At 70.4% G+C, this 50,113-nt stretch carries 46 protein-coding genes and 2 pseudogenes; 23 read left to right on the top strand and 25 right to left on the bottom strand.

Annotated elements, in window-relative coordinates; all coding sequences use genetic code 11:
• A pseudogene (locus G6039_RS17315) lies at positions 1–127 on the top strand (acetyl-CoA C-acyltransferase); the annotation flags it as partial.
• Between the two features lie 605 nt (positions 128–732).
• On the opposite strand, the gene G6039_RS17320 reads toward G6039_RS17315, so the two are convergent.
• On the bottom strand, positions 733–1,470 hold the full coding sequence (locus G6039_RS17320) for a GntR family transcriptional regulator (RefSeq protein WP_006937917.1): 738 nt from the start codon (positions 1,468–1,470) through the stop codon (positions 733–735).
• Between the two features lie 196 nt (positions 1,471–1,666).
• Here G6039_RS17320 and iolC point away from each other — a divergent pair, with 196 nt between their 5' ends.
• The 8 genes and pseudogenes from iolC to G6039_RS17360 all read left to right on the top strand — a co-directional run.
• Positions 1,667–2,653: a 5-dehydro-2-deoxygluconokinase gene (gene iolC, locus G6039_RS17325; RefSeq protein ID WP_029541107.1), complete on the top strand. Its 987-nt coding sequence runs from the start codon at positions 1,667–1,669 to the stop codon at positions 2,651–2,653.
• Positions 2,646–3,548, top strand: coding sequence for a Cgl0159 family (beta/alpha)8-fold protein (locus tag G6039_RS17330; RefSeq protein WP_006937913.1), 903 nt, complete (start codon positions 2,646–2,648; stop codon positions 3,546–3,548). The genes iolC and G6039_RS17330 overlap by 8 nt, the downstream gene beginning before the upstream one ends.
• A gap of 5 nt (positions 3,549–3,553) precedes the next feature.
• Positions 3,554–4,447: a 5-deoxy-glucuronate isomerase gene (gene iolB, locus G6039_RS17335; RefSeq protein ID WP_029541104.1), complete on the top strand. Its 894-nt coding sequence runs from the start codon at positions 3,554–3,556 to the stop codon at positions 4,445–4,447.
• 4 nt (positions 4,448–4,451) lie between these two features.
• On the top strand, positions 4,452–6,467 hold the full coding sequence (gene iolD / locus G6039_RS17340; RefSeq protein ID WP_029541101.1) for a 3D-(3,5/4)-trihydroxycyclohexane-1,2-dione acylhydrolase (decyclizing): 2,016 nt from the start codon (positions 4,452–4,454) through the stop codon (positions 6,465–6,467).
• Positions 6,468–6,495: 28 nt separating this feature from the next.
• Positions 6,496–7,401: a sugar phosphate isomerase/epimerase family protein gene (locus G6039_RS17345; RefSeq protein ID WP_029541097.1), complete on the top strand. Its 906-nt coding sequence runs from the start codon at positions 6,496–6,498 to the stop codon at positions 7,399–7,401.
• Positions 7,402–7,422: 21 nt separating this feature from the next.
• Positions 7,423–8,463: a Gfo/Idh/MocA family protein gene (locus G6039_RS17350; RefSeq protein WP_029541092.1), complete on the top strand. Its 1,041-nt coding sequence runs from the start codon at positions 7,423–7,425 to the stop codon at positions 8,461–8,463.
• Positions 8,464–8,468: 5 nt separating this feature from the next.
• Positions 8,469–9,356: a sugar phosphate isomerase/epimerase family protein gene (locus tag G6039_RS17355; RefSeq protein WP_029541088.1), complete on the top strand. Its 888-nt coding sequence runs from the start codon at positions 8,469–8,471 to the stop codon at positions 9,354–9,356.
• A pseudogene (locus G6039_RS17360) lies at positions 9,353–9,904 on the top strand (aldehyde dehydrogenase family protein); the annotation flags it as partial. The gene G6039_RS17355 and the pseudogene G6039_RS17360, both read left to right, overlap by 4 nt.
• Positions 9,905–10,228: 324 nt before the next feature.
• Here the strand turns inward: G6039_RS17360 and G6039_RS17365 are convergent.
• The 4 genes from G6039_RS17365 to G6039_RS17380 form a co-directional block, all read right to left on the bottom strand.
• On the bottom strand, positions 10,229–10,885 hold the full coding sequence (locus tag G6039_RS17365; RefSeq protein ID WP_029541081.1) for a GntR family transcriptional regulator: 657 nt from the start codon (positions 10,883–10,885) through the stop codon (positions 10,229–10,231).
• A gap of 104 nt (positions 10,886–10,989) precedes the next feature.
• Positions 10,990–11,979, bottom strand: a complete 990-nt coding sequence (locus G6039_RS17370) for a transketolase family protein (protein ID WP_006937901.1) — start codon at positions 11,977–11,979, stop codon at positions 10,990–10,992.
• On the bottom strand, positions 11,976–12,860 hold the full coding sequence (locus tag G6039_RS17375; protein ID WP_006937900.1) for a transketolase: 885 nt from the start codon (positions 12,858–12,860) through the stop codon (positions 11,976–11,978). The genes G6039_RS17370 and G6039_RS17375 overlap by 4 nt, the downstream gene beginning before the upstream one ends.
• Positions 12,857–14,257, bottom strand: a complete 1,401-nt coding sequence (locus tag G6039_RS17380; RefSeq protein WP_029541079.1) for an MFS transporter — start codon at positions 14,255–14,257, stop codon at positions 12,857–12,859. The genes G6039_RS17375 and G6039_RS17380 overlap by 4 nt, the downstream gene beginning before the upstream one ends.
• A gap of 186 nt (positions 14,258–14,443) precedes the next feature.
• On the opposite strand from G6039_RS17380, the gene G6039_RS17385 reads away from it, so the two are divergent.
• From G6039_RS17385 to G6039_RS17395, 3 genes are all read left to right on the top strand, one after another.
• Positions 14,444–15,268 (top strand): sugar phosphate isomerase/epimerase family protein, encoded by an 825-nt coding sequence (locus G6039_RS17385; protein ID WP_029541076.1) that lies wholly within the window; start codon positions 14,444–14,446, stop codon positions 15,266–15,268.
• A 32-nt stretch (positions 15,269–15,300) separates the two neighbouring features.
• Complete coding sequence (locus G6039_RS17390; protein WP_006937897.1) at positions 15,301–16,074, top strand: SDR family NAD(P)-dependent oxidoreductase; 774 nt, start codon at positions 15,301–15,303, stop codon at positions 16,072–16,074.
• 132 nt (positions 16,075–16,206) lie between these two features.
• A complete protein-coding gene (locus G6039_RS17395) occupies positions 16,207–16,527 on the top strand; it encodes a WhiB family transcriptional regulator (RefSeq protein WP_029541071.1) in 321 nt (106 codons plus the stop codon).
• A gap of 160 nt (positions 16,528–16,687) precedes the next feature.
• Here G6039_RS17395 and G6039_RS17400 read toward each other — a convergent pair whose 3' ends face one another.
• The 3 genes from G6039_RS17400 to G6039_RS17410 all read right to left on the bottom strand — a co-directional run bounded on the left by G6039_RS17400 (position 16,688) and on the right by G6039_RS17410 (position 21,087).
• Positions 16,688–17,488 (bottom strand): alpha/beta fold hydrolase, encoded by an 801-nt coding sequence (locus tag G6039_RS17400; protein WP_006937895.1) that lies wholly within the window; start codon positions 17,486–17,488, stop codon positions 16,688–16,690.
• Between the two features lie 108 nt (positions 17,489–17,596).
• Complete coding sequence (locus G6039_RS17405) at positions 17,597–19,363, bottom strand: ABC transporter ATP-binding protein (protein WP_006937894.1); 1,767 nt, start codon at positions 19,361–19,363, stop codon at positions 17,597–17,599.
• Positions 19,360–21,087, bottom strand: coding sequence for an ABC transporter transmembrane domain-containing protein (locus tag G6039_RS17410; RefSeq protein WP_051359166.1), 1,728 nt, complete (start codon positions 21,085–21,087; stop codon positions 19,360–19,362). Before G6039_RS17410 ends, G6039_RS17405 begins: the two co-directional genes overlap by 4 nt.
• Positions 21,088–21,244: 157 nt before the next feature.
• Here G6039_RS17410 and G6039_RS17415 point away from each other — a divergent pair, with 157 nt between their 5' ends.
• The 3 genes from G6039_RS17415 to G6039_RS17425 are packed head-to-tail and all read left to right on the top strand — an operon-like array spanning position 21,245 to position 23,474.
• Positions 21,245–21,418, top strand: a complete 174-nt coding sequence (locus tag G6039_RS17415; RefSeq protein WP_006937887.1) for a hypothetical protein — start codon at positions 21,245–21,247, stop codon at positions 21,416–21,418.
• Between the two features lie 56 nt (positions 21,419–21,474).
• Positions 21,475–22,944, top strand: a complete 1,470-nt coding sequence (locus G6039_RS17420; protein ID WP_164528090.1) for an alpha,alpha-trehalose-phosphate synthase (UDP-forming) — start codon at positions 21,475–21,477, stop codon at positions 22,942–22,944.
• The gene (locus G6039_RS17425) at positions 22,941–23,474 is read left to right on the top strand and encodes a response regulator (protein ID WP_152103806.1); all 534 of its coding nucleotides are present in this window, start codon (positions 22,941–22,943) and stop codon (positions 23,472–23,474) included. Before G6039_RS17420 ends, G6039_RS17425 begins: the two co-directional genes overlap by 4 nt.
• Before the next feature lie 13 nt (positions 23,475–23,487).
• On the opposite strand, the gene G6039_RS17430 is transcribed toward G6039_RS17425, so the two are convergent.
• The 12 genes from G6039_RS17430 to G6039_RS17485 all read right to left on the bottom strand — a co-directional run bounded on the left by G6039_RS17430 (position 23,488) and on the right by G6039_RS17485 (position 35,271).
• Positions 23,488–24,072: a hypothetical protein gene (locus tag G6039_RS17430; protein ID WP_029541061.1), complete on the bottom strand. Its 585-nt coding sequence runs from the start codon at positions 24,070–24,072 to the stop codon at positions 23,488–23,490.
• Positions 24,069–24,599, bottom strand: a complete 531-nt coding sequence (locus tag G6039_RS17435) for a hypothetical protein (RefSeq protein ID WP_029541058.1) — start codon at positions 24,597–24,599, stop codon at positions 24,069–24,071. The genes G6039_RS17430 and G6039_RS17435 overlap by 4 nt, the downstream gene beginning before the upstream one ends.
• Positions 24,599–26,014, bottom strand: a complete 1,416-nt coding sequence (locus G6039_RS17440) for an MCE family protein (RefSeq protein ID WP_006937877.1) — start codon at positions 26,012–26,014, stop codon at positions 24,599–24,601. Before G6039_RS17440 ends, G6039_RS17435 begins: the two co-directional genes overlap by 1 nt.
• Positions 26,011–27,246, bottom strand: a complete 1,236-nt coding sequence (locus G6039_RS17445; protein ID WP_029541053.1) for an MCE family protein — start codon at positions 27,244–27,246, stop codon at positions 26,011–26,013. Before G6039_RS17445 ends, G6039_RS17440 begins: the two co-directional genes overlap by 4 nt.
• A complete protein-coding gene (locus tag G6039_RS17450) occupies positions 27,243–28,574 on the bottom strand; it encodes an MCE family protein (protein WP_006937873.1) in 1,332 nt (443 codons plus the stop codon). Before G6039_RS17450 ends, G6039_RS17445 begins: the two co-directional genes overlap by 4 nt.
• A complete protein-coding gene (locus G6039_RS17455; RefSeq protein WP_006937871.1) occupies positions 28,571–29,629 on the bottom strand; it encodes an MCE family protein in 1,059 nt (352 codons plus the stop codon). Before G6039_RS17455 ends, G6039_RS17450 begins: the two co-directional genes overlap by 4 nt.
• Positions 29,626–30,645, bottom strand: a complete 1,020-nt coding sequence (locus G6039_RS17460) for an MCE family protein (RefSeq protein ID WP_006937869.1) — start codon at positions 30,643–30,645, stop codon at positions 29,626–29,628. Before G6039_RS17460 ends, G6039_RS17455 begins: the two co-directional genes overlap by 4 nt.
• A 72-nt stretch (positions 30,646–30,717) precedes the next feature.
• Positions 30,718–31,896, bottom strand: coding sequence for an MCE family protein (locus G6039_RS17465; RefSeq protein WP_006937867.1), 1,179 nt, complete (start codon positions 31,894–31,896; stop codon positions 30,718–30,720).
• Positions 31,897–31,900: 4 nt separating this feature from the next.
• On the bottom strand, positions 31,901–32,749 hold the full coding sequence (locus G6039_RS17470) for an MlaE family ABC transporter permease (protein ID WP_029541049.1): 849 nt from the start codon (positions 32,747–32,749) through the stop codon (positions 31,901–31,903).
• A 20-nt stretch (positions 32,750–32,769) separates the two neighbouring features.
• Positions 32,770–33,534, bottom strand: coding sequence for an MlaE family ABC transporter permease (locus G6039_RS17475; RefSeq protein ID WP_006937862.1), 765 nt, complete (start codon positions 33,532–33,534; stop codon positions 32,770–32,772).
• A 485-nt stretch (positions 33,535–34,019) separates the two neighbouring features.
• Positions 34,020–34,964, bottom strand: coding sequence for a 3-oxoacyl-ACP reductase (locus G6039_RS17480; protein WP_029541047.1), 945 nt, complete (start codon positions 34,962–34,964; stop codon positions 34,020–34,022).
• A gap of 121 nt (positions 34,965–35,085) precedes the next feature.
• Entirely contained in the window at positions 35,086–35,271 is a 186-nt protein-coding gene (locus G6039_RS17485) for a ferredoxin (RefSeq protein ID WP_029541045.1), read from the bottom strand.
• A 179-nt stretch (positions 35,272–35,450) separates the two neighbouring features.
• Here G6039_RS17485 and G6039_RS17490 point away from each other — a divergent pair, with 179 nt between their 5' ends.
• Genes G6039_RS17490 through G6039_RS31280 form a run of 5 tightly spaced genes read left to right on the top strand, consistent with a single transcriptional unit; the run spans position 35,451 to position 40,798 of the window.
• Positions 35,451–36,629, top strand: a complete 1,179-nt coding sequence (locus tag G6039_RS17490) for an acyl-CoA dehydrogenase family protein (protein WP_029541042.1) — start codon at positions 35,451–35,453, stop codon at positions 36,627–36,629.
• A gap of 23 nt (positions 36,630–36,652) precedes the next feature.
• Positions 36,653–37,768 carry an acyl-CoA dehydrogenase family protein gene (locus G6039_RS17495; protein WP_029541040.1) on the top strand — a complete coding sequence of 372 codons (1,116 nt, stop codon included), beginning with the start codon at positions 36,653–36,655 and terminating at the stop codon, positions 37,766–37,768.
• Positions 37,769–37,827: 59 nt separating this feature from the next.
• Positions 37,828–39,462, top strand: a complete 1,635-nt coding sequence (locus G6039_RS17500) for a long-chain-fatty-acid--CoA ligase (protein ID WP_029541037.1) — start codon at positions 37,828–37,830, stop codon at positions 39,460–39,462.
• Between the two features lie 56 nt (positions 39,463–39,518).
• Positions 39,519–40,010 (top strand): DUF6194 family protein, encoded by a 492-nt coding sequence (locus G6039_RS17505; RefSeq protein ID WP_006937846.1) that lies wholly within the window; start codon positions 39,519–39,521, stop codon positions 40,008–40,010.
• 17 nt (positions 40,011–40,027) lie between these two features.
• Positions 40,028–40,798 carry a MerR family transcriptional regulator gene (locus G6039_RS31280; RefSeq protein ID WP_006937844.1) on the top strand — a complete coding sequence of 257 codons (771 nt, stop codon included), beginning with the start codon at positions 40,028–40,030 and terminating at the stop codon, positions 40,796–40,798.
• A gap of 71 nt (positions 40,799–40,869) precedes the next feature.
• On the opposite strand, the gene G6039_RS17515 is transcribed toward G6039_RS31280, so the two are convergent.
• From G6039_RS17515 to G6039_RS17525, 3 genes are read right to left on the bottom strand one after another with little or no spacing between them, the layout of a single operon-like run.
• On the bottom strand, positions 40,870–42,087 hold the full coding sequence (locus tag G6039_RS17515; protein WP_235194017.1) for a cytochrome P450: 1,218 nt from the start codon (positions 42,085–42,087) through the stop codon (positions 40,870–40,872).
• A 10-nt stretch (positions 42,088–42,097) separates the two neighbouring features.
• Positions 42,098–43,210: an NAD(P)H-dependent flavin oxidoreductase gene (locus G6039_RS17520; protein WP_043797477.1), complete on the bottom strand. Its 1,113-nt coding sequence runs from the start codon at positions 43,208–43,210 to the stop codon at positions 42,098–42,100.
• Positions 43,211–43,221: 11 nt separating this feature from the next.
• On the bottom strand, positions 43,222–44,877 hold the full coding sequence (locus tag G6039_RS17525) for an acyl-CoA synthetase (RefSeq protein WP_043797480.1): 1,656 nt from the start codon (positions 44,875–44,877) through the stop codon (positions 43,222–43,224).
• A 77-nt stretch (positions 44,878–44,954) separates the two neighbouring features.
• On the opposite strand from G6039_RS17525, the gene G6039_RS17530 reads away from it, so the two are divergent.
• The gene (locus tag G6039_RS17530; protein WP_006937836.1) at positions 44,955–45,809 is read left to right on the top strand and encodes a crotonase/enoyl-CoA hydratase family protein; all 855 of its coding nucleotides are present in this window, start codon (positions 44,955–44,957) and stop codon (positions 45,807–45,809) included.
• A gap of 68 nt (positions 45,810–45,877) precedes the next feature.
• On the opposite strand, the gene G6039_RS17535 is transcribed toward G6039_RS17530, so the two are convergent.
• Both G6039_RS17535 and G6039_RS17540 read right to left on the bottom strand, forming a co-directional pair.
• Positions 45,878–46,837 (bottom strand): nitrite reductase large subunit NirB family protein, encoded by a 960-nt coding sequence (locus tag G6039_RS17535; RefSeq protein ID WP_029541024.1) that lies wholly within the window; start codon positions 46,835–46,837, stop codon positions 45,878–45,880.
• Positions 46,838–47,002: 165 nt separating this feature from the next.
• On the bottom strand, positions 47,003–48,040 hold the full coding sequence (locus tag G6039_RS17540) for an LLM class F420-dependent oxidoreductase (RefSeq protein WP_006937830.1): 1,038 nt from the start codon (positions 48,038–48,040) through the stop codon (positions 47,003–47,005).
• Between the two features lie 90 nt (positions 48,041–48,130).
• Between G6039_RS17540 and G6039_RS17545 the strand changes: the two genes are divergently transcribed.
• Together G6039_RS17545 and G6039_RS17550 are read left to right on the top strand one after the other, a co-directional pair.
• On the top strand, positions 48,131–49,108 hold the full coding sequence (locus G6039_RS17545) for a Zn-ribbon domain-containing OB-fold protein (protein WP_006937828.1): 978 nt from the start codon (positions 48,131–48,133) through the stop codon (positions 49,106–49,108).
• 16 nt (positions 49,109–49,124) lie between these two features.
• Positions 49,125–50,113: thiolase domain-containing protein (locus G6039_RS17550; protein WP_164528089.1), on the top strand; the 989-nt coding region annotated here is incomplete at its 3' end.

Raw genomic sequence — 50,113 nt, forward strand, 5'->3', positions numbered from 1 at the left:
CGGGGCCCGGATCGTGCTGCACCTGGCGCTCGAACTGGCCCGCCGCGGCGGCGGTGTCGGGGCCGCGGCCCTGTGCGGCGGCGGCGGCCAGGGCGACGCCCTCATCGTCCGCGTCCCCAAGGCGTAGGACCCGCGACCTCGAGGATCCGTCGAGGACCGTCACGTTCGGGCGGAGGCGACACGATCGCCTCCGCCCGAACGCGTGTCCGGGGACCCTGTCGCGCGCCGGCCGGCGCGCGACGCGGTCGACCGGGTATGCGGGACAGAGCTTGAAGTGCGAATGTCCCCTCGCTCCGAGATAAGGCGGCGGCCAGCGCGTCCGGGTTGGCGAGGATGAGGGCGATCCCGTCGCTGTCGCTGTCGGATTCGACCTCGGTGTGCGCATGCCTCCAGGCCCGAATAGGAATCGAAAGATACTGTTCGGCAACGGTTCCGAACGTCATCGGTGAACCCGCTCGGGAGCCGAACCGGTCACCGCGGCACCGAGCGCGCGGGACATCCGCGCACTCTCGAACACCGTCGGTGCCCGTAGCAGAGCCAGGACGACGGAGGCGAGCGAGTACTCCGCGCCGGCGGGCAGGTGCCGCACAGCCCCCGCTGCCCCGCACACGGTGACGGTCAGCGCGGCGACCGCGACTCCGATGCCGACGCCGCGAGCGTGAGGAGATGCGCCGAGATTGCCGCGTTCACCACGACGGCCGCGACGACATCACGAGAGGCGCCCGCGGGTTCTCAGCGGTCGACGACGGTGGTGTCGAAGTGGTAGCGCGACGCGCGGTAGCAGTGACTACCGAACTCCACGGCGGTTCCCGAGTCGTCGTACGCGGTGCGGTTCATGGTGAGCAGGGGCGCGCCCGTCTTCTCGTCGAGCAGGCCGGCCTCCTCGCGGGTGGCCGCTCGCGCTCCGATGCGCTGGCGGGCCAGCCGGATGTGCACGCCGCGCGCACGAAGCGACTGATAGAGGCCGTGATCCTCGAGTTCGTCCGCATCCGGCGCGATCGCGACCGGTAGGTGGTTGTTCATGATCGCCAGCGGTTCCCCGTTGGTACACCGCAGCCGGCGGATCGACACCACCTCCGCGTCCGGCCCGAGATTGAGTTCGAGCGCGACCTCCTCGGCCGGAGGGCCCACCCGATAGTCGAGGAGCTTCGTGGTGGGGGTCTGCCCCGCGCGGGCGAGGTCGTCGAACAGGCTGGTCAGCTCCACGGGACGGTGGACGGGACTCTGGACGACCTGCGTGCCGACCCCGCGCTTGCGTACCAGCAGACCCTTGTCGACGAGTTCCTGGATGGCGCGCCGGGTGGTCGGGCGGGACAGATTGAGCCGCTGCGCCAGCGCGAGCTCGTTCTCGAACCGGTCGCCGGGGGCGAGATCCCCACCAAGGATGGCCTTTTCGATGGCCTGGGCAAGCTGGAAGTACAGCGGTACCGGGCTCGAACGGTCGAGCTCGACTGCGAGCTGTGCACTCACGGACCACTCCGATCTCCAGCGAGGCGGCCCGGCGGACCGCGGATTCAGCTGAAGTGTATGTGAACACGGACATACGCTTGATTGCAAGTCAATATGTCAGGACAAAGCATTGACACGCGCCGGTGACATGGCGCACAGTTTCTGTGGACGCCGCGATCCCCGCGGACTGCCACCATCATCTTTCGGGAGTGCAGCCTTGACCACCACGCAGACGCAGACCGAGCGCCCGCTGGACGTGCTCGCCATCGGACGCAGCGGCGTCGACATCTACCCGCTCCAGACCGGCGTCGGACTGGAGGACGTGTCGACCTTCGGCAAGTTTCTCGGCGGCAGCGCCGCGAACGTGGCCGTTGCCGCGGCCCGGCTCGGGCGCAGCAGCGCCCTGATTTCCGGGATCGGCGCCGACCCGTTCGGCCGGTTCGTCCGCGCCGAACTCGAGCGGCTCGGCGTCCGGACCCGGCACCTGATCACCGACGGCCGCTACCCCACCCCGGTCACCTTCTGTGAGATCTTCCCGCCCGACGACTTCCCGCTCTACTTCTACCGCCGTCCGTCGGCTCCCGATCTGCAGATCCAGCCCGAACACCTCGACCTCGAGGCCGTCCGCACCGCGCGGCTGTTCTGGGCGACGGTGACCGGACTGTCCGAAGAACCCAGCCGCAGTGCACATTTCGCCGCCTGGGAGGCGCGCGGCCGAATCCGGCACACGGTCCTCGACCTGGACTACCGGCCGATGTTCTGGGATTCCCCGGCGGCCGCCACCGAGCAGGTCCAGCGGGCACTGCAGCACGTCACCGTCGCCGTCGGCAATCGTGAGGAGTGCGAGATCGCCGTCGGCGAGACCAATGCGCACCGCGCGGCCGACGCCCTGCTCGACCTCGGCGTCGAGCTCGCGATCGTCAAGCAGGGCCCGAAAGGCGTGCTCGGCAAGACCCGCTCGCAGTCGGTGACCGTCGCGCCCAACCCCGTGGACGTCGTCAACGGCCTCGGTGCGGGCGACGCGTTCGGCGGCTCGCTGATCAACGGACTGCTCGCCGGGTGGCCGCTCGAGAAGACCCTGCGCTACGCCAACGCCGCAGGCGCCATCGTGGCCTCCCGCCTCGAATGCTCCACCGCCATGCCCACCGCGGACGAGGTCGCCCACCTCGCCGACGCGACCGCCACGGAGGCCGTCAATGTCTGAGAATTCCACCCTGCCGTCGACCCCGCCCCAGCGGACCTACGGCGAGATCACCGAGCTGCGCGCCGAGGATCCGGGCGCCATCGAACGGGCCTGGGCCGCGCGGGCCACCCGGCCCGCGACGCGCGGCGACGGGCGCCTGATGATCGTCGCCGCCGACCACCCCGCCCGCGGCGCCCTGGCCGTCGGCGACCGGCCCACCGCCATGAACAGCCGCACCGACCTGCTCGACCGGCTCCGCACCGCGCTGGCGGACCCGGGCGTCGACGGCGTGCTCGCCACCTCCGACATCCTCGACGACCTCGTGCTGCTCGGCGCGCTCGAGGACAAGGTGGTCTTCTCCTCGATGAACCGCGGCGGGCTCGCCGGCGCCACCTTCGAATTCGACGACCGGATGACCGGCGCGACCGCCGCGTCGACCGCCCGGTACCGCATGAACGGCGCGAAGATGCTCTGCCGGGTGGCGCTCGACGATCCCGGCACCCTGTCGATGATGACCGAGTGTGCCCGGGCCGTCGACGAACTCGCCGACCACGGCCTGATCGCTATGCTCGAGCCGTTCCTCTCCCGGCGCGTCGACGGCAAGGTCCGCAACGACCTGTCGCCCGACGCGGTCATCAAGTCGATCCACATCCTGCAGGGCATCGGATCCACCTCAGCCTACACCTGGATGAAACTGCCCGTGGTCGACGAGATGGAGCGGGTCATGGACGCCACCACGCTGCCGACCCTGCTGCTCGGCGGGGACCCCAGCGATCCCGACGCCGCCTTCGCCGCCTGGGAGAAGGCGCTGGGCCTGCCGTCCGTGCGCGGCCTCGTCGTCGGGCGCACCCTGCTGTACCCGCACGACGACGACGTCGCCGGCGCCGTCGCGACCGCCGTCTCGCTGGTGCGGTGAGCGCCGTGAACAGCAAGTACTACCTGCCCGCCCGCTCCACCGGCGAGGCCCCGTTCACCGTGGCCGTCACCCCCGGGACCGCCGGGTGGTCCGAATCCAGCCTGTGGGTCGTCGAACTCGGCCCCGGCGAGCACGTCGAGCACCGGTCCGGCGACGACGAGATCCTCGTCGTGCCGCTGTCCGGCTCCGCCGAGGTGCGCTGCGCCGACGAGACGGTGACGCTCGCCGGCCGCCGGAGCGTCTTCGACGGCCCCACCGACTTCGCCTACGTCGGCGTCGACAGCTCCTTCCGGGTCGCGAGCGCGGCCGGTGGCCGCTTCGCGCTCTGCGGTGCCCGCGCCACCCGCCGGATGCCGTTCCGGTACGTCCCGGCCGCCGACGTCCCCGTCGAACTGCGCGGCGCGGGCAACTGCAGCCGTCAGGTGCACAACTTCGGCACCGCGGATGTCTTCGACGCCGACTCGATCATCGCGTGCGAGGTCATCACCCCGGGCGGCAACTGGTCGTCCTACCCCGCCCACAAGCACGACGAGAACACCGACGCCGAGTCCGAGCTCGAGGAGATCTACTACTTCGAGATCGACGAAGGCGAGACGGGCACACCAGGATTCGGTTTCCACCGGGTCTACGGCACGCCCGAGCGGCCGATCGAGGTGCTCGAGGAGGTCCGCAGCGGCGACGTCGTGCTCGTCCCGCACGGCTACCACGGCCCGTCCATCGCGGCCCCCGGCTACCACATGTACTACCTCAACGTGATGGCCGGACCCGGCCCCGAACGGGCCTGGCGCATCTGCGACGACCCCGCCCACACCTGGCTCCGCACCAGCTGGGAACACCAGGAGATCGATCCCCGACTGCCGCTCCACACCGGCCGCCCGCCCCAGAGCTCAGGAGAGTAGACCAGTGGCGCCCATCAACTCCGACCGCGACGGCGCGGTCACCGGAATCCGCACGCCGGACACCGAGCACACCGTGCGCCTGACCGTGGCGCAGGCGACCGTGCGGTTCCTCGCCGCCCAGCACGTCGAACGCGACGGCGAGCGCACCCCGTTCTTCGCCGGCTGCTTCGGCATCTTCGGACACGGCAACGTCGCCGGCCTCGGCCAGGCTCTGCTGCAGGCCGAGACCGAGGACCTCGACGCCGGGCGCGAGCCCTCCCTGCCGTACGTGCTCGGCCGCAACGAACAGGCCATGGTGCACAGCGCCGTCGCCTACGCCCGCATGAAGGACCGCCTCCAGGCCTGGGCCGTGACCGCATCCGTCGGACCGGGCTCGACCAACATGGTCACCGGTGCCGCCCTCGCGACGATCAACCGCCTGCCCGTGCTGCTCCTGCCGGCGGACACGTTCGCCACCCGTGCCAGCGCTCCGGTCCTGCAGGAACTCGAACGTCCCGATTCCGGGGACGTCACCGTCAACGACTGCTTCCGTCCGGTGTCGCGCTTCTTCGACCGGGTCTGGCGGCCGGAGCAGCTGCCCGCGGCCCTGCTCGGCGCGATGCGGGTCCTCACCGACCCGGTCGAGACCGGCACCGCCACCGTCGCGATCCCGCAGGACGTGCAGGCGGAGGCGTTCGACTGGCCGGTGTCCCTGTTCGCCGAACGGACCTGGCACGTGGGCCGCCCGCTGCCCGAGCGCGCAGCGCTGGCCCGTGCGGCCGAGGCGATCCGGTCGGCGCGCCGGCCGTTGATCGTCGCCGGTGGCGGCGTCGTCTACAGCCGCGCGACGGACGCGCTGGCGCGGTTCTGCGAGCGCACCGGGATTCCGGTCGGGCAGAGCCAGGCCGGAAAGGGCTCGCTGCCCTACGACCACCCGCAGTCGGTGGGAGCGATCGGCTCGACCGGCACCACCGCCGCCAACGCCCTGGCCGCCGAGGCCGACCTGGTGATCGGGATCGGCACCCGCTACAGCGATTTCACCTCCGCGTCCCGCACCGCGTTCACCGACCCCGACGTGCGGTTCGTCAACATCAACGTGGCGTCGTTCGATGCGGTCAAGCAGGGCGCCGTCGGCGTGGTCGCCGACGCCCGCGAGACGATCGAGGCACTCGACGAGGCGCTGGCGGGCTACGCCGTCTCCGACGGCTACCGCGCCCTCGTCGCGCAGCTCGCCGCCGACTGGGAGGCGACCGTCGACGCCGTCTACTCCCCCGGCGTGCACGGCACGAACGTCGCGACGGGTGCCGAAGCCCTCACCCAGAACGAGGTCATCGGGCTCGTCAACGCCATCTCGGAACCGCGGGACGTCGTGGTGTGCGCCGCCGGGTCGATGCCCGGCGACCTGCACAAGCTGTGGCGCACCCGGGATCCCAAGGGCTACCACGTGGAATACGGCTACTCGTGCATGGGATACGAGGTCGCCGGCGGGCTCGGCGTGGCGATGGCATGCCCCGACCGGGACGTCTTCGTGATGGTCGGGGACGGCTCCTACCTGATGATGGCCACCGAACTCGTCACCGCCGTGCAGGAGGGCGTGAAGGTGATCGTGGTGCTGGTGCAGAACCACGGATTCGCCTCCATCGGCTCGCTGTCGGAATCGCTCGGCTCGCAGCGCTTCGGCACCTCGTACCGCTATCGCAGCGACCGGGGCCGGCTGGACGGCGGCGTGCTGCCGGTGGATCTGGCGGCCAACGCCGCCAGCCTCGGCGTGGACGTCCTGCGGGCGACGACCGCCGCGGAGTTCGCCGACGCCCTCGAGGCCGCGAAGGCGTCCGACCGCGCCACCGTCGTCCACGTGGAGACGGACCCGCTCATCGGCGCACCCGACAGCGAATCCTGGTGGGACGTACCCGTATCGGAGACCTCGACGCTCGAGTCCACACAGCAGGCCCGCGAGGTGTACGAGGCGTGGAAGAGGGTCCAGCGTCCCTACCTGCGCCCGTCCGAACCCGCGCCCGAATCGTCCTCCACCGACAACTGACCCCCACCAAGAGAAGGACACCCACCACATGAGCACCATCCGCGTCGGCTCCGCTCCCGACTCCTGGGGCGTCTGGTTCCCGGACGACCCGCAGCAGACGCCCCACACCCGTTTCCTCGACGAGGTGGCGGCGGCCGGCTACCGGTGGATCGAACTGGGCCCCTACGGCTACCTGCCCACCGACCCGCAGCAGCTCACCGACGAGCTCGCGGCCCGCGACCTGAAGCTCTCTGCCGGCACGGTGTTCGAGCACCTCCACCAGGACGACTCCTGGGGCGCGGTGTGGTCCCAGATCGAGGACGTCGCCAAGCTCACCGCCGCGGTGGGCGGCACCCACGTCGTGGTGATCCCGGAGATGTGGCGGCATCCCGCGACCGGCGAGGTGCTCGAGGACCGCAACCTGACGCCGGAGCAGTGGCGCAAGAAGGCCGGCGGGATGAACGAGCTCGGCAAGGCCATGTTCGAGAAGTACGGCGTGCGTGCCCAGTACCACCCGCACGCCGACAGCCACGTCGACACGGAAGAGAACGTCTACCGGTTCCTCGACGGCACCGATCCCGAGTTCGTCAACCTGTGCCTCGACACCGGCCACATCAGCTACTGCGGCGGCGACAACCTGGCGATCATCGCCAAGCACCCCGACCGGATCGGCTACCTGCACCTCAAGCAGGTCGATCCCGAGGTCCGCGCCAAGGTCGAGGCCGAGGACCTGCCGTTCGGCGAAGCCGTGCGCCTCGGCGCGATGACCGAACCGCCACGCGGCATCCCGGACATGCCGCCGCTGCTCGAGGCGGTCGAGCAGCTCGGGATCGACGTGTTCGCCATCGTCGAGCAGGACATGTACCCCTGCCCGGCCGACGCCCCGCTGCCGATCGCACAGCGCACCCGAACGTATCTGGGGTCCTGCGGGATTCCAGCCGTCCGCTTCGTCTGAGTACGTCAGGAGCCACCGAGAATGTCCGACAGCACCGATCTCCGCATCGCCGTGCTCGGCGTCGGCATGATGGGCGCCGACCACGTCGCCCGCATCACCGACCGCATCAGCGGCGCGCGCGTCACCGTGGTCAACGACTACCTCACCGAGAAGGCCGAGCAGGTCGCCGCCACCGTGCCCGGCGCCCGCGTCGTCGCCGATCCGCTCGACGCGATCGCCGCCGACGACGTGGATGCCGTCGTGCTCGCCACCCCGGGACCCACGCACGAGAAGCAGCTGCTCGCCTGCCTCGACGCCGGCAAGCCCGTCATGTGCGAGAAGCCCCTGACCACCGACGCCGCGACGTCCCTCGAGATCGTCAAGCGCGAGGCCCAGCTCGGCAGGAAGCTGATCCAGGTCGGGTTCATGCGCCGGTTCGACGCGGAGTACGAACAGCTCAAGGCCGCCCTCGTCGCGGGCGAGCTGGGGCAGCCGCTCGTGATGCACTGCGCGCACCGCAACCCTGGGGTCCCGTCGTACTTCGACAGCGCGATGATCGTCAAGGATTCGATCGTGCACGAGGTCGACGTCACCCGGTTCCTGTTCGCCGAGGAGATCACCTCCGTGCAGATCATCAGGCCGACGGCCAACACGCTCTCCGGCTCCGATCTGCAGGATCCCCAGATCGCCATCTTCACCACCGAGACCGGCCGCCACGTCGACGTCGAGGCGTTCGTCACCACCGGCCTGGCGTACGAGGTGCGCACCGAGGTCGTCGGCGAGCTCGGCTCCGCGATGATCGGCCTGGACGTGGGACTGGTCCGCAAGACCCGCCCCGGCGTCTGGGGCGGCACCATCACGCCGGACTTCCGGGTGCGTTTCGGTGCCGCCTACGACGCCGAGATCCAGCGCTGGGTGCACGCGGTACGGTCGGGCGCCGAGACCGGCAGCTACGTCGACGGTCCCGGCGCCTGGGACGGCTACGCCGCCGCGGCGGTGTGCGAGGCCGGCGTCCGTTCGCTCGAGACCGGTGAGCGGGTCGCCGTGGACATGGTGGACCGCGCGTCCGTCCCGGGAGCGTGACCGCCGTGAAGATCGCCCTGGATCCCACCCCGTTCCACCACTCCCACTCGCTGCTCGAACTGCCCGGGATCGTCGCCGAACTCGGCTACGACTACCTGCAACTGACCCCGCACGTGGACATGATCCCGTTCTTCAACCACCCGAAGGCGGACGACGCGCTGGTGGCCAAGTTCCGCAAGGCGTGCGCCGACGCGGGCGTCGGCATCGCCTCCGTGCTCCCCGTGCTGCGCTGGTCCGGTCCGGACGAGGATGCGCGTGAAGCCGCGGTGCGGTACTGGAAGCGCGCCATCCAGATCACGGTCGACCTGGGTGTGAACGTGATGAACACCGAATTCTCAGGCCGGCCGGAGAAGGCCGAGGAGTCCGAGCGGGCGTTCTACCGGTCGATGGAGGAACTCGTCCCGATCATCGAACGCGAGGGCATCGACGTCCGGATCGACCCGCACCCGGACGACTTCGTGGAGGACGGACTGGCCGCCATCCGGATGATCCGCGGTATCAATTCGAAGAACTTCGGACTGGTGTACGTCGCCTGCCACACCTATCACATGGGCGGCAACATGCTGGAGATCATGCGGACCGCCGGCGACATGCTCCGCCTGGTGCACGTCGCGGACACGATGGACCATCACGCCTCGCACGGCCTTCGCTACATCACCAATCCCCCCGGCAACGCGGTCCGTGTCCAGCAGCACCTGCAGATCGGCGACGGCGACGTCGACTGGGACGAGTTCTTCGGGGGCCTCGCCGAGATCGGCTTCTACGACCGCGACGACACCGTGATGGCGTCGAGCGTGTTCGCGGAGAACGAGAACGCCCACGATGTCTCCCGCTACCAGCTGAAGACCATGAGCGACTACGTCGCCAAGTACAGGAACCAGGATTCTCGATGACCGAAGCTGTTGCCACCCAGACCGTTTCCCATTGGATCAACAACAAGCCCTACCCCGGAACCGGCACCGGCACCGCCCTGGTGACCAACCCGGCGACCGGGGAGGTCACCGCGCAGGTCGCCCTCGCCGATCTCGAGGACGCTCGCGCGGTGATCGACGCCGCGGCGGCTGCGTTCCCCACGTGGCGTGACACCTCCCTCGCCAAGCGCACCCAGATCCTGTTCCGCTTCCGGGAGCTGCTCAACGAACGCAAGGGCGAGCTCGCCGCGCTCATCACCGCCGAGCACGGCAAGGTGCTCGACGACGCCCTCGGCGAGGTCACCCGCGGCCAGGAGGTCGTCGAGTTCGCCTGCGGTATCCCGCATCTGCTCAAGGGCGGCTTCACCGAGAACGCCTCCACCAAGGTCGACGTGTTCTCGATCCGCCAGCCTCTCGGCCCCGTCGCGATCATCGCCCCGTTCAACTTTCCGGCCATGGTCCCGATGTGGTTCTTCCCCCTCGCCACCGGCAACACCGTCATCCTCAAGCCCAGCGAGAAGGACCCGTCGCGGCGCGGGGGGTGCGAATCATCGTCGATTCCTGTCGTTCCTGCGGGGTGGAGCGGCACCCCGGGATGGAGGGAAGAGTCTGCAGATGTAATCCGAGCGGTTTAGCACGTGCTAATCCGTAGTGACGACCCTCACACATCGCCCCGGTATATGTCAAGACATATGCCCATATTCATCACCCGCGCGCACAGGACAGGTCGCCGGCGCGCCCCTCGTCGCGGGGATGCGTCGGCGGCCTGTCGAAGCGCGGGGACCACTCCGCCGCCCGAACGGGCGCGGAGAAGCGCCACGACGGCCGGACCGGCGGTACCGGAAGGAAACCGGCTACGAAACGAGGTTGGCTGCAGCCCATTTCATATGGGAACGCACGGCGGCGGCCGCTTCGTCGGAGTCGCCGGTTTCGATGGCGTCGACGATGGCGCTGTGCCGTCCGACGTCCATGTTGCCGACAGCCTTTTCCAGGCCGGCGAACATGATGGACATGCGGATCGACCCTTCGAGGGACTGCCACGAGTGCATCAGTGTCTCGTTGCCGGTCAGACGGCAGAGGATGCGGTGGAAGTTCAGATCCGCCTCGATGCGCGCATCGAGATCGTGCTCGGCACGCGCCATGATGTCGAGCGCCGCGCGCAGGGTCGGGACCACGGTGGAGCGGTCGGGAAGCTCGGCGAGCTCCCGGACCGCGAGGGCTTCGAGGGCCGCGCGGACGGCGAAGATGTCACGGATCTCCTTGGCGTCGAGGTGGCGCACGTAGAGCCGGCCCCGGGCGCCGGCGGAGATCAGGCCTTCCTGCTGGAGCTGGCGCATGGCCTCGCGCAAGGTGCCGCGGCTGATCTGGAGCATCTCGGACAGCTCGGTTTCGACGAGCGGGCTGCTGGGGGCGAGGGCGCCGCTGGTGATCGCGCTGCGCAGAGCCGCGACGGCCTGCTGGCGCAAACTGGTCTTCTCCAGTCCGAGCAGCGCGGCAGGTTGTGCGGCCATTGATGCCTCCAGGCGGTGTCAGCGGGCGACTGTCGACAGCAGTCTGTCGACAATGATACGGGCCCGCGCCGGCGGCGGCGCGGGCCCGTCCACACTGCGTCAGCTCAGCTCAGCTCGTCCAGGACGCGGGCGACGATGCGGTCGGTGCTCAGGCCGTAACGATCGTGCAGCGTCGGCAGGGCACCGGCGTCGAGGAAGCGGTCGGGCAGCGCGATCGGGGTGATCTTCCGGCCCAGGCCCGCCCCGGCGGCGGCAGCGGCCACCGTTTCGAACAGCCCTCCGACGACCGTGTGATTCTCGAGGGTGACCACGAGGCGGTCCGTGTCGATCTCGGCGAGCACGGTGGCGGCGTCGAACGGTTTGATCGTCGGGGTGTGGACCACGGCGACATCGACGTTGTGCCGGGACAGCTCCTGCGCCGCCTGCAGTGCCCGCATGGTCATCAGGCCGCTGGCGACGAAGACCACGTCGTTGCCGTCGCGCAGCACCTTGGCCTTGCCGAGCTCGAAGGTGTAGTCGTACTCGTCGAGGACGGTGGCGACCTTGCCGCGCAGCAATCGCAGATAGGTCGGCCCCTCGCAGGCGGCCAGTTGTGGTACCGCCTGCTCGATGTCGACCGAGTCGCACGGGTCGACGATCGTCAGGTTGGGCATGCCCCGGAAGATGGCGATGTCCTCGGTGGCCTGGTGGCTCGGGCCGTAGCCGGTGGTCAGGCCGGGCAGGCCGCCGACGATGTTGACGTTGAGGTTCGGTTCGGCGATGTCCAGGCACAGGAAGTCGTAGGCGCGACGGGCGGCGAACACCGAGTAGGTCGAGGCGAACGGCACCAGTCCGGTTTCGGCCATGCCGGCGGCGGCGCCGAGCAGCAGCTGCTCGGCCATGCCCATCTGGAAGAAGCGGTCCGGGAACGCCTCGGCGAAGATGTGCATGTCGGTGTACTTGGCCAGATCCGCGGACAGTCCGACGATCTTGTCGTTCTCCCGTGCCGCCGCGACCAGTGCGTGGCCGAACGGCGCGGCGGTCGTCTTCTGGCCGGGGTCGACGAAGGAGGCGATCATCGCCGACGTCTTGAGCTTGGGGGCGGTGGTGGTCATCGAGCATCCTCGAGGTCGTATCCGGCGGTCAACTGGTCGCGGCAGATCTGCCATTCGTGCTCGTCGATGCGCATGAAGTGGGCCTTCTCCCTGGTCTCCAGCAACGGCACGCCCTTGCCGACTCGCGTGTCGCACAGGACGACCGCCGGCGCGCCGCGCACGGCGGCACCGGCCGCGGCCTCGTCGAAGGCGCCGAGCAGGGCGCCGGTGTCGTTGCCGTCGACGCGGTAGGTGCGCCAGCCGCAGGCGGTCCACTTGTCGTGCACGGGTTCGGTGCTCAGTACCCCGGCGGTCGGGCCGTCGGCCTGCAGGGCGTTGATGTCGACCATCGCGATCAGGTTGCCGAGCTGGTGGTGGTGCGCGCTCATCGCCGCTTCCCAGGTCGAACCTTCGTCGAGCTCACCGTCGGACAGGAAGTTGAACACCCGTGCCTGCGAGTCCTGGTGGCGCAGACCCAGGGCCATTCCCACGGCGATGGGGAGACCGTGCCCGAGCGAGCCTCCGGAGATCTCCATGCCGGGGGTGTAGGTCGACATACCCGACATCGGGAGGCGGGAATCGTCCGAGCCGTACGTCAGCAGTTCGTCGCGGGGAACGATCCCGGCCTCGGCGAGCGCTGCGTACAGGCCGATGGCGTAGTGGCCGGTCGAGAGCAGGAACCGGTCGCGGCCGGCCCAGTCCGGGTCGTCGGCACGGAACCGGAGGTGCTCCGCGTAGACGGTGGCCAGGATGTCGGCCGCGCCGAGGGCCTGTCCGACGTAGCCCTGGCCCTGTTCCTGGCCCATGTCGAGCACATTGTGCCTGAGACGGTAGGCGAACTCGTCGACGGCGGCGAGGCGGCGGTCGCGATGGACGGCGCCGGCGTGCGCAGTGGTGGTCACAGCAGTTCCTTTTCCTTGGTGCTCGATGCCGTCCCGGACCGGTGGCGCAGCGTTGCGCCGCCGGGGCCGGAGGCGTGTTCTTCTGAGCGGGTGGCCTCGTCGGCGAGGCGACGTTCGGCCGCACCCCAGGTCTCCCGGGTGAGCAGGGCGGTGATCAAGCCGATCAGCCCGAAGGCACTGAACAGCAGGGCCGGGCCGACCCAGCCGAGAGAGACGTAGAGCAGGGTGGTGACGAACGGGGTGAAGCCGGAGACCATGGCCGAGATCTGGTAGGCCAGGGAGGCGCCCGACGCGCGCCGCGCCGCCTGGAACAATTCGGGGAACCAGGCACCCTGGGCGCCGGCGAGGGCGTTCTGGCACACCGCGTAGGCGATGACGATCGTGGCGACGATCAGGACGAACAGGCCGGTGTTGACCAGCAGGAACATCGGCACGCCGAACAGGGCGGCGAAGGCGCACACGCCCAGGTACACCGGGCGCCGCCCGATGCGGTCCGTCAGGGCGGCCCAGGCGAAGGTGGCGACGATGCCGATCGCGGAGGCGACGCACAGCGCCAGGAGCGTTTCGGATTTTCCGGCCAGGTCGTTGGTGTGCAGGTAGGAGATCATGTAGGTGATCGAGACGGCGTATCCGGCGGTTTCGGCGACCCGCAGCCCGATGCCGCGCAGGATGTCGCGCCAGTCCTTCCTGATCGACTCGAGCACCGGGGACGCGGCGATCTCGCCGCTGTCCTTGACGTCTTCGAAGACCGGCGACTCGGGCACCTTGGACCGGATGATCAGGCCCACGGCAACCAGGACGATGCTGGCGAGGAACGGTACGCGCCACGCCCAGTCACCGTCGAGGTGCACGCTGAAGAGAAAGACGAGATTCGCCAGCAGCAGTCCGACCGGGAAGCCGGCCTGGACGATGCCGGTGTAGCGGCCCTTGGCCTTCCAGGGGGCGTGTTCGTAGCTCATCAGGATCGCCCCGCCCCACTCGGCGCCGAAGGCCAGACCCTGGACGATCCGCACCGTCACCAGCAGGGCCGGGGCGACGAGTCCGACCTGGGTGTAGGTCGGTAGCAGGCCGATCGCGAACGTGGCCAGGCCCATGACGATGAGGGAGGCGACCAGGACGGGCTTGCGCCCGATCCTGTCCCCGAGGTGTCCGCCGAGGATGCCGCCGAGGGGCCTGGCCGCGAATCCGACACCGAGGGTGGCGAAGGCGGCGAGGGTACCGATGACCGGATCGCCGCTGGGAAAGAAGGCGGTACCGAAGTACAGGGCAGCGGCGGTGCCGAAGCCGATGAAGTCGTAGGTCTCGATGACCGCCCCTACCGAGGAGCCGATCGCGACGCGTTTCGCGTCTTTCGTGCCGTGGACGGGACCACGCATCCGGAGAGCATCGGTGCTCATGAACATCTCCTCTTCGAACCGGGAGGACCGGTGGGGATCGGGCAGTGGATGTCGACTGTCAACAGTGTGCACCGAGTGTGACCGCCGCCACCAGCCCCTGTCAACCGTCAATCTTCGACCGTTGACTGTTGACAGTGAATCGTTCTACCGTGGTCCCCATCACCCCGCTTCCTCGAAGGAGTTCTCGTGGTCCACGACCGGCTCGGCTGCTCGTCGATCAGCTTCCGTCACCTCGGGCTGAGCGACGCGCTCTCCACCATCGCCGAACTCGGGTTCGCCGAAATCGATCTCGGAGCCCTGCCGGGAGTGTGCGACCACGTCCCCTTCGGGCTCGACACCGCCGGCGTCGAACAGGTGACCAAGGAGGTGGCCGCGTCGGGCCTGCGCGTGCGCAGCGTCAACGGCGACATCGGCGACCTCAACCTGCCCCTGACCCCGGCACAGCGCGACGAGCGGAGACGTCACCTCGATCGGCTGCTCACCCTCACCGCCGGTGTCGGGGCCCGGGCGCTGGTCCTGCCGTGCGGAGCCCTCGACCACACCCCGGTCCGGTCATTGGACGAGGACCTCGATGCCGTTGCCGCCCAATTGGAGTGGGCAGCCGACACGGCCCACACGTTCGGCGTGGCCCTGTGGACCGAGTCGTTGCACGTGTACCGGTTGTGCTGCGACACCGCACGTGCCGCGCAACTGACCGCCCGACTCTCCCCCGAGATCGGGATCGTGATGGACTTCAGCCACATCGTCGCTTCCGGCGGCGACCCGGTCGGCTTCGTCGGCCTGTTCGGCCATCGCATCACCCATGTGCACCTGCGCGATGCCGTCCCGGGGAACATCAATCTCGGCATCGGCAACGGCGCCGCCGATTTCGCCGCCGGCATCGACGCCCTCACCGCCTTCGGATACGCGGGCCACTTCAGCCTCGAACTCGAAACCCGCGACATCACCGACGCGCAGCGCCCCGCCGGCACCGCGGAGGCGGCCCGCCTCATCTCCCCCCTCATTCCCTGACCCAGCCATCAACAGCCATCGAGGAGAAACCCATGTCTTCCACCCAGCGCACCGCCGTCGTCACCGGCGCCACCTCCGAGCGCGGCATCGGCATCGCCACCGCCCGCCGCTACGCCGAAGACGGCTGGGCCGTCGTCGTCCTCGACCTGGACGGTGAAAAGTCCGCCAAGGTCGCCGCGGAGATCGGCAGCGACTACTCCGTCCCGGCGTTCGGCCACGACATCGACGTCGCCGACGAGGCCTCCGTCCAGCGCGCGCACGACGCCGTCGCCGCCGAAGTCGCCGCAGGAACCCTCCCGCCCGTCGGGGCCCTCGCCAACATCGCGGGCATCACGTCACCGGTGCCGTTCCTCGACACCACCCTCGAACTGTGGAACAAGGTCATGGCCGTCAACGCCACCGGCACCTACCTGGTGACCCGCGCCTTCCTGCCGGCGATGATCGACAACGGCTGGGGCCGGATCGTCAACATGTCGTCCGTCTCCGCCCAGCGCGGCGGCGGCGTCTTCGGCAAGGTCCCCTACTCCTCCGCCAAGGCCGCCGTCCTCGGCTTCACCAAGTCCCTCGCCCGCGAACTCGGAGACACCGGAGTGACCGTCAACGCCGTCACCCCCGGAGCGGTCGACACCGGCATCCGGGTGGGCAGCACCCCCGAGCAGGAAGCCGCCATCTGCCGCGACATCCCGCTCGGCCGCACCGCCGGCACCCGCGAAGTGGCCTCGGTCATCACGTTCCTCTCCTCCGAGGACGCCGCATACCTCACCGGCACCACCGTCGACATCAACGGCGGCAGCCACATGCACTGACCGCCGGGATCCGTGCCCGGACAGGTTCACAACTACCGACAGACACGGCCCCGCACCTCCTCACCGCGCACGCGGCAGGGAGACCGTGCACTCACACGACAGTGCGGTGTCGACTCGCACCCACCGACGACCATGAGCACACCGCCCGCCCGCGCCTCCGCGGAACTCGCCGTGCCGTCCCGCGACGAGCGGGAGGACTGGACCGCCCGCGCCGACTGCCGGTTCGTCGAGCCGTCCGTGTTCTTCGGCCCGGACGACGAGCCACGCGGTGCCCGCCTACGACGGGAACGCACCGCGAAACAGATCTGCCACACCTGCCCGGTCCGAATCCCGTGCCGTGCTTATGCACTCGACAGCCGGCAGAGGTACGGCGTCTGGGGCGGCACCACCGAAGCGGAACGCCGAGCCCGGCACCCCGCCCTCCCGGCAGGCGTCCCGCCGGAACCGAGGTGACACGATCACCTCTTTCACCCGTGAACCGGTGACACCGAACCCGTGTCACCGGTTCACGAGTCCGCCACCGCCCACGAAGCACCTCGGTCGTGCGGCGGAATGCCGTGGCGGCGAGTGAAACCCGGCACGCCGCGGGCCGCGATCCCGGTCTCGGCGAGGTTCAGCTCGCCAGGAACTCCAGCAGCACCTTGTTCACGGCCTCCGGCTGCTCGAGGTAGCCGTAGTGCCCGGCGTCCGGGATCTCCTGGTAGCTCGCGCCGGGGATCGCGTCGGCGACCTCCCGCGACAGGTACGCCGGGATCATCCGGTCGTCGGCGAAACCGACGGCCAGGCACGGCACCCGCACCGCCCGGTAGGCCGCGCGACGGTCGAACTCGCGGTCCATTCCCAGCTGCGCCCGCACGCCCGGCGACGTCTTGCCGCCGGTGAACTCGAACACGTCGAGCCAGTCCCGCGCGGTGTGCGGGTCGGCCAGCGACGCCGGCGACAGGTTCATCACGGCCGTGACCGCCGCCCGGTACTTCGGGGGCAGCTCGACACGGCTGTCGTACAGCTGCCGCTCGCCCTCGGTCAGGGTGAGCTGGAACTGGTCCATGCGCGCGTGCCCGGCCAGGAACACCGCCTTGCGGACCAGGTCCGGGCGCGCCAGCGTCAGCTCCTGCGCGACACGCGCGCCCATCGAGGTGCCCACCACGTACGCGGGACCGCCGAGCAGCTCGATCAGTCCGGCGGTGTCGGCCACCAGGTCGTCGATGGTCATGCCGCCGAGGCTCTCCCCCGACGGCGCGATGCCGCGGTTGTCGAAGGTGGCGACGCGGTAGCCGGCCTGGACCAGCGCGGGGACCTGGTGCAGGTCCCAGACCCGGCCGGGGCTGCCCGTCCCCATGATCAGCACGACGAGGTCGCCGGTCCCCTTGACCTGGTAGTTCAGCGGGATGCCGTTGATTGTCGCGATGGGCATGAAAACCTTCCTGAGGTGGGTGGCACGGGTGCGGCCGTACGGCCGCACGGGCACAACGGACCGATCCACACTACCCTGCACCGCAGGTCGCGGCCCTGGCAGCACATCTCAGCCGCCGGCCTGCCAGGCCCGCCACAGCCGCGCATAGCGGCCCCCGGCGGCGACGAGCGCCGCGTGCGGTCCCTCCTCGACGACCCGGCCCGCCTCGAGCACGACGACCCGGTCCGCCGCCGCGGCCTGCGTCAGCCGATGCGCCACGACCAGGGCGGTGCGTCCCCGCGTCACGACGGCCGCGGCCGCTTCGAGGGCCCGTGCGCCCGCGCTGCCGGCCTCCGCGGTCGCCTCGTCGAGCACCACCACCGGTGGATCGGCGATCAGCACCCGCGCCAGCGCGAGCTGCTGGGCCTGGGCCGCGGTCAGGGGATGTCCGCCCTCGCCGACGACCGTGTGCAGGCCGTCGCCGAGCGCGCGGACCCACTCGCCGGCCCCGACCGCGTCGAGTGCCGCTTCCACCTCGTCCGCGGTGGCGCCGGGCCTGGCCAGCCGCACGTCGTCGAGCAATGGCCCGGCGAACACGTGCACCTCCTGGCTGACGATCACGACGCTGCGACGCAGCCGCGGTCCGAGTTCGCCGAGCGACCGGCCGTCGATACGGACCTCCCCCGAGGCGGGCGTGACGACGCCGGCCGCGGCCGCGGCGACCGTCGACTTCCCGGCGCCGGTCGACCCGACCAGGGCCACCGTCTCCCCCGGCCCGACCTTCAGGTCCACGCCGTGCAGGACCTCCGGCCCGTGCAGGTACCGGTGCCGCACCCCGGCCAGTTCCAGCGCCGGCGGACCGTCGCGTCGGACGTCGCGCGGAGCGTCGCGCTCCGGCGGCTGCGCCGGGAGCTCGGCGACGCCCACGAGGCGGGCCAGGCTGGCGCCCGCGGACTGGACGTCGTCGAAGGTGAAGAGCAGGAGCCCGAGCGGCGAGAACAGGCGGTGGAACAGCAGTGCCGCCGCGGTGGCCTCGCCGACGGTCACCGCATCCGCCCGCACCAGCACGAACCCGGCGACGAGAAGCGCCGAGAGACCGACGAATTCGGCCCGGTTGGCGCGGCCCGCGAACCGGGTGAACAGGCCGAACACGCCGACGGTGAGGTCGCGGGCGCGGCCCGACGCGGCGTCGATGCCGGACAGGTGGGCCGGGTCGAGCCCGTAGGCGCGGACGGTGCGCACACCGTGCATGCTGCTGACGAGTGCCTGCGACCGTTCTCCCATCGCCACCCGCTCCGCGGCGTACAGCGGCGCCGACCGGGGCAGGTACCAGCGCAGGGCGAGCGCATACAGCGGCAGCGCGACGAGCCCGGCGAGCCCGAGCCGCCAGTCGATCCCGACCATGGCCGCGACGCTGACCACCACCAGCATCAGCGCCGCCACCAGCTGCGGCACCACCGAGACCAGCGCCTTTGCCAGCACCGCGACGTCGTCGCCGACACGGGAGAGGACGTCGCCGTGCCCGGCACGTTCGACGGTCTCGGTGGGCAGGCGCAGCACCCGCGCCAGGACCGTCTCGCGCAGCCGGGCCAGCACCGTCTCGCCCAGTCGCGCAACGAGGTGCAGGCCGGCGCCGTCGAGCACCCCGCCGACGACCGCCGCGGCTGCGATCAGCGCGACGACCCACCCGAGCGTGGCCATCGGCGCCTGTTCGCGCACCCGGTCGACGAGGATGCCGAGGACGCGCACCGGCACCACGGAGGCCACCGCGGCCCCGACGGACACCGCCACGGTGAGCGCGACCCGGCCCGGCGCGGCGCGCAGCTGCGCCCCCAGCCAGCGCCACGACCGTCCGGCGGAGGCGATCGGCAACAGCTCGGACTCGTGCGCCGTCATCGCAGCACCGCCGCCCGGTAGGTGGGGTGTGTGGCGGCCAGTTCGGCGTGGGTGCCGGCGGCGACGATCCTGCCGTCGTCGACCACGACCACGCGGTCGGCGACGGCGAGCAGCGCCGGGCTCGAGGTGATGACGACGGTCGTGTGCTCGCCCCCGTCGTGCCGGACGCGCGCGATCCCCTCCGCGACGGCCTGCTCGGTGACGGCGTCGACGGCGGTGGTCGGCTCGTGCAGCACCAGTACCGGGGCGCGCCGCGCCAGCGCCCGCGCCAGCGCCACCCGCTGTCGCTGCCCGCCGGACAGGCTGCTGCCGCGGTCGACGATCCGCTGGTCGAGACCGTCGGGGTGGGTGTCGGCGACCTGCCCGGCGGCGGAGGCGCGGAGCACCTCCGGGGGTATGCCCCCGGACGGGTCGCACATGCCCGCGGTGATGTTGCCGGCGAGCGTGCCGGCGAACAGGTCGCTGTGGTGCGGTTCGGCGAGGACGGTCCGGCGTGCGGCGACGGGGTCGAGCGCGCCGAGCGGGACTCCCCCGACGGTCAGCTCGCCGCGGACGTCCTCCGGCGGCACCTGCCCGGACAGCACGTCGGCGAGGGCCTCCGCGTCCTGCGGCCGGTGGGCGAGGACACCGAGCAGTTCCCCCGGCGCGACGGTCAGGTCCATCCCGCGCAGCGACCGGTAGCCGAGTCCGCGCAACACGAGGCGGCCGTCCGACGGTGTCCCGGTTCCGGCCGGCAGCAGCGGCGGCGCGTGCAGCACCAGCGACAGCCGGTCGGCGGAGGCGCGGGACGCGGCCCACGACGACGGCAGGGCGGCGAGCGTCCCGAGGGGTTCGACGACGAACTGGGCCAGGCCCACGACGGTGATGAGCTCGCCGACCGAGATCCGGCCGGCGAGCGCGGCCCAGCCCGCGACGCCCGCGACCGCGACGGACAGCAGCGCGCTCACCGCCGCCGAGGTGCCGGTGTAGACGCCGGCGGCGCGGGTCGCGCGGAGCGTCGCGGCGAGCGCGTCCGCGCTGGCCTCCCGGTAGCGGCGGGCGGCGGCCGGCTCGGCACCGAGGCCCCGCAGCGGTCGGAGCCCCGTGACGAGATCGGTCGCCAGGCCCGACGCCCGCGCCACCGCCTCCTGCTGTGCGGTCATCCGCCGGGTCAGCAGCGGGGTGGCGCGGTCGAGCGCGACGAGGATCGCAGGCGTGCCCAGCAGCACCAGCAGACCGAGGGGGACGTCGACGAGCAGCAGCGCCACCGCGGCCCCGGCCACCGCGGTGATCGCCGCGGCGGTGGCGGGCACCACGTGCAGGATCTGCGCGGCCCGCCCGGCGTCGGTGGTCGCCACCGCCAGGAGTTCCCCGATGCGCAGGGAGGTGCGCACCCCGCGCGGATCGAGGATCCGGCGCGCCACCGTGACCCGCAGCCGGTGCGACTCGGCCTCGATCGCCGCGACGAGCCGGCGCGCGCCGAAACGCCACGAGTAGGTGAGCACGACGAACAACGCGGCCAGGCCCGCGAGGGCGACGACCAGCGTCGGGACGTCGCCGCTGGTGACCGGTCCGTCGATGATCGCCCCGATCGCGACGGGGACGAGGGTCTCCATGACTTGGTGCAGCGAGACCAGCGCGGTGCCGATCGCCAGCGCGACCCGCTGGTTCGCAATCGTGTGCCGCAGCAGCCGCAGACCCGGCTCCTTCCCCTGATCGATCCGGCGAGCACCGTCGCTGCTCATGCCTCCCACCACACGAAACTCTCCGTTCCCCGTCCCCGCTCCCAGAAGTGAGCCAACCCTAACTCGTGGAGCGGCTGGCGTCGGAGTCGCCGGTTCTCATAGAGTCGCACTACGAATGACCTGCTCGAACGGAGCAGCCAGCCCGGGAGGAACCACCATGGCCGCGGACGCCACCACCGAGAACGACATCCCCGACGAGGAACTCGAACCCGTCGCGGACGAGACGGCCCGTCAGGCACAGCGTGTCGTCGCTGCCTACGCGGAGGATGCGGACGAATGCCGCATGCTGCTGTCCATGCTCGGCATCGGGCCGAACCCGAAGACGGACTGAGCGGATACCGGCGAACAAGGACAGAGGAGCACCACGTGGCTGCAGGTGAGGAGTCGATGCACGTGGGTGGTTCGGACTTCGTGGTCGTCGCGAACCGCCTGCCCGTCGACCTCGAGCGTCTTCCGGACGGCTCGACCCGATGGAAGCGCAGCCCGGGTGGCCTCGTCACCGCGCTCGAGCCGATCCTGCGCAACAACCGCGGAGCGTGGGTCGGCTGGGCCGGTGTCGCCGACGCCGAGCTCGACCCGATCGTCGAGGACGGCCTCGAGCTGCATCCGGTGCCGCTGAGCGGGCAGGAGATCGCCGACTACTACGAGGGCTTCTCCAATGCGACGCTGTGGCCGCTGTACCACGACGTCATCGTCCGGCCGGAGTACCGGCGGGAGTGGTGGAACACCTACGTCGAGGTCAACCGCCGGTTCGCGGAGGCGACCGCGAAGGCGGCGGCACAGGGCGCGACGGTGTGGGTGCAGGACTACCAGCTGCAACTGGTGCCGAAGATGCTGCGGATGCTGCGGCCGGATCTGACCATCGGCTTCTTCCTGCACATTCCGTTCCCTCCGGTGGAGCTGTTCATGCAGATGCCGTGGCGGACCGAGATCGTCGAGGGCCTGCTCGGCGCCGATCTGATCGGCTTCCATCTGCCCGGCGGTGCCCAGAACTTCCTGTACCTCGCGCGCCGGCTGGCCGGTCATCAGACCTCCCGCGGCACCGTGGGTGTGCGCTCGAAGCTCGGGGTGGTGCAGGTCGGGTTCCGGGCGGTGCGCGTCGGTGCGTTCCCCATCTCCATCGACTCCGGGCAGCTCGACGAGCGGGCCCGCCGCAAGTCGATCCGCGACCGCGCGAAGCAGATCCGCAAGGAGCTCGGCAACCCGAAGCACATCATGCTCGGCGTCGACCGGCTCGACTACACCAAGGGCATCGACGTCCGGCTCGACGCGCTGCTCGAGCTGATCGCCGAGGGCCGGGTGGATCCGGCCGAGACGGTGATGGTGCAGCTGGCCACCCCCAGCCGCGAGCGCGTCGAGTCGTACGTGCAGATGCGCGGCGCCATCGAACAGACGGTCAGCCGGATCAACGGCGAGTACGCCGAGGTGGGCCGGCCCGTGGTGCACTACATCCACCGGCCCATTCCGCGCGACGAGCTGATCGCGTTCTTCGTCGCGGCCGACGTCATGCTGGTGACGCCGCTGCGCGACGGCATGAACCTCGTCGCCAAGGAGTACGTGGCCTGCCGCAGCGACCTCGGCGGCGCCCTCGTCCTGAGCGAATTCACCGGGGCGGCAGCGGAACTGCGCCAGGCATTCCTGTGCAATCCGCACGACCTCGAGGACGTCAAGGACAAGATGGAGGCCGCGCTGAACCAGTCCCGCGAGGACGGTCGGCGGCACATGCGGGCACTGCGCCGGCAGGTCCTCGCCCACGACGTGGACCGATGGGCGCGCTCCTTCCTCGACGCACTCGCGCATCAGGGCGCGGCCGGTCCGGCGCTGATCGCGCCGGCGGAGGTCGGCGAGCCCGAGTGACAAGCACACCGGACCGCGAAGCCTACGGTGTCCGGTCGTCGTCCGAGCGCAACGTCGAGGAGGCGACGACCGGGACGCCGGCACAACGCATGCCCACGCCCGCCGATTCCCTCGACGTGCTGCTCGTCGAGGACGACGCCGGGGACGAGCTGATCATCCGGGAGTCGTTCGAGGCCAACGAGATCGGCAGCACGCTGCACGTGGTGCGGGACGGCGCGGAGGCTCTCGACTTCCTGTACCGGCGCGGGGCCCACGCCGGCGCCGTGCGGCCGGCGCTGGTGCTGCTCGATCTGAACCTGCCGAAGTACGACGGGTGGCAGGTGCTCGAGGCGGTCAAGTCCGATCCCGACCTGGCGTCCATCCCCGTCGTCGTGCTGACGACGTCCACCGCCGAGGAGGACGTGGTGCGCAGTTACCGGTTGCGGGCCAACGCCTACGTCTCCAAGTCGGTGGACTTCGACCGGTTCGTCGCCACCGTGCGGCACATCGACCGGTTCTTCGTGCACATGGTGCGCCTGCCCGGCCGCTGACCGTCCGCCCGGCTCAGATCGGGGTCAGTCGGCTCACCAGCCAACGGCCGTCGTGCTTCTCGAGTTCGACGCGGACGCGGCTGCCGCTGCTGACCGCCTCGGGATTGACGGAACTGGTGGTGATCTGGTTGAGGAACAGCAGGGTCACCGCCCGGTCGGCCTCGGCCGACACGACCGACGACGCCTGCACACTCACCTGCACGGTGATCGCCTTCTCCTTGGCGCCGGGCGCGATGACGTTCTTCATCAGGTTCGTGTACTCGTCCCGGAAGTCGCCGGTGAGCCCGTCGGAGGCGGCGGCGACCTGCTCGTCGACCGTGGCGTGGTCGTACGCGAGCATCGCGACGGCCTGCTCCTCGGCGGCCTGCAGGGCCTCGGTCCGGGCGGCCTCGGCGCCGTCGCGCTCGACCTTGTCGTACACGCCCACGCCGACGAGGCCGGCGAGCACGATCGCCGCGGCGGTGAGGGCCGCGAGCAGCATCCGGCGCGCACCTCCCCCGGAGCCGGGCTGCGCCGTAGCGCTTTCCGCGCCCTCCACGCCCGCGGCGTCGTCGGTCTTCTCGAGGGTCACGGCCTCGTCCTTCGAATGCTCGGTCATGGTACGAAATCCACCTTCGAGGCCAGCAGCCGACCGTTCTCGTCGCAGATCGTCACCCGCAGCCGGAAGTCGCGGGGCTCGGGTTCGGGCTGTTCCGCGTTGCTGACCATCGACCGCGCGGCCACGAGCGAGGACATGCAGGCGCCGTCCTCGGCCTGGATTCCGGCCTCGATCACCTCACCGGTGGTGTCCACGTTCGCCTTGGTCACCACATCGACGAAAGGCCCTTCGCGTCCTTCGAATTCGGCCTTGAAGTCACCGGTCGCCCCGTCGAGCAGACGCTGTACGTCCTCGGCCGCGCTCTGCGGGTGGATGGTGGTCAGATTCAGCACGGTCTGCCGCGCGGCCTGCAGGTACGCCGCCTGCCGGGCGTCGTGGTCGCGGTCGGCCGTCGCGCCGAGCCACAGCCACACTCCGGCGCCCACCAGGGCGAGGACGATCAGGGCTGCGACCGCGGGGAGCACCCGGCTCTGCCGGGCGGGTCCGGTCTCCGGCGTCGATGTCGTGGGGGTCTCTTCGTCCGCCATCAGCCTTGCTGCGCCTTCATGTACGTCTCCAAACTGGTCTCGGGGCCGGTGTCGACGTTGCGGTACACCGTACCGTCGGGACCGATGTACGTTCCCGTCGCCGGGTCGATGCCGCGCGCCGTCACCCCGGCGGGCGCGGCCGCACCCGTCCCGGTCGCGTGCGAGGCGGGCACCGGCATGTCGCCTTCCGACTGCACGGGCGTCGGGGCGCCCCGCCACGGGTTGTCGAGGTATTCGGGCTGGTACCCGTTGCGGCACGCCTCCGGCGTGGGGGCGCGCCGGCCCGGGAACTCCATGCACGGCAGGTTCCGCGCGCCTCGCACGGCGTTCGGATCCGACTGCGGGAGCTTGCAGTACACCTCGCCGGGGGTGTCCACCATCGTGGTGTCCGCAGGGCTGCGCCACTGTTCGGGCGGCAGGAAGCCGGACAGGCACGGCGGCGGATCGTGCAGCTGCAGGTGGAAGTCGACGACCGCGCCGTCCTCGGCCGGTCCGCTGCCGGCCGCGGTGATCAGCGCCGTGGTCATCGGCGGGTACAGCACCAGGATCTGTTCGATGCCGGCGTTGTAGAGCACGCCCACCTCCCCGACGCCGACCATGTTGGCCAGCAGCAGCGGCAGCGTCGGCCGCAGGTCCTGCAGCAGCTGTTCGGCCTCGGCCGCGGCGCCCGGCCCCTTCGCGAGCACCGCCCGCAGGTCGGTGTCGGCGGCCCGCAGCCCGTCGGTGAACGTCAGCATGTCCCGCGTCCAGGAGCGGATCGCGTCGCTGGTGACGACCTGGGTGTCGAGCAGCGGACCGAGCTGATCGAGCAATGCCTTCGTCTGCTCGCTGCCGGCGCTCGCCTCCTGCACGAACAGGCGGGTCGAGTCGATCAGCCGCTGCAGGTCGGGCCCCGACCCGTTGAACGCGTCGAACGACTCGTCGACGACGGTGCGCAGCCGTGTGTCGCTGATGCTGGCGAGCAGGACGTCGGCCTGGTCGAGCAGCTCGCCCACCTCCTGCGGCACCGACGTCCGGTCGGCCGGGATCACGTCGCCGTCCGACAGATACTCCCCGTTCGAACCATCTTGCGGGGGAACGAAGTCCACGTACTGCTCGCCGACGGCGGACACGCTGCGGACCGCTGCGTCGACGTCGGCGGGGATCGAGCGGTCGCTGTCGATCGACAGGATCGCCTCCACCCCGGCCGGCGACAGCTGCACCTTGTCGACCACCCCGACGGTGTTGCCGCGGTAGGTGACATTGGCGTGCGGGTAGAGCCCGCCGGTGGAGGGCAGTTCCACGATCACCGTGTACCGGCCGACGCCGAGCAGCTGCGGGAGCCGCACGTACTGCAGCGACATCACCAGCAACCCGACCACCGTGAGCACCGAGAAGATGGCGAGCTGGATCCGGACGAACTTCGACAGCATCATGGCGCGGGCACCCCCAGCGGGGGCAGCCCCGGAACGGTGATCTCCCCCAGACCGGGGACCGACAGCGTTGCGGCCGGGCCGGGCGCGGGTTGCGCGGCCGGCTGCTGGAGCGGGGCCTGGAAGGGGTCCGCGGACTGGGCCGCCAGCCCGGCGTCCCGGCCGAGGATGCCTTCCGGGCCGGCGAGGCGCCCGGCGAGCGGGGTGCCGGTGAGGAAGTTCAGGTCCAGCCGTTCGAGGGTGAGGTCGATGGTCATGGCGAGGTTCGCGTAGTCGCCCCGGATCACCTGGTCGATGCCGGCCTGCGGGAACGGATAGGTCAGCAGCACGCCGAGCACCTCGGTCAGCGCGTTGCCCGAGTCGGCGAGCGCACGCAGTGTCGGAGCCAGCGCCTGCAGGTTGGTCTGCAGGTCGTCGCCGCTGTTCTCGACGAGCCGGCTGGCGACGGTGCTCATCTCGCCGAGCGAGGTGAGCGCGGTGGTCAGGTCCTGCCGCTGTTCCACCAGCACGTTCAGCGCGGCCGGCATCTCGTCGAGCGCACGGACGAGGGTGGCGTTCTGCGCGTCGACCGTCCACGCGAGCCGATCGATGCCCTCCATCGCGGCGATGATGTCGCCACGCTGCCGGTCGAGGGTGCCGACGAGTTCGTCGAGCCGCGGCAGCAGGTTCCGGATCGAGTCCTCCCGCCCGTTCAGCGCCGCGTTCAGCTCGGTGGTGATGTCGTTGATCTGCGCGAGTCCACCGCCGTTGAGGACCACCGACAGCGACGACAGCGTCTGCTCGGTGGTCGGGTACACCCCGGCCCGCTCGAGCGGGATCAGGTCGCCGTCCTCGAGCCGACCCTGCGGCGGCTCGTCCGCCGGCGACGCCAGTTCGAGGTGCTGCGAGCCGAGCAGGCTGGTCTGCCCGATCTTGGCGGTGGCGTTCGCCGGGAGTTCGACGTCGCCGTCGAGGGCCACCGTCACGAGCGCGTGCCAGTCCTCGACCTCGATCTTCGTGACGCTGCCGACCTGGACGTCGTCGACCCGCACCGGCGAGTTCTGCGTCAGGGTGGTCACATTCGGCATCTGGATCCGTACCTGGTAGGCGTCCTCGCCGTGCCCGGCGGTGCCGGGCAGGGCGAGGGAGTTGAGCCCCTCCCATTCGCATCCGGTCAACGTCAGGGACGCCGCGACCGCCATCGCGGCGGCGGCGTACCGCCGTGCCGGGCGGGTGTGCCGGGTTCGGGTGCTCATCGTCCTCCTCCCGGCTGCAACAGCGCACCGAGGTCGGGGGGAACCGTCACGGTGGGCAGATCCGAGAGCGGCCCGGCCGGCGGCGGAGTGGCGTCCGCGGGTGCGATGCCCCGGCCCGCCGCCTCGGCTTCCGCCTCGAGACCCGGTTCGGTGTACACGATCTGGTCGGGGAACGCCTCCACCGCGGCGATGGGGTTGGTCATGATCGGCAGGTAGTTCATCGCCAGCGACTGGAGGACCGGCCCGAGCTGCTGGCGGCACAGCTCCGCGCTGCGGTCGGAGGTGGCGTTCGCCGCGGCGGCCACGGACCCGCACATGAACTCGACGGGGTTGGCGAGGTTGCTGATCGCCAGCGCACCGGTGAGCGAGCCCTGGGCGGGCTTGTAGATGTCGTAGAAGTTCGCCAGCGCCGTCGGGCCGGAGTGCAGGACCCGCTCGATCTCGGGCCGCTTGCGTGCGAGCACCTCGGTGGCGTCGGCGAGGCGCTGCACCGACTCGGTCAGCGCTGCCCGGTTGTCCTGCACGAACCGCTGCACGTCGCCGACCGCGAGGTCGAGGTCCGCGAGCGAGGTGCCGAGCTGGCCCGAGCTCTGGGCGAGGACGTCCGAGACCGACGCCAGCCGGCCACCGAGCTGGACGATCTGCTCGTTGCTGGTCGAGAGCACCGACACGAACGCCTGCAGGTTCCGGACGGTGCCGAACAGGTCGGTGCGCCCCTCCGACAGGGTGTGCATGGTGTCGGACAGTTCGCGCAGCGTGGCACGGACGGTCAGGCCGTTGCCGTCGAGGTTCTCGGCGGCGGTATCGATGAAGCGGCCGAGCGAGCCCTGGGGGTCGAGGCCCTGGGGGCCCAGCGCCTCCGACAGGCGCATCAGTTCCGTCTTGATCTGGTCCCATTCGACCGGCGAGGCGGTGCGCTCGACCGGGATCGTCGCGTCGTCGGCGAACTGCGGGCCGCCCGAGTACGCCGGGGTCAGCTGGATGAAGCGCGCGGACACGAGGCTCTGCGCGATGATCACGGCCTTGGCATCGGCCGGGATGTCGACGGAGTCGTCGACCTGCATCTGCACGCGCACCAGGTCGTCGCCCGGCTCGATGCGGGTGATCGTGCCGACGCTCACGCCCAGCACGCGCACGTCGTCGCCCTCGTACAGGCCGCTCGTGGAGACGAATTCGGCGTTGATCGTGCGCTTCCCCCAGCCGGGCAGCACCACGGCGAATGCGACGAGGGCCAGGGCCACCACCGCGACACCGGCGATCACCGGTATCAGCAGGCGGCGGCGCTTTCCGGGCCGCCCCCCGGGGGCCTCGAGGGTGTGGGTGCTCATTCGCCATCCTTCGTGATCGACGGCGGGTTCTTCGGAATGATGTCCTGCAGGTCCTGCTGCAGCAGCTCGGGGGCGACCGTGCTGTCGACCAAGGCCTTCCACCACGGCGCGGGCAGGACGTTCGACACGTACGCGTTGAAGAACGGACCGCTCGCCACGGACTCGCCGAGCGCGCTGATGTACGGGCCGAGACCGTCGAGGGCGCCGGCGATGTTCTCCTTGTTCGCCTGCAGGTTGGCGGTCACCGCGTTGAGCTTCTCCAGGGTGGGAGCCATCTGCGCCTGGTTCTCCTGCACCAGCGCCGACAGCTGCCGTGAGACCGCGGAGATGTTCGCGATCAGCTCGGTGATCGCGTCGCGGCGCACGCTCAGCTCCCCGAAGAGGGCGTTGGCGTCCACCACGAGGGCGTTGATCCGGTCGCTGCGCTCGGCGAGGATGCCGGTCACCGATTCGGCGCGGGCCAGCAGGTCCTCGAGCGACTCGTCGCGCGCGTTGATGGACCGGGACAGCCTGGTCATTCCCTCGAGCGCCCCGCGCAACTCGGGTGGGGTGTCCTGCAGCGAATCCGACAGCGCGTTGAGCGAGTCGTTGATCTGCTCCGTGTCGAGATCCGACACCGATGTCGTGAGGTCGCCGAGAGCGTCGGTGAGCGAGTACGGGGAGTCGGTGCGCGCCAGCGGGATCGGCTCGCGCGGGTCGAGCGTCCCCGAACCGTAGGGCTGCACCGCGAGGGACTTGCGGCCGAGCACCGTGTTCGTCTTGATGTCGGCCCCGGTGTCCTCGCCGAGCGCGATGCCGTCGCGGACGGTGAAGGCGACGAGAACCTGCTGGTCGTCGAGGCGGACGTCGGTGACCTCGCCGACGTCGACGCCGGCGAGGGTGACGGTGTCGCCGGGCACGAGACCGCCGGCGTCGGCGAAGTACGCCGAGTAGGTCAGGCCGCCGGAGAGGAACTGCAGCTGGTCGTACTGCAGGCCGGCGAGCACCGTCGCGGCCGCGACGGACAGGCCGACGATGCCGACCTGCACGGGATTGCGTTCACGGATCGGACTCATTCGATCTTCGCGCACCTTCCGGTCGTCTGCTCGGCCGACGTGAAACGGATGGTGGTCCCGTCCGGTCCCGAGAACTTGAACGTGTTGGCACACAGGAAGAATTGGAAGAAGTTGCCGTACACCCCCACCCGGATGAGCTTCTTGTAGTCGTTCGGCAGCCGCTCGAGCGTCCGGTTGATGTCGTCGCGCCCGAGGTCGAGCTGCGTCATGGTGCGGTTGGTCTCGGCGATCACCGACTGCAGGTCCGGCCGGTTGTTCTGCAGCAGCGAGGCGAGATCCCCGGTGCCGGCCGCGATCCGCGGGATGGCGGTGCCGATCGGGTCGCGGTCCTGCGCGAGCCCGCTCACCAGGGTCTGCAACCGGTCGACGGTCTCGGTGAACTGCTGGTCGTTCTCGTCGATGGTGGCGAGGACGGCGTTGAGGTTGTCGATGACGTCGCCGATCAGCCGGTCCCGGTCGGCGAGGGAGTTCGTGAACGAGTTGGTGTTGCCCAGCAGCGACACCAGGGTGCCGCCCTGCCCCTGGAAGACCTGGAGCAGCGCGCCGGACAGGTCGTTGACCTGCTGCGGGTCGAGGCCCTGCAACAGCGGCTTGAATCCGCCGAGCAGCAGGTCGAGGTCGAGCGCGGGTTCCGTCTGCGCCACCGGGATCGTGCCGCCGGCCGGCAGCGTCTCGCCGGTACCCGGTCCCTCGAGCAGCTCGAGGTAGCGGTCGCCCACCAGGTTCTCGTACCGCACCGTGGCCTTGGTGCTCGCCAGCAGCGTGTGCTCGGCGTCGACGTCGAAGGACACCTCGGCCTGGTTGCCGCGACCGATGTCGACGCTGTCGACCGACCCGACGGGTACCCCGGCGATGCGGACCTTGTCGCCGGCCTGCAGCCCGGACACGTCGGTGAACGTCGCGTGATAGGTCTGCGTGCCGGTGAACCGCACCTGGCTGAACACGATCGCGAGTGCCGCGAAGATCAGCACCATCACGACGGTGAACGCGAGGAACTTGACCGTGGTGGCCCTCACCGGATCACCCCGCTTCCCCGCGGCGCCCGGCCCACCGGGCGCGTCCACGTCCGCCTCTGCGACTCCGGCATCTCACTCGCCTCCCGGGAGCATGTCGCCGAACAGGAAACCGAAGATCGTCGGGTACCGCACCCACGTCTCGGTGTTCGGGTGGAACGGCACGGGATGGGTGTCGGCGACGACGAAGGGGGCGTGGCCGTCGCGCTTGGGATCGAAGGCCGGCAGCCCGTGGCAGTTCGGCCCACCCGTCGCGCCCACCACCGGCAGGTCCTTCTCGTGGTCGTACATGGTGGCGCCGCCCAGGAAGTTCGTGCTCAGCATCAGGGCCGGGTACTTGCCGGTTCCGGCCATGGGCTCGAAGGCGATTCGCGCGTCGTTGAGCCCGATGATGAAGCACGTCAGCTCCGGCGAGTACTCGCCGAGCAGCGTCGTGGTCTCCGTCAGCAGGTCCAGCGCCGAGGTCAGCTGCGCCTCGTTCTCGCCGAGGACGTCGCGACCGGTGTTCGCCAGGCCGGTGACGTTCATCAGCATCAGGTCCAGGTTGGCCTGCTCGTCGACGACGGTGTTGCCGATCGAGGTGGCGTTGTCGAGCAGGTTCATCACGTCGGGCGCGACGTCGGCGTACAGGTTGGTGACGTCGGCGGCCACGGCGAGGTCGTACTGCAGTTGCGGCAGCGAGGGATTCATCGTCGCGAGATAGTCGTCGGCCTCGACGAGGGTGGCGCCGAGGGTGTCGCCGCGACCGTTGAGGGCCTCGGAGATCGCCCCGAGGGTGGCGTTGAGCTTCTCCGGCTGGACCTGCGCGAGCACGTCGGACAGGTGCTGGAAGACCGTGTTGAACTCGACGGTGACGTTCTCGGCCGCGATGATCGCGCCCTCCTGGAGCGGCACCGGCGACGGATCGTCCGGCATGAGCAGATTGACGAACTTCGCGCCGAACACGGTGGTGGACTCGATGGCCACGCGCACGTTGGACGGCACCAGGTGCAGCTGGCCGGGATCCATCGCGAGCTGCAGCAGCGCGCCGTCGGGGGTGTGCTCGACGGACCGGACCCGGCCCACCTCGACACCGCGGAGCTTGACCTTCGCGTCGGGCTCCAGCACCAGGCCGGACCGCGCCGAGGTGACCGTGACCGGGGTGGTGGCGGTGAAGGCACCGGCGAACATCAGCAGCGCCAGCGCGACGGCGACGGTGAGTCCCCCGACGAGACCGAGGGCCGCGAGTTTCTTCTTCCAGGAAGGTGTGTCCATGCGCCTATCCCGACAGGTTGAAGTTGCCGGTCGCCCCGTACACCGCGAGCGAGATGAGCAGGGTCACGGTCACCACGGCGATCAGGGATGCGCGCACGGCGTTGCCGACGGCGACGCCGACACCGACCGGGCCGCCACCGGCGTTGAAGCCGTAGTAGGTGTGGATCAGCATGACGGCGACCGCCATGACGATGGCCTGCACGAACGACCACAGGATGTCGGTGGGGATGAGGAACGTGTCGAAGTAGTGGTCGTACACGCCCGCGGACTGGCCGTAGAGCACGACGGTCGCGAAGCGGCTGGCGATGAACGAGGCGATCACCGCCAGCGAATACAGCGGGACGATCGCGATCATCCCCGCCATCACGCGGGTGCTCACGAGATACGGGATCGACGGGATCGCCATGACCTCGAGCGCGTCGATCTCCTCCGAGACCCGCATGGCGCCGAGCTGGGCGGTCGAGCCGGCGCCGATGGTGGCGGCCAGGCCGATGCCCGCGATGGTGGGCGCCGCGATGCGGACGTTGATGAAGGCGGCGAAGAAGCCCGTGAGCGCCTCGACGCCGATGTTGCCGAGGGAACTGAAGCCCTGCACGGCGATGATCCCGCCGGTGAACAGGGTCAGGAAGCCGACGATGACGACCGTTCCGCCGATCACGGCGAGCGCACCGGTGCCCATGCTGATCTCGGCGATCAGCCGGACCGTCTCCTTCGGGTAGTGCGTGATCGCGCGCGGGGCGTATCCGAGCGCCTTGCCGAAGAAGAGCGCCTGCTCGCCGAGCCGGTCCACGGAGTCGGAGGCGCGGGCGACACGGCGCCGCACGCGGGGGAAGCGCCAGGAGATCACTGCCATCTACATCACCGCCGTGCCGGTCACCCGCCCGTCAGCTTGATGCCGACGGCGGTGACGAGAAGGTTGACCACGAACAATGCCATGAAGGCGAACACGACCGTCTGGTTGACGGCGTCGCCGACGCTCTTGGCGCCACCCTTGACGTTGAGGCCGAGGTAGGCGGCGACGAGGCCGGCGATCATGCCGAACAGGCCGGCCTTGACCTGGGAGATCACGAGTTCGCCGAAGCCGGTGAGCAGGGTGATGCCGTTGACGAAGGCGCCGGGGTTCACGTCCTGGAGGAAGACGGAGAACGCGAAGCCGCCCAGGATGCCGATGGTGCACACCAGCCCGTTGAGCAGCAGCGCCACGACGGTGGACGCGAGGACCCGGGGCACGACGAGGCGGTGGATCGGGTTGATGCCGAGCACGCGCATCGCATCGATCTCCTCTCGGATGGTGCGGGCGGCGAGGTCCGCGCAAATGGCGGTGGCGCCGGCACCGGCGACGATGAGCACGGTGACCATCGGGCCGACCTGGGTGACCGCGCCGAGTGCGGCGCCGGCGCCGCTGAGGTCGGCGGCACCGATCTCGCGCAGCAGGATGTTGAGGGTGAAGCTGACCAGGACGGTGAACGGCACCGCGACGAGGACCGTCGGCACGAGGGAGACCCGCGCGACGAACCATGCCTGATCGACGAACTCGCGTCGCTGGAAGGGCCGGGAGAACACGGCCCGGGCGGTCTCGCCCGTCATCGCGAAGAATCCACCGACCGCGCGGAGCGGTACCTCGAGGAGGTCTACCACCGTCTCCTCCTCCGTTGGTTCGCTCGCCGGCCGAGGCCGGCGAGGGGTCAGCTTGTGACCCGCGTCATACTAACTAGAACGTGTTCACGTGTCAAAGACCACTGCGGCGCGGCGTGACACGGCTACCTCTGCGGGCGGGAGCCCCGCCGCACCGACCGAACCGGCGGCGCTCGCGTCGAGCGGAAAATCGGGGTTCGAACTGGGAATTCAGTGGACCGCGAGATCGGATCCGCCGCCCGTCCACGGGACCGAACTCGGTCGGGAACCGCGCCGGCCGCCCCTTCGCGAACCGCGTCGCGGGACGCAAAACTAGAACAGGTACTACACGATCTCCGAGCGGCCTCCGACCGCGCGTTCACGCGCCCGCATCGCCGGACGACACGCGAGCCCGGGGTCGGGCCGACACTAGCCGGATCGGCCCCGGACGGCGCGATATTACCGAAGGACAACGTTGCATGTCACTTCGGGTACCGCCTAGTGGGACGTCAGAGGGCGAGCGCCTGCGCGGCCGAGAAGTTACGGGCGGGGTCCCGGTCGCCGAAGTAGCCGCCGACCCGTTCGGCGAGGCTCTCCGGGGTCCACCGGACGTCCGCGTCGAAGCGCTGCTCGACGACGGGCGCGGCCATGAGCGCGACCATCGGGCCGTAGACGACGAAGACCTGGCCGTTGATCCGGTCCGCCGCGGGCGACGCCAGGTAGGCGACCAGTGCCGAGACGTGCTCGGGCGACAGTGGATCCACCTCCCCCTCGGGCGCGGCACCGAAGACGCCCTCCGTCATCGCGGTGCGGGCCCGCGGGCAGATGGCGTTGGCGCGCACCCCGTACCGGGACAGGCCCCGCGCGGCGGAGAGGGTGAGTGCCGTGATTCCCGCCTTGGCGGCGCCGTAGTTGGCCTGCCCCTCGGGGCCGAGCAGGCCGGCCTCGGAGGACGTGTTGACGATCCGGCCGTAGACGGGACCGCCGGCCTTCTTGGACTCGCCACGCCAGTACGCCGCCGCGTTGCGGCACAGCAGGAAATGGCCGCGCAGGTGCACGGCGATCACCGCATCCCAGTCCTCGTCGGACATGTTGAACAGCATGCGGTCCCGCACGATTCCGGCGTTGTTGACGACGATGTCGAGGCCGCCGAAGCGTTCCTGTGCCGTCGCGAGCAGCGCGTCGGCCGTGGCACGTTCCGCGACGCTGCCGGCGACGAACGCCGCATCGGCGCCGAGGTCGCGGATCTCGGCGAGAGTGTCCTCGACGGCATCGGTCGCCGCGAGATCGTTGACGACCACCGCGGCGCCGGCCCGGGCCAGCGCGACGGCCTCCGCCCGGCCGAGCCCGGCACCGGCGCCGGTGACGACGGCGACCTTGCCGTCGAGACCCAGGCCCCCCTCGTCCGTCGCACCGTTTCCTGCGGGGCCGAGACCGTTGCCGGTTGCACTCATGGACGCGCTCTCCCTAGCGATGTCGGGCGGCCCACCCGGGGCCGCCGCGCTCCTGGTCGCCGCGGATTCCGGCGACCCCCGGAAATGTAGAACGTGTTCTCGTTTCTGACAAGGGGCGCCGTCAGGCCTCGCTCAGCGCCGCACGCGGGCACTGGGCGATTGCCGTGCGCACGTCCTCCTCCCGCTCCGGCGAGATGGGGTGCGTGACGACCAGCTCGTCGTCGTCGTTCAGATCGAACACCTCGGGCGCGATTCCCACACACACGCCGTTCGCCTCGCAACGATCGAAGTCGACCTTGACCTCCATGAACAGACCTCGCTTCTCGCTTGCTCGACCGATCGGGCGCCGGACGCGCGGGCTGGCGCGACGGCTCGAAAACCAGGCTAGAACGCGTTTCAGTTCTGTGCAATGATTCGGGAACATCGCCGAGCCGGTCCCGGTCCTCGGCCGTCGACCAGCTGCCTACCCGACGAACGGAGCGGTTCGTGGACATCGCGTACACCCCGCAGCAAGAGGAACTCCGCGCGCAGTTGCGCGCCTACTTCGCCGACCTGATGACCCCCGAACGACGGGAGGCGCTCGCCGCGACCACGGGCGAGTACGGCGCCGGCAACGTGTACCGGGAGGTCGTCCAGCAGATGGGCAAGGACGGCTGGCTCACGCTCGGCTGGCCCGAGGAGTACGGCGGGCAGAACCGTTCGGCCATGGACCAGCTCATCTTCACCGACGAGGCCGCGATCGCCGGCGCGCCGGTCCCGTTCCTCACCGTCAACTCGGTGGCGCCCACGATCATGCACTTCGGCACGCCCGAGCAGAAGGAGTTCTTCCTGCCGAGGATCTCCGCCGGCGAGCTGCACTTCTCCATCGGCTACTCCGAGCCCGAGGCGGGCACGGATCTCGCGTCGCTGCGCACCACCGCCGTGCGCGACGGCGACGAGTGGGTGATCAACGGCCAGAAGATGTGGACGAGCCTGATCGCCTACGCCGACTACGTGTGGCTCGCGTGCCGCACCGATCCGAATGCCCGGAAGCACAAGGGCATCAGCGTCCTCATCGTGCCCACCACCGCCGAGGGGTTCTCGTACACGCCCGTGCACACCATGGCCGGCCCCGACACCAGCGCCACCTATTACCAGGACGTGCGCGTCCCGGCGTCCGCGCTCGTCGGCGCGGAGAACGGCGGCTGGGCGCTGATCACCAACCAGCTCAACCACGAACGCGTCGCGCTCACCTCCGCGGGCCCGATCCTCACCGCGCTGCAGGAAGTGCGCGCGTGGGCGCAGCACACCCGCCTGCCCGACGGCCGCCGCGTCCTCGATCAGGAATGGGTGCAGATCAACCTGGCCCGGGTCCACGCCAAGGCCGAGTACCTGAAGCTGATGAACTGGGAGATCGCTTCCAGCACTGCGCCGCTCGGACCCGCACCGGCGTCGGCGAACAAGGTGTTCGGCACCGAGTTCGCCACCGAGGCCTACCGCCTGCTGATGGAGATCCTCGGCCCGTCGGCCACGCTGCGGCAGAACTCCCCGGGCGTGCTGCTGCGGGGCCGGCTCGAACGGATGCATCGCAGCTCCCTGATCCTCACCTTCGGCGGCGGCACCAACGAGGTCCAGCGCGACATCATCGCGATGACCGCCCTCGGACAGCCACCCGCCAAGCGCTGACACTCCACCGGAAGGGACAAACCGTGGACTTCACCCTCACCGAGGCGCAGCAGGACCTCGCCGGCCTCACCCGCCGCATCGTCACCGAGATCGTCACCAACGACCACCTGCGCCGGCTCGACGCCGCCGACGACCGCATCGACCACACCCTGTGGGACGCGCTCGCCTCCTCGGGCATCCTCGGCGCGGCACTGCCCGAGTCCGTCGGCGGCGACGGCTTCGGACCGCTCGAACAGACGAGCATCCTCACCGAACTCGGCCGCGGCGTCGCCGCCGTCCCCTACCTGTCCTCGATCGTCGTGTCCGCCGCCGCTGTCGCCGAGTTCGGCAGCGACGCGCAGCGTCGCGACTGGGGCGAACCCGCCGCCACCGGCGAGAAGATCCTCACCACCGCCCTCGAGGAGGAACTGAACGACGACCCCACGTCGCCGACCACCATGGCACGTCGCGCCGACGGCGGATGGATCGTCGACGGCACCAAGATCCTCGTCGACGCCGCGCCCGCCGCGGACCTGTTCCTCGTGCCGGCCTCGACCCCCGACGGCGTCACCGTGCTCCTCGTCCGTCCCGGCGATCCCGGCGTGACCGTGACCCGCCAGTACGACACCGGCCTCGGCTGCCTCGGGACGCTCACCCTCGCCGCGGCCTCCGTGCCCGGGGACCGCGCGCTCGGCACCGACGGCCACGCGGTCACCGTGTGGCTGCGCGACCGCGGGCTGCTCGGCTCGGCCGCATACCAGTACGGGGTGCTCGACCGGGCGCTCGAACTCACCGCCGGGTACGCCCGCGAGCGGGTGCAGTTCGATCGGCCCATCGGCAGCTTCCAGGCGGTGGCCCAGCGGCTCGCCGACGCCTACATCGACGTCAAGGGCGCCCGGCTCACCCTGTGGCAGGCGGCCTTCCGCGCGGAGGCCGGGCTGCCCGACACCGGGGAGCTGCGCACGGCCGCGTTCTGGGCCGCCGACGCCGGGCACCGCGTTGCGCACACACTCGTACACGTCCACGGCGGAGTCGGCCTGGACGAGGACCACCCCGTGCACCGGTACTTCCTGGCCGCCAAACACCACGAGTTCCACCTCGGGTCGGCCACCGCGCAGCTGCGGCACCTCGGCGCGTCCCTCGCGGAGGCGCCGGCGTGAGCGTCCCGATCAGCGGAACCGGCACCCCACCCGCCGCGGCGATGCCCCAGGATGCCGGCATGACCGACGTCCCCACCGTGACCGCGCTCCTCGAACGGCTCGCCACCGTCGACGATCGTGGCCTGCAGTTCGAGAACATGTCGCTGTCGTGGCGCGAGCACGTGCAGGCCGGCCGGGACCGGGCCGCCCTGTTGCACGAACTGCTCGACCCACGCAGACCCCGGCACTTCGGGATCCTCATGGACAACGTGCCGGAGTTCTCGATGCTGCTCGGCGCCGCGGCGCTGTCCGGCTCGGTGGTGGTCGGGCTGAACACCACCCGTCGCGGGCAGGCCCTCGCCCGCGACATCGCGCTCGCGGACTGCCAGGTGGTGTTCACCGAGGCCGCGAACGCGCGGCTGCTGGACGGACTCGACCTCGGCGGCGTCCGGGTGATCGACGTCGACTCCGCCGAGTGGGCCGATCTGCTCGCTCCCCACACCGGTTCCACCGCCGCGCCGGCGCCCGTCGCCGCGACCGATCTGTTCATGCTGATCTTCACGTCCGGCACCAGCGGCGACCCGAAGGCCGTGTGCTGCACCCACGAGAAGATCACCGGCCCCGGAGTGATGCTCGCGGAACGGTTCGGTCTCGGCGCCGACGACGTCGTGTACGTGTCGATGCCGATGTTCCACTCCAACGCGATGATGGCCGGCTGGGCGGTGGCGCTGGCGGCCGGGGCCGGGATCGCCCTGCGGCGCAGGTTCTCCGCCTCCGGCTTCCTGCCGGACGTGCGCCGCTTCGGCGTCACCTACGCCAACTACGTGGGAAAGCCGTTGTCCTACATCGTCGCCACCCCGGAGGAGCCCGGCGAGGCGGACAATCCCCTGCGCATCATGTACGGCAACGAGGGCACGGCGCCCGCGATCGCCGAGTTCCGCCGGCGGTTCGGCGCGACGGTCGTCGACGGGTTCGGCTCCACCGAGGGCGGCATCTCGATCTCCGCGGCGCCCGATGCGCCGCCCGGGGCGCTGGGACGGCTGCCCGAGGGCGTGCGGATCCTCGAACCGGACACCGGATCGCCCTGTCCGGTCGCCGAGTTCGATGCCGACGGCCGCATCCTCAACGCCGACGTCGCGACCGGTGAGCTCGTCAACGTCGCCGGGGCCGGACTGTTCGCCGGCTACTACAAGAACCCGGAGGCCGACGCCGAGCGGGTGCGCGACGGCCGGTACCACAGCGGCGATCTCGGCTACGCCGACGCCGACGGGTTCGTCTACTTCGCCGGCCGCAGTTCCGGCTGGATGCGCGTCGACGGCGAGAACATCGCGGCCGCTCCGATCGAGCGGGCCCTGCTCCGCTACCCGGGCTTCGCGCAGGTCTCGGTCTACGCGGTCCCGGATCCGCAGGTCGGCGACCGGGTGATGGCCGCGGTCATCCCGACCGCGGATTCCGCGTTCGACCCCGTCGCACTCGCCGGGTTCCTCGACGCGCAGGGCGATCTCGGCCCCAAGCAGCTGCCGACGCTGATCCGGGTGTGCCGGGACTTCCCGCGCACCGCCACGTTCAAGATCCTCACCCGCACACTCAGCGCCGAGCGGTGGCACTGCGCCGACCCGGTATGGGTCCGCCGCCGCGGCGAGCGCGAGTTCACGCCGCTGACCGACGACCTGGCGGCCGAGTTGCAGCCGCAGGTCACCGGATCGGGCCGATAGGCGATCCGGCACGAGGACTTGAACCTGACGTTGCGTCAGGTCGTAGCGTCCGCCCCATGACGACGAACGAACCCCGATCCCTCACGGTGGACGACATCATCGACGTCGCGGCGGCCCTGCCCGGGGTGGTGGCGACGACGGCCGGGGAGGACAACGGCGCGCCCCGGCAGGCGTGGGGCGACACCTTCCTGTTCTTCGATCCGGACGGCACCACCCCCGCCGACCGCAGGTTCCCGTTCGCCACGGTCGTCGTCCACGACTACGACGGCTTCGACACCGCGTCCCACCTCTACCGGACGGGGGTGTTCCGGCTCAACGTCGCGGTCGGCCGCGACGAGTTCCGCGACCTGCTGGGTTACCCGCCGGCCGGGCACGCGCGGCACGGCGCCGCCGTGGACTACACCGCCCTCGATCTCCTGCTTCCCCATCCCGTGTACGCGCCGCAGGGGTGGGTGTCGATCCTGAACCCGGGCGTGCGCACCGCCGCACAGGTCCCCGGCCTGCTCGCCGTCGCCCACGCCCGGGCGGCGCGACGACACCGGCCGTGACGGCGCATCATCGACGTGTGGACGGCGAGTACACGGTCGGGGACGTCGCGCGGATGGCCGGCGTCTCGGTGCGCACGCTCCACCACTACGACCGGATCGGCCTGCTCGTGCCCCATGGACGCAGCGCCGGCAACCACCGCCTCTACTCGGCCGCCGACGTCGAGCGGCTGCGACGCATCCTGTTCTATCGCGCGCTCGACTTCGGCCTCGATGCCATTGCCGACATGCTCGCCGATCCGGGCGCGACCGTCGACGATCACCTCCGCCGCCAGCGGCGGCTTCTCGAACAGCGCCGGGACCACCTCATCGGTCTGCTCGCGGCGCTCGATCGCGAGCTCGAGGCGCGGCGCACGGGTGTATCGCTCACCCCTGAGGAGCAACTGGAGATCTTCGGAACCGACCGGTTCGCCGAACGATTCGCGGCCACCGAGCCGGACTGGCCGAATCACGACCAGTGGGAGCGGGCGGCGCACCGCGCCGCGGGGCACACCAGGGAGGACTGGGAGACGATCAAGGCCGAGGCCGCCGCCGACATCCGAGCGTTCGTCGAGGCGATCGCGGCGGGCGAGCCGGCGGACGGACCGGTAGCGATGGATGCCGCCGAGCAGCACCGCCGCCACCTCGAACGCTGGTTCGGCCCGTGCAGTCCGCAGCAGCACTGCGAGATCGCGGCCCTGTATATCTCCGGCGACGCCGCCACCGCCGAGTGGGAGGAGCTGGCGCCCGGGCTGCCGCGGTTCGTCCACAACGCGATCGTCGCGAACGCGCGGCGTGTCCGTGGGTCGTGACACGGAGGTTCTCGTTCCGAGCGGGAGGATCCTGGTCGACGCACCCGCACGATGCCGCGACATACTCCCGCTCACCGCCACAACCTCACGCTCGGCTGACGCAGGAGGGCGGGCAGGCTCACCCAGCCGCGGGTGAACGACGACTGCAGACGCACCCCCGATGCCGGATCGACCGACACGTGGGGATACCGGGCCAGCAACTCCTCGAGCGCAACCCGGGACTGCAGCTTCGCCAGGTGCGAGCCGATGCAGAAGTGGGGACCGCTGGAGAATCCGAGGTGCCGCGGAATCGGCCGGGTGACGTCGAACTTCTCTGCGGTGTAGCCGAATTCGCGTTCGTCGCGATTGGCGGCGCCGTAGAGCATCATCACCTTCTCCCCGGCCGGAATCGTCACCCCGTGCAACTCGACGTCACGGGTGGTGGTGCGCGCGAGTCCCTGCACCGATCCCTCCAGCCGCAGCGTCTCCGTCAACGCGCCCGGGATCCGGGAAGGCTCGTCGACGAGCAGGTCGCGCTGGCGGTGATCGGTGTCGAGCAGCATTACGGCGTGCGAGATCAGGTTTCCGGTGGTGTCGTTGCCGCCGGCCACCATGACGAAGCAGAACCCGAGGATCTCCCAGTCGGTGAGCAGTTCGCCGTCGGACTCGACGGTGGTCAGGGCGCTGATCAGGTCGTCGCCGGGTTCGCGGCGGCGCTCGCCGATCAGGCGCGAGAAGTACTCGAACATCTCGGCGACGGCGTCGGGTGCGCTCATGGCGGCCACGTCGAATCCGCTGTCCTGCAACGCCGTCAGCGCGGCGACCCACGGATCGAACCGGGCCCGGTCGGCCGCCGGCACGCCGAGCATCTCCGCCAGGACGAACGTCGGTACGGTCGAGGAGAATTCGCGGTGCAGATCGACCTCGCGCCGCCCGGCGAACGAATCGAGCCGGCCGCGGACGAACCCGCGCACGGCGTCCTCGTGCGCCGCGACGCGCCGGGGCGTGAACCCCTTCGCGATCAGGCTGCGCAGCTGCCCGTGCCGCGGGGGGTCGAGCATGACGATCGTCGGGGCGAGACCCAGTGTGCCGATCTCGTCGGGAACGAACGTCAATCCCCCAGCGGACGAGTAGGTCTCGGTGTCGCGCACCGCGTTCCACACGTCCTCGAAACGGGACAGCACCCGGAACGGCGGAATGCCGTTCCGGGTGCTGACGTGGCGGTGCACCGGGTCCTCGTCCCGCAGCATCCGGTAGGCCGGGTAGGGGTCGGCCAGGAACTGCGGATCGAAGGGATCGTAGACGGTCACCACCGGTCCGTCACCGTGCTGCGTTCAACCGGTCCACGGCCCGCTCGTACCCCTCGACGAGCTCGGCCATGATCTCCGCGACCGGCCGGATCTCGTTCATCCGGCCGACGATCTGCCCGACGGGCATCGCGACGACCTCGGGATCGTCCGCGGCGGCGATCCGCTGGTGGGCTTCGCTCACGAGCAGGTTCTGCAACGGCATCGGCAGCGGCGACGGGGCATCGGGCTTCGACCATGCCTCGGTCCACTTCGTCTTGAGCAGGCGGGCGGGCTTGCCGGAGTAGATCCGCGAGCGGACGGTGTCCGACGATGTCGCGCCCAGCAGGGCCCGCTGGACCGACGACGGGCCGTCGGCGGCAGCGCCGAGCTTGTATTCGGAGGTGGTGAGCCAGTAGGAACCCATCCACACCCCGGACGCGCCGAGCGCGAGCGCGGCCGCGACCTGCCGCCCGGAGCCGATACCGCCGGCGGCAAGCACCGCCGCCGAATCGCCGAGGGCGTCCACGATTTCGGGCCAGAGCACCATCGAGGCCACCTCGCCGGTGTGCCCGCCCGCCTCGTACCCCTGGGCGATGACGATGTCGACGCCGTTCTCGACGTGCCGCCGGGCATGCTCGACCGCCCCGGCGAGCGCCGCGACGGGCACCCCCTTCTCGTGGGCGAGGTCGATCACGTCCTTCGGCGGGGAGCCGAGCGCGTTGGCGATGAGCGCAGGCCGGTGCTCGAGGGCGACGTCCACATGTGCGCGGGCGACCGAGTGCAGCCAGCCGAGGACGCCGGCCGCGTGTTCGGCGGACTCGTCGAGCGGCGGCACGCCGAGCTCGGCGAGGGTGCGCTCGACGAAGGCACGGTGCTCGGCGGGGATGAGCTTGTCGAGGTCGACGGCGGTGCCCTCGGTGGGAACCTTTGCGGGCATCACGACGTCGACCCCGTAGGGCTTGCCGTCGGTGTTCTCGTCCATCCAGGTGAGCACGGCGTCGAGCTCGTCCGGGTCGTTGAACCGGACACAGCCGAGGACGCCGAGACCACCGGCCCGGCTGATCGCGGCGGCGACGTGCTCGGACGGGGTGAACCCGAAGATCGGGTACTGGATGCCGAATTTCCTGCTGAGATCGGTGTGCATCCCGGTCCCTTCTAGCTCGCCGCGGCGGAGCCGTTGGTGTGGTGGTCGTCCGCTGGGCGCTGCTCGGTCTGTTCCTTGGCCCAGCGGTAGTCGGGCTTGCCGGCCGGCGAACGCTTGATGGCGTCGACGTACCAGACACTGCGCGGAATCTTGTAGCTGGCGATCTGCGTGCGGGCCACCTCGACGAGGTCGGCCAGCGCCGGGCGGGTACCGGCGCGGGGCGCGATCACGGCGGACACCCGCTGCCCCCAGCGCTCGTCGGGCACGCCGACGACGAGGACGTCGAACACGTCCGGGTGGGCCTTGAGGGCGCCCTCGACCTCCTCGGGGAACACCTTCTCGCCACCGGTGTTGATGCAGACGGACCCGCGGCCGAGCATGGTGACGGTGCCGTCGGCCTCGACCCGCGCATGGTCGCCCGGGATCGAGTAGCGGACGCCGTGGTACTCGCGGAAGGTCGCCTTGGTCTTGACCTCGTCCTTGTAGTAGCCGATGGGGATGTGGCCCTTGCGGGCGAGCACGCCCACCTGCCCGGAGCCGGCCTCGACCGGATTTCCGTCGTCGTCGATCACGGCCGTGGAGGCGTCGATCTTGACGGTGGGGCCACCCGAGTGGGCCTGGCCCTTGGCGACGATGCCGAGTCCGCCGAAGCCGGTCTCGGACGAGCCGATCGAGTCGGTGATCACCGTGTTGGGCATCAGGTCCAGGAAGCGTTCCTTCAGCGCCGGGGAGAACAGCGCGGCGCTCGACGCCATCGCGAACAGGGACGAAAGATCGTACTTCTCACCGGTTCCCGGACGTCCGCTCTCGAGCGCGTCGAGCATCGGGCGGCCCATCGCGTCGCCGGTGATGAAGATGACGTTGACCTTGTGCTCCTCGATGACGCGCCACACCTCGTGGCCGTCGAACTCGGGATGCATGATCACCTTGCCGCCGCTGAACAGCGACTGCAGCACCGCCCACTGGGCACCGCCGTGGATGAGCGGGGGGATCGGGAAACGGACCAGCGGCGGGCTCGCGGCACCGGTCTTTGCGAGTTCCCATTCGTCGGCGACGTATTCGCCCGTCATGAAGTTGATGCCGCCGCCGAGTACGCGCCACACGTCCTCCTGCCGCCACATCACGCCCTTGGGGCTGCCGGTGGTGCCGCCGGTGTAGAGGATGTAGAGGTCGTCGGCGCTGCGTTCGCCGAAGTCGCGCTCGGGTGAGCCCTGAGCCAGCGCGGACTCGTAGTCGACGCCCCCGTAGCTCGCGTAGTCGAGATCGGTGCCGTCGTCGACCACGACGACGGTGCGGATCTGCGGGCAGTGCGGCAGCACGGCGGCGACCTTGTCGGAGTAACGGCGCTCGTGGACGAGCGCGACCATGTCCGAGTTGTCGAAGATGTACTGCAACTCGTTCTCGACGTACCGGTAGTTGACGTTCACCATCACGGCACGAATCTTGAACACCGCGACCATCGCCTCGATCGCTTCGATGGTGTTGCGGGAGTAGATACCCACCTTGTCACCGGGCTTCACGCCCCGTTCCTGCAGATAGTGGGCGAGCCGGTTGGCGCGCTCCTCCACCTGCGCGTAGGTGACCTCACGTCCGTCCGACGCGAGCGCGACGCGGTCGGGAACGAGGTCGATTGCGTGCTCTACGAGGTCTGCGATGTTAAGGGCCACGTCACAAAAGTAGAACGTGTTACCGTTTCTGACAAGACCCGGATGAGATCCAGTTCACAACCCCTCAGGAGTCCTCAGTGTCCACCACCGCATCGGAAGTTTCCGGCATTTCGGCAGACGCCCCGCACTGCCTCGTCGAGCAGCGCGGCTCGGTCCTGATCGTGACCATGAACCGGCCCGAGGCCCGCAACGCCCTGTCCGGCGAGATGATGGCGATCATGGCCGAGGCGTGGGACCGCGTCGACAACGATCCGGAGATCCGGGTGGCCATCCTGACCGGCGCCGGCGGCGCGTTCTGCGCGGGCGCCGACCTCAAGGCGATGAATCGGTCGGCCCCGGGCGACAAGTTCGAGCAGGGCGAGCGAAGCGACGGGAAGGGCAAAGGCGGTGGCTGGGATCTGTCCAGGCTGCCCGCACTGCTGAAGGGCCGTCGCCTCACCAAGCCGCTGATCGCCGCGGTCGAGGGCCCGGCCATCGCCGGCGGCACCGAGATCCTCCAGGGCACCGACATCCGCGTCGCCGGGGAGAGCGCGAAGTTCGGTGTCTCCGAGGCCAAGTGGGGCCTGTTCCCCCTCGGCGGCTCGGCGGTGCGGCTCGTCCGCCAGATCCCCTACACGATCGCCGCCGACATCCTGCTCACCGGCCGCCACATCAAGGCCGCCGAGGCCAAGGAGATCGGCCTGATCGGCCACGTCGTCCCCGACGGCCAGGCTCTCGACAAGGCCCTCGAAATCGCCGGGACCATCGCCGCCAACGGCCCCCTCGCCGTCCAGGCCATCCTGAAGACCATCCGCGACACCGAGGGCATGCACGAGGAGGAAGCCTTCGAGATCGACGCGAAACTCGGCGCCGAGGTCTTCAAGAGCGCCGACGCCAAGGAAGGCCCCCGCGCGTTCACCGAGAAGCGCACCCCGAAGTTCACCGGCGCCTGACGGGCCGGAGGCCCGGGCCGAGCGAATGTATCGCTCACCTCCGTAGTCCGACGGTATGGTCCATTCGCTCAGCCCGGTGCCACCGTCCGTAGTCGCACGTCGGGCCGCGGCCGAGAGGCCGCGAGCTCGTAGTGCCGGCGCAGGTCGTCGACGACACGCCTCGGTGACCGCTCCACCGCACTCGGGATCGTCGGCAGCACGATGATGCCCGCGTTCTGCATGCGGGTCCGGCGCTCGATCGTGTCCTTGTACGCCTTGGGCGACAGGTGCCACGCGAGGGAGTCGATGTCCCAGGCCATCGCGACGTCGTCGATCCAGCCGTCAGGTCGTGCGATGAACCCGCCCCGGGAGTCGAGAACATCGCGGTTGAACACCATCTCGGGCAGACCGCTGCGTTCCCACAGCTCCCGGGCCTTCGCCTCCGCCACCGAGTGGACGTTGGCATCCACCTCCCGGAGCACCCGCCGCGGCAGAGCCGAACCCCGCCCGCTCCCCTCCGCCAGTTCCTCCTGCAGCGCTGCCACCGACACCGCTCCACGCTGGACGGCCGAGGCGATCAACGACCGCGTCGCATCGAGAGTGGTGCACCGGCGCGCGGCGTCGAGCAGGGCACGTTCGATGGGAGCACACCGGATGCCATTACGTATCAAAGGGTCCGGAATTCGGGTTGTCCGCTCGACGAGGACGAATCCGGCCGACTGCACGCGACGATTCGCCGGGAGCAGCACGTGGACGTCGTATTGTTCTCCCGCCAGTCCATGTTCTCCGAGCGCCGATCGTCCGGTGAGTACGGCGTCGTCGCCGACGTACTTCATGGCCGCGATCGTGCGTTGCCGAGCCGACGCCGGTCCGTTTCCGAGCATCACGATGCCCGGCAGCAGCCGTTGCCAGGGACCACCCGGACGGCACCGCTCGTGAATTGCCGACCCCGACACTCCGACACGACGAAGCACGGCGTCGCGAACCACACCGCTGTCGCCCAGCCGGCCCAGTGCCTCCGGATCCCCCGCCCACTCACCCCTTCTCATGGACCTACAGTGCGCCGCTCGATCGGATTCGTGTGGCCGCGGAGCGTGCATTCGTCGAATCTGTGGAGCAACTCGCCGACTGTGGACAACCTCCCCACCGAGCGAATGTGGCATCCCGTCGATCTGAGGAGGTGAACGATACATTCGCTCGGGGGAAGCGGGCGCCTACCGCAGCACGACGTCCGCCAGGGAGCGCACGTGCTCGGCGTCGCGGCAGCTGACGAGCAGCATCGTCACGCCGGCGTCGGACCAGCGCTTCACGCCGGCGCGCACCTCGTCGCGGTCGCCGATGATCATCGTCTCGGTGACCATCTCGTCGGGAATCGCGGCGGCGGCCTCGTCCTTGCGGCCCGCGCGGAACAGGGCGGTCACCTCGTCGACCACGTCCCCGTAGCCCATGCGCCGGTACACCTGGGCGTGGAAGTTGAGTTCGGGGGTGCCCATGCCTCCGACGTACAGGGCGGTGACGGGCTTGAGGCCGGCGATGGTCCCCGTGCGGTCGTCGGTGACGACGACCTGGCAGGTCGCGGCGATCTCGAAGTCGTCGCGGGTGCGCCGGGCGCCGGGCCGGGCAAAGCCCTCGTCGAGCCACTCGTCGTACATCGGGGCCAGGCGCGGGGAGTAGTAGATGGCGAGCCAGCCGTCGGCGATCTCGGCGGTCAGCGCGACGTTCTTGGGTCCCTCGGCGCCGATCCAGATGGGGATGTCGGCACGCAGCGGGTGCGTGATCGGCTTGAGCGGCTTGCCGAGCCCGGTGGCGCCGGGTCCGTCGTACGGCAGCGGGTAGTGCGGGCCCGGGTTGGTCACCGGCTCCCGGCGGGCCAGCACCTTGCGCACGATCGAGACGTACTCGCGGGTGCGGGCGAGCGGCTTGGCGAACGGTTCGCCGTACCACCCCTCGACGACCTGCGGCCCGGACACGCCGAGCCCCAGGATGTGCCGCCCGCCGCTGAGGTGGTCGAGGGTGATCGCGTGCATGGCACAACTGGTGGGGGTGCGGCCGGAGATCTGCACGACGGACGTGCCGAGCCGCACCCGCCGCGTGCCCGAGCCCCACCACGCGAGCGGCGTGAACGCGTCCGAGCCCCACGACTCCGCGGCGAAGACCGCATCGAAACCCTCCGCCTCGGCGGCGGCGACGAGCTCGCCGGCGTTCGCGGGCGGCTGCGCCCCCCAGTAGCCGAGTTGCAGACCCAGTTTCATTGCACACCATTCCTTTCGGGGCGGACCGGGGACACCGCTGCTCGGACGGTACCCTTGCCACCATCTCTAGAACCTGTTCTACTCGAAGTTGTGAGCCTGGGAAAGAGCGCGATCGCGGAGAAGCCGCTGAGCGCACCACTGAACCTGAAGTTCGACTACACCCGATCCACGGGGCCGACCGTCGGCGCGTTCGTCACGGGCCTGCGCGACGGGCGCATCCTCGGCGCCCGCGGCTCGGACGGGCGCGTCCTCGTGCCGCCCCCGGAGTTCGACGCGGTCACCCACGAACCCCTCACCGACTTCGTCGAGGTGGGGCAGTCCGGCACGGTGCGCAGCTGGACGTGGAACCCCGAGCCGCTGCCGGGCCAGCCGTTCGACCGGCCGTTCGCGTGGGCGCTGATCCAGCTGGACGGGGCCGACACGACGCTGCTGCACGCGGTCGACGTCCCCGGTCCCGAGGACATGAGCACCGGGATGCGGGTACGCGTGCGGTGGGCCGACGACCGCGCCGGTCACATTCGTGACATCGCAGCCTTCGAACCGGGCGAGGCCGAGACCGTCACGGTCCGGACGGACGCCTCCGGCGAGCCGGTGACGATGATGATCACGCCGCTGGATCTGCACTACACGCACAGCGCGTCCTACGAGGAGTCCTACTACCTGCGCGCGCTGGCCGAGGGCAAGCTGATCGGCGGCCGCACCGGACCGGGCGGCAAGGTCTACATCCCGCCGCGCGGCGCGAACCCCACCGACGGCATCCCCACCCGGGAGCAGGTCGAGGTGTCCGACAAGGGCATCGTCACCACGTTCTGCATCGTCAACGTGCCGTTCCTCGGCCAGCAGATCACGCCGCCGTACGTCGCGGCCTACGTGCTGCTCGACGGTGCGGACATCCCGTTCCTGCACCTGATCCTCGAGTGCGACGCCGCCGACGTCCGGATGGGCATGCGGGTGGAGGCGAAGTGGCGCCCGCGCGAGGAGTGGGACTACACGCTGCGCAACATCGAGTACTTCCGGCCGACCGGCGAACCGGACGCCGACTACGAGACCTTCAAACACCACCTGTAAGGGAGCCGCGCCCACCATGACAGACATCGCAGTCGTCGGCTTCGCGCAGGCACCCCACGTGCGCGAGACCACCGGCACCACCAACGGCGTCGAAATGCTCGTCCCCTGCTTCCGGGAGCTGTACTCGAAGCTGGGAATCACCAAGTCGGACATCGGTTTCTGGTGCTCCGGTTCGTCCGATTATCTCGCGGGCCGGGCGTTCTCGTTCATCTCGGCCGTGGACGCGATCGGCGCGGTGCCGCCGATCAACGAATCCCACGTCGAGATGGACGCCGCCTGGGCGCTGTACGAGGCCTGGGTCAAGCTGATCACCGGGGAGGTCGACACCGCCCTGGTGTACGGCTTCGGCAAGTCGTCGGCCGGCACCCTGCGTCAGGTCCTCGGCCTGCAGCTCGACCCGTACCTCGTCGCCCCGCTCGGCCTCGATTCCGTGTCCCTCGCCGGGCTGCAGGCCCGGTTCGGGCTCGACGCCGGCAAGTGGACGGCGGAGGACATGGCACAGGTCGCGGTGCGCGCGCGGGCCGCCGCCAAGGACAACCCGAACGCCCAGATCAGCGGCGACTTCGACGTCGAGGAGCTGCTGGCCCGCCCCTACGTCGCCGATCCGCTGCGGGGGCACGACTGCGCGCCGGTCACCGACGGCGCCGCCGCGATCGTGCTCGCCGCCGGCGACCGGGCCCGTGAACTGTGCGAGAACCCCGCCTGGATCACGGGCATCGAGCATCGCATCGACTCGCCGAACCTCGGCGGCCGCGACCTGACGACCGCGCCGTCCGCGTCGGCCGCCGCGCGGGCCGTCACCGGCGGTGACACCGCGTTCGACGTCGCCGAACTGCACGCGCCGTTCACCCATCAGGAGCTGATCCTGCGCGAGGCCCTCGGCCTCTCCGACGCGACGGCGGTCAACCCGACCGGCGGCCCGCTCACGGGTAACCCCATGTTCTCCGGCGGCCTCGAGCGCATCGGCTGCGCCGCGCAGGCGATCATGGCCGGGCGGGCCGGGCG

This window comes from Rhodococcus aetherivorans (genome assembly GCF_011058165.1).
Classification (GTDB): Bacteria; Actinomycetota; Actinomycetes; order Mycobacteriales; family Mycobacteriaceae; genus Rhodococcus; species Rhodococcus aetherivorans.

Excerpts from the sequence above, each read along its gene's own strand:
- G6039_RS17330 (WP_006937913.1), top strand. The coding sequence starts at position 2,646 with ATGTCTGAGAATTCCACCCTGCCGTCGACCCCGCCCCAGCGGACCTAC.
- G6039_RS17345 (WP_029541097.1), top strand. The coding sequence starts at position 6,496 with ATGAGCACCATCCGCGTCGGCTCCGCTCCCGACTCCTGGGGCGTCTGG.
- G6039_RS17350 (WP_029541092.1), top strand. The coding sequence starts at position 7,423 with ATGTCCGACAGCACCGATCTCCGCATCGCCGTGCTCGGCGTCGGCATG.
- G6039_RS17365 (WP_029541081.1), bottom strand. The coding sequence starts at position 10,885 with ATGGCCGCACAACCTGCCGCGCTGCTCGGACTGGAGAAGACCAGTTTG.
- G6039_RS17370 (WP_006937901.1), bottom strand. The coding sequence starts at position 11,979 with ATGACCACCACCGCCCCCAAGCTCAAGACGTCGGCGATGATCGCCTCC.
- G6039_RS17380 (WP_029541079.1), bottom strand. The coding sequence starts at position 14,257 with ATGAGCACCGATGCTCTCCGGATGCGTGGTCCCGTCCACGGCACGAAA.
- G6039_RS17390 (WP_006937897.1), top strand. The coding sequence starts at position 15,301 with ATGTCTTCCACCCAGCGCACCGCCGTCGTCACCGGCGCCACCTCCGAG.
- G6039_RS17395 (WP_029541071.1), top strand. The coding sequence starts at position 16,207 with ATGAGCACACCGCCCGCCCGCGCCTCCGCGGAACTCGCCGTGCCGTCC.
- G6039_RS17400 (WP_006937895.1), bottom strand. The coding sequence starts at position 17,488 with ATGCCCATCGCGACAATCAACGGCATCCCGCTGAACTACCAGGTCAAG.
- G6039_RS17405 (WP_006937894.1), bottom strand. The coding sequence starts at position 19,363 with ATGACGGCGCACGAGTCCGAGCTGTTGCCGATCGCCTCCGCCGGACGG.
- G6039_RS17410 (WP_051359166.1), bottom strand. The coding sequence starts at position 21,087 with ATGAGCAGCGACGGTGCTCGCCGGATCGATCAGGGGAAGGAGCCGGGT.
- G6039_RS17415 (WP_006937887.1), top strand. The coding sequence starts at position 21,245 with ATGGCCGCGGACGCCACCACCGAGAACGACATCCCCGACGAGGAACTC.
- G6039_RS17420 (WP_164528090.1), top strand. The coding sequence starts at position 21,475 with ATGCACGTGGGTGGTTCGGACTTCGTGGTCGTCGCGAACCGCCTGCCC.
- G6039_RS17430 (WP_029541061.1), bottom strand. The coding sequence starts at position 24,072 with ATGACCGAGCATTCGAAGGACGAGGCCGTGACCCTCGAGAAGACCGAC.
- G6039_RS17435 (WP_029541058.1), bottom strand. The coding sequence starts at position 24,599 with ATGGCGGACGAAGAGACCCCCACGACATCGACGCCGGAGACCGGACCC.
- G6039_RS17440 (WP_006937877.1), bottom strand. The coding sequence starts at position 26,014 with ATGATGCTGTCGAAGTTCGTCCGGATCCAGCTCGCCATCTTCTCGGTG.
- G6039_RS17445 (WP_029541053.1), bottom strand. The coding sequence starts at position 27,246 with ATGAGCACCCGAACCCGGCACACCCGCCCGGCACGGCGGTACGCCGCC.
- G6039_RS17450 (WP_006937873.1), bottom strand. The coding sequence starts at position 28,574 with ATGAGCACCCACACCCTCGAGGCCCCCGGGGGGCGGCCCGGAAAGCGC.
- G6039_RS17455 (WP_006937871.1), bottom strand. The coding sequence starts at position 29,629 with ATGAGTCCGATCCGTGAACGCAATCCCGTGCAGGTCGGCATCGTCGGC.
- G6039_RS17465 (WP_006937867.1), bottom strand. The coding sequence starts at position 31,896 with ATGGACACACCTTCCTGGAAGAAGAAACTCGCGGCCCTCGGTCTCGTC.
- G6039_RS17470 (WP_029541049.1), bottom strand. The coding sequence starts at position 32,749 with ATGGCAGTGATCTCCTGGCGCTTCCCCCGCGTGCGGCGCCGTGTCGCC.
- G6039_RS17480 (WP_029541047.1), bottom strand. The coding sequence starts at position 34,964 with ATGAGTGCAACCGGCAACGGTCTCGGCCCCGCAGGAAACGGTGCGACG.
- G6039_RS17485 (WP_029541045.1), bottom strand. The coding sequence starts at position 35,271 with ATGGAGGTCAAGGTCGACTTCGATCGTTGCGAGGCGAACGGCGTGTGT.
- G6039_RS17500 (WP_029541037.1), top strand. The coding sequence starts at position 37,828 with ATGACCGACGTCCCCACCGTGACCGCGCTCCTCGAACGGCTCGCCACC.
- G6039_RS17505 (WP_006937846.1), top strand. The coding sequence starts at position 39,519 with ATGACGACGAACGAACCCCGATCCCTCACGGTGGACGACATCATCGAC.
- G6039_RS17520 (WP_043797477.1), bottom strand. The coding sequence starts at position 43,210 with ATGCACACCGATCTCAGCAGGAAATTCGGCATCCAGTACCCGATCTTC.
- G6039_RS17535 (WP_029541024.1), bottom strand. The coding sequence starts at position 46,837 with ATGAGAAGGGGTGAGTGGGCGGGGGATCCGGAGGCACTGGGCCGGCTG.
- G6039_RS17540 (WP_006937830.1), bottom strand. The coding sequence starts at position 48,040 with ATGAAACTGGGTCTGCAACTCGGCTACTGGGGGGCGCAGCCGCCCGCG.